This window comes from Syntrophales bacterium, assembly GCA_023228425.1.
GTDB lineage: Bacteria > Desulfobacterota > Syntrophia > Syntrophales > UBA2210 > MLS-D.
Map to the genome: position 1 here is coordinate 1 of JALOBE010000005.1, position 57,671 is coordinate 57,671.

54 protein-coding genes (1 of these 54 running past the window's edge) are annotated in these 57,671 nt (G+C 54.0%); 40 read left to right on the plus strand and 14 right to left on the minus strand.

The genetic code is table 11. The features are described 5' to 3' along the window. Together M0Q23_02790 and M0Q23_02795 are read left to right on the plus strand one after the other, a co-directional pair. A partial coding sequence (locus tag M0Q23_02790) for a hypothetical protein (GenBank protein MCK9527571.1) occupies positions 1-236 on the plus strand: 236 nt, incomplete at its 5' end. Between the two features lie 82 nt (positions 237-318). Beyond that, entirely contained in the window at positions 319-564 is a 246-nt protein-coding gene (locus tag M0Q23_02795; GenBank protein ID MCK9527572.1) for an AtpZ/AtpI family protein, read from the plus strand. A gap of 105 nt (positions 565-669) precedes the next feature. On the opposite strand, the gene M0Q23_02800 is transcribed toward M0Q23_02795, so the two are convergent. Next, complete coding sequence (locus tag M0Q23_02800) at positions 670-3,408, minus strand: UPF0182 family protein (protein ID MCK9527573.1); 2,739 nt, start codon at positions 3,406-3,408, stop codon at positions 670-672. A gap of 175 nt (positions 3,409-3,583) precedes the next feature. On the opposite strand from M0Q23_02800, the gene M0Q23_02805 reads away from it, so the two are divergent. From M0Q23_02805 to M0Q23_02815, 3 genes are all read left to right on the plus strand, one after another. After that, positions 3,584-4,510 carry an acyltransferase gene (locus M0Q23_02805; protein MCK9527574.1) on the plus strand — a complete coding sequence of 309 codons (927 nt, stop codon included), beginning with the start codon at positions 3,584-3,586 and terminating at the stop codon, positions 4,508-4,510. A 73-nt stretch (positions 4,511-4,583) separates the two neighbouring features. Then, positions 4,584-5,774 (plus strand): pyridoxal phosphate-dependent aminotransferase, encoded by a 1,191-nt coding sequence (locus M0Q23_02810; protein MCK9527575.1) that lies wholly within the window; start codon positions 4,584-4,586, stop codon positions 5,772-5,774. A gap of 24 nt (positions 5,775-5,798) precedes the next feature. Beyond that, positions 5,799-6,140 (plus strand): phosphomannose isomerase type II C-terminal cupin domain, encoded by a 342-nt coding sequence (locus M0Q23_02815; GenBank protein ID MCK9527576.1) that lies wholly within the window; start codon positions 5,799-5,801, stop codon positions 6,138-6,140. A 16-nt stretch (positions 6,141-6,156) separates the two neighbouring features. On the opposite strand, the gene M0Q23_02820 is transcribed toward M0Q23_02815, so the two are convergent. The 4 genes from M0Q23_02820 to M0Q23_02835 are packed head-to-tail and all read right to left on the minus strand — an operon-like array spanning position 6,157 to position 9,636. Continuing rightward, positions 6,157-7,017, minus strand: coding sequence for a DMT family transporter (locus M0Q23_02820; protein ID MCK9527577.1), 861 nt, complete (start codon positions 7,015-7,017; stop codon positions 6,157-6,159). A 28-nt stretch (positions 7,018-7,045) separates the two neighbouring features. After that, positions 7,046-7,336 carry an acylphosphatase gene (locus M0Q23_02825; GenBank protein MCK9527578.1) on the minus strand — a complete coding sequence of 97 codons (291 nt, stop codon included), beginning with the start codon at positions 7,334-7,336 and terminating at the stop codon, positions 7,046-7,048. Beyond that, the gene (gene ligA / locus M0Q23_02830; protein ID MCK9527579.1) at positions 7,333-9,363 is read right to left on the minus strand and encodes an NAD-dependent DNA ligase LigA; all 2,031 of its coding nucleotides are present in this window, start codon (positions 9,361-9,363) and stop codon (positions 7,333-7,335) included. Before ligA ends, M0Q23_02825 begins: the two co-directional genes overlap by 4 nt. Next, the gene (locus tag M0Q23_02835; protein ID MCK9527580.1) at positions 9,364-9,636 is read right to left on the minus strand and encodes a hypothetical protein; all 273 of its coding nucleotides are present in this window, start codon (positions 9,634-9,636) and stop codon (positions 9,364-9,366) included. Positions 9,637-9,775: 139 nt separating this feature from the next. Here M0Q23_02835 and M0Q23_02840 point away from each other — a divergent pair, with 139 nt between their 5' ends. Genes M0Q23_02840 through M0Q23_02855 form a run of 4 tightly spaced genes read left to right on the plus strand, consistent with a single transcriptional unit; the run spans position 9,776 to position 11,556 of the window. Further along, entirely contained in the window at positions 9,776-10,255 is a 480-nt protein-coding gene (locus M0Q23_02840; GenBank protein MCK9527581.1) for a metallophosphatase family protein, read from the plus strand. Between the two features lie 21 nt (positions 10,256-10,276). Then, the gene (locus M0Q23_02845) at positions 10,277-10,741 is read left to right on the plus strand and encodes an HIT domain-containing protein (GenBank protein ID MCK9527582.1); all 465 of its coding nucleotides are present in this window, start codon (positions 10,277-10,279) and stop codon (positions 10,739-10,741) included. A gap of 18 nt (positions 10,742-10,759) precedes the next feature. Next, entirely contained in the window at positions 10,760-11,059 is a 300-nt protein-coding gene (locus M0Q23_02850; protein ID MCK9527583.1) for a LapA family protein, read from the plus strand. A gap of 20 nt (positions 11,060-11,079) precedes the next feature. Next, positions 11,080-11,556, plus strand: a complete 477-nt coding sequence (locus tag M0Q23_02855; GenBank protein MCK9527584.1) for a Mut7-C RNAse domain-containing protein — start codon at positions 11,080-11,082, stop codon at positions 11,554-11,556. Here the strand turns inward: M0Q23_02855 and M0Q23_02860 are convergent. Next, positions 11,525-12,022, minus strand: a complete 498-nt coding sequence (locus M0Q23_02860) for a MogA/MoaB family molybdenum cofactor biosynthesis protein (protein ID MCK9527585.1) — start codon at positions 12,020-12,022, stop codon at positions 11,525-11,527. The two genes, M0Q23_02855 and M0Q23_02860, sit on opposite strands and share 32 nt — an antisense overlap. Next, a complete protein-coding gene (gene fusA, locus M0Q23_02865) occupies positions 12,019-14,100 on the minus strand; it encodes an elongation factor G (protein ID MCK9527586.1) in 2,082 nt (693 codons plus the stop codon). Before fusA ends, M0Q23_02860 begins: the two co-directional genes overlap by 4 nt. A 171-nt stretch (positions 14,101-14,271) precedes the next feature. On the opposite strand from fusA, the gene M0Q23_02870 reads away from it, so the two are divergent. From M0Q23_02870 to M0Q23_02925, 12 genes are all read left to right on the plus strand, one after another. Then, positions 14,272-14,754 carry a CarD family transcriptional regulator gene (locus tag M0Q23_02870; GenBank protein MCK9527587.1) on the plus strand — a complete coding sequence of 161 codons (483 nt, stop codon included), beginning with the start codon at positions 14,272-14,274 and terminating at the stop codon, positions 14,752-14,754. Between the two features lie 82 nt (positions 14,755-14,836). Continuing rightward, positions 14,837-15,853, plus strand: coding sequence for a PIN domain-containing protein (locus M0Q23_02875; GenBank protein MCK9527588.1), 1,017 nt, complete (start codon positions 14,837-14,839; stop codon positions 15,851-15,853). Between the two features lie 40 nt (positions 15,854-15,893). Further along, positions 15,894-17,144 (plus strand): 2-C-methyl-D-erythritol 4-phosphate cytidylyltransferase, encoded by a 1,251-nt coding sequence (gene ispD, locus M0Q23_02880; GenBank protein ID MCK9527589.1) that lies wholly within the window; start codon positions 15,894-15,896, stop codon positions 17,142-17,144. 12 nt (positions 17,145-17,156) lie between these two features. Continuing rightward, on the plus strand, positions 17,157-18,374 hold the full coding sequence (locus M0Q23_02885) for a phosphoglycerate kinase (GenBank protein ID MCK9527590.1): 1,218 nt from the start codon (positions 17,157-17,159) through the stop codon (positions 18,372-18,374). Then, positions 18,371-19,093, plus strand: coding sequence for a tRNA pseudouridine(38-40) synthase TruA (truA, locus tag M0Q23_02890; GenBank protein ID MCK9527591.1), 723 nt, complete (start codon positions 18,371-18,373; stop codon positions 19,091-19,093). The genes M0Q23_02885 and truA overlap by 4 nt, the downstream gene beginning before the upstream one ends. Further along, entirely contained in the window at positions 19,090-20,877 is a 1,788-nt protein-coding gene (gene mutL, locus M0Q23_02895) for a DNA mismatch repair endonuclease MutL (protein ID MCK9527592.1), read from the plus strand. Before truA ends, mutL begins: the two co-directional genes overlap by 4 nt. Positions 20,878-20,884: 7 nt before the next feature. After that, complete coding sequence (miaA, locus tag M0Q23_02900; GenBank protein MCK9527593.1) at positions 20,885-21,826, plus strand: tRNA (adenosine(37)-N6)-dimethylallyltransferase MiaA; 942 nt, start codon at positions 20,885-20,887, stop codon at positions 21,824-21,826. A gap of 161 nt (positions 21,827-21,987) precedes the next feature. Further along, positions 21,988-23,166, plus strand: a complete 1,179-nt coding sequence (locus tag M0Q23_02905) for a hypothetical protein (GenBank protein MCK9527594.1) — start codon at positions 21,988-21,990, stop codon at positions 23,164-23,166. A 77-nt stretch (positions 23,167-23,243) separates the two neighbouring features. Then, positions 23,244-25,904 (plus strand): valine--tRNA ligase, encoded by a 2,661-nt coding sequence (locus M0Q23_02910; GenBank protein MCK9527595.1) that lies wholly within the window; start codon positions 23,244-23,246, stop codon positions 25,902-25,904. 13 nt (positions 25,905-25,917) lie between these two features. Beyond that, positions 25,918-26,742, plus strand: a complete 825-nt coding sequence (nadC, locus tag M0Q23_02915) for a carboxylating nicotinate-nucleotide diphosphorylase (protein ID MCK9527596.1) — start codon at positions 25,918-25,920, stop codon at positions 26,740-26,742. Between the two features lie 7 nt (positions 26,743-26,749). Further along, complete coding sequence (locus M0Q23_02920; GenBank protein ID MCK9527597.1) at positions 26,750-27,541, plus strand: biotin--[acetyl-CoA-carboxylase] ligase; 792 nt, start codon at positions 26,750-26,752, stop codon at positions 27,539-27,541. Positions 27,542-27,600: 59 nt separating this feature from the next. Next, positions 27,601-28,365: a type III pantothenate kinase gene (locus M0Q23_02925; GenBank protein ID MCK9527598.1), complete on the plus strand. Its 765-nt coding sequence runs from the start codon at positions 27,601-27,603 to the stop codon at positions 28,363-28,365. Positions 28,366-28,551: 186 nt separating this feature from the next. On the opposite strand, the gene trmFO is transcribed toward M0Q23_02925, so the two are convergent. From trmFO to dprA, 3 genes are read right to left on the minus strand one after another with little or no spacing between them, the layout of a single operon-like run. Beyond that, complete coding sequence (gene trmFO / locus M0Q23_02930; GenBank protein MCK9527599.1) at positions 28,552-29,895, minus strand: methylenetetrahydrofolate--tRNA-(uracil(54)-C(5))-methyltransferase (FADH(2)-oxidizing) TrmFO; 1,344 nt, start codon at positions 29,893-29,895, stop codon at positions 28,552-28,554. Positions 29,896-29,898: 3 nt separating this feature from the next. Further along, on the minus strand, positions 29,899-32,163 hold the full coding sequence (gene topA, locus M0Q23_02935; GenBank protein ID MCK9527600.1) for a type I DNA topoisomerase: 2,265 nt from the start codon (positions 32,161-32,163) through the stop codon (positions 29,899-29,901). Between the two features lie 7 nt (positions 32,164-32,170). Then, entirely contained in the window at positions 32,171-33,337 is a 1,167-nt protein-coding gene (gene dprA / locus M0Q23_02940) for a DNA-processing protein DprA (protein ID MCK9527601.1), read from the minus strand. A 143-nt stretch (positions 33,338-33,480) separates the two neighbouring features. On the opposite strand from dprA, the gene M0Q23_02945 reads away from it, so the two are divergent. From M0Q23_02945 to M0Q23_03025, 17 genes are all read left to right on the plus strand, one after another. Further along, the gene (locus tag M0Q23_02945) at positions 33,481-36,384 is read left to right on the plus strand and encodes a hypothetical protein (protein MCK9527602.1); all 2,904 of its coding nucleotides are present in this window, start codon (positions 33,481-33,483) and stop codon (positions 36,382-36,384) included. Between the two features lie 419 nt (positions 36,385-36,803). Beyond that, a complete protein-coding gene (locus M0Q23_02950) occupies positions 36,804-37,790 on the plus strand; it encodes an ACP S-malonyltransferase (GenBank protein ID MCK9527603.1) in 987 nt (328 codons plus the stop codon). 35 nt (positions 37,791-37,825) lie between these two features. Beyond that, entirely contained in the window at positions 37,826-38,134 is a 309-nt protein-coding gene (locus tag M0Q23_02955) for a phosphopantetheine-binding protein (GenBank protein MCK9527604.1), read from the plus strand. A gap of 15 nt (positions 38,135-38,149) precedes the next feature. Further along, positions 38,150-39,337 carry a hypothetical protein gene (locus tag M0Q23_02960; protein ID MCK9527605.1) on the plus strand — a complete coding sequence of 396 codons (1,188 nt, stop codon included), beginning with the start codon at positions 38,150-38,152 and terminating at the stop codon, positions 39,335-39,337. 40 nt (positions 39,338-39,377) lie between these two features. Further along, positions 39,378-41,930, plus strand: coding sequence for a beta-ketoacyl-[acyl-carrier-protein] synthase family protein (locus M0Q23_02965; protein ID MCK9527606.1), 2,553 nt, complete (start codon positions 39,378-39,380; stop codon positions 41,928-41,930). A 207-nt stretch (positions 41,931-42,137) separates the two neighbouring features. Next, entirely contained in the window at positions 42,138-42,818 is a 681-nt protein-coding gene (locus tag M0Q23_02970) for an ABC transporter ATP-binding protein (protein MCK9527607.1), read from the plus strand. A 115-nt stretch (positions 42,819-42,933) separates the two neighbouring features. After that, positions 42,934-43,545, plus strand: a complete 612-nt coding sequence (locus tag M0Q23_02975) for a hypothetical protein (protein MCK9527608.1) — start codon at positions 42,934-42,936, stop codon at positions 43,543-43,545. Between the two features lies 1 nt (position 43,546). Further along, positions 43,547-44,854 (plus strand): FtsX-like permease family protein, encoded by a 1,308-nt coding sequence (locus M0Q23_02980; GenBank protein ID MCK9527609.1) that lies wholly within the window; start codon positions 43,547-43,549, stop codon positions 44,852-44,854. A 12-nt stretch (positions 44,855-44,866) separates the two neighbouring features. Beyond that, entirely contained in the window at positions 44,867-45,859 is a 993-nt protein-coding gene (locus tag M0Q23_02985; protein ID MCK9527610.1) for a 3-hydroxyacyl-CoA dehydrogenase NAD-binding domain-containing protein, read from the plus strand. Then, positions 45,846-46,604: a 3-oxoacyl-ACP reductase FabG gene (locus M0Q23_02990; protein ID MCK9527611.1), complete on the plus strand. Its 759-nt coding sequence runs from the start codon at positions 45,846-45,848 to the stop codon at positions 46,602-46,604. Before M0Q23_02985 ends, M0Q23_02990 begins: the two co-directional genes overlap by 14 nt. A gap of 42 nt (positions 46,605-46,646) precedes the next feature. Beyond that, complete coding sequence (locus M0Q23_02995) at positions 46,647-47,291, plus strand: beta-hydroxyacyl-ACP dehydratase (protein MCK9527612.1); 645 nt, start codon at positions 46,647-46,649, stop codon at positions 47,289-47,291. Continuing rightward, complete coding sequence (locus tag M0Q23_03000) at positions 47,248-48,669, plus strand: hypothetical protein (protein MCK9527613.1); 1,422 nt, start codon at positions 47,248-47,250, stop codon at positions 48,667-48,669. The genes M0Q23_02995 and M0Q23_03000 overlap by 44 nt, the downstream gene beginning before the upstream one ends. Positions 48,670-48,728: 59 nt before the next feature. Further along, the gene (locus M0Q23_03005) at positions 48,729-49,385 is read left to right on the plus strand and encodes a 4'-phosphopantetheinyl transferase superfamily protein (GenBank protein ID MCK9527614.1); all 657 of its coding nucleotides are present in this window, start codon (positions 48,729-48,731) and stop codon (positions 49,383-49,385) included. A gap of 87 nt (positions 49,386-49,472) precedes the next feature. After that, positions 49,473-50,237 (plus strand): SDR family oxidoreductase, encoded by a 765-nt coding sequence (locus M0Q23_03010; GenBank protein MCK9527615.1) that lies wholly within the window; start codon positions 49,473-49,475, stop codon positions 50,235-50,237. 35 nt (positions 50,238-50,272) lie between these two features. Then, a complete protein-coding gene (locus M0Q23_03015; GenBank protein MCK9527616.1) occupies positions 50,273-51,130 on the plus strand; it encodes an outer membrane lipoprotein-sorting protein in 858 nt (285 codons plus the stop codon). Between the two features lie 41 nt (positions 51,131-51,171). Continuing rightward, positions 51,172-51,978 carry a DUF1571 domain-containing protein gene (locus M0Q23_03020; GenBank protein ID MCK9527617.1) on the plus strand — a complete coding sequence of 269 codons (807 nt, stop codon included), beginning with the start codon at positions 51,172-51,174 and terminating at the stop codon, positions 51,976-51,978. A 45-nt stretch (positions 51,979-52,023) separates the two neighbouring features. Beyond that, on the plus strand, positions 52,024-52,206 hold the full coding sequence (locus tag M0Q23_03025; GenBank protein ID MCK9527618.1) for a hypothetical protein: 183 nt from the start codon (positions 52,024-52,026) through the stop codon (positions 52,204-52,206). Positions 52,207-52,300: 94 nt separating this feature from the next. Here M0Q23_03025 and M0Q23_03030 read toward each other — a convergent pair whose 3' ends face one another. Beyond that, a complete protein-coding gene (locus M0Q23_03030) occupies positions 52,301-54,001 on the minus strand; it encodes an FAD-dependent oxidoreductase (protein ID MCK9527619.1) in 1,701 nt (566 codons plus the stop codon). A 227-nt stretch (positions 54,002-54,228) separates the two neighbouring features. Further along, entirely contained in the window at positions 54,229-54,483 is a 255-nt protein-coding gene (locus M0Q23_03035; GenBank protein ID MCK9527620.1) for a hypothetical protein, read from the minus strand. Positions 54,484-54,743: 260 nt separating this feature from the next. Here M0Q23_03035 and M0Q23_03040 point away from each other — a divergent pair, with 260 nt between their 5' ends. Further along, the gene (locus M0Q23_03040) at positions 54,744-55,388 is read left to right on the plus strand and encodes an alanyl-tRNA editing protein (protein MCK9527621.1); all 645 of its coding nucleotides are present in this window, start codon (positions 54,744-54,746) and stop codon (positions 55,386-55,388) included. A 162-nt stretch (positions 55,389-55,550) separates the two neighbouring features. Continuing rightward, positions 55,551-56,192: a class I SAM-dependent methyltransferase gene (locus tag M0Q23_03045; GenBank protein MCK9527622.1), complete on the plus strand. Its 642-nt coding sequence runs from the start codon at positions 55,551-55,553 to the stop codon at positions 56,190-56,192. 81 nt (positions 56,193-56,273) lie between these two features. Here the strand turns inward: M0Q23_03045 and M0Q23_03050 are convergent, their stop codons facing one another. Together M0Q23_03050 and M0Q23_03055 are read right to left on the minus strand one after the other, a co-directional pair. Next, on the minus strand, positions 56,274-57,473 hold the full coding sequence (locus M0Q23_03050) for an electron transfer flavoprotein subunit alpha (GenBank protein MCK9527623.1): 1,200 nt from the start codon (positions 57,471-57,473) through the stop codon (positions 56,274-56,276). 9 nt (positions 57,474-57,482) lie between these two features. Continuing rightward, positions 57,483-57,671, minus strand: partial view of an electron transfer flavoprotein subunit beta/FixA family protein gene (locus M0Q23_03055; GenBank protein MCK9527624.1) — the final stretch only. Its footprint extends 612 nt past the window's final position; 189 of the gene's 801 nt are visible here — the last part of the coding sequence; the start codon falls outside the window, past its right edge — the gene reads right to left on this strand; the stop codon is at positions 57,483-57,485.

A 57,671-nucleotide genomic window follows, 5' to 3' on the forward strand; every position in this document is an offset into this window, starting at 1 on the left:
TGGTTACGACATCTTTCGCCTACGCGGAGTATGTGGCGACGGCGGCTGCGGGCGGGACCTTTCCCTACTTCCAGCTGGGTTGCCTGGTGATGGGCGGTCTGATCATCACCTCGCTCAAGCACAAATACTCCAGGATCTACATGACCGAGGCCGTGGGCAGTTTCGCCCTGTACGCGGTCCTGGTGGCACTCTTCACGGCACCCGTCGTGGACGTGCTGAAGACCCTGGTGAGCTGAGACGAGTAAACTATTAATCTGACAATACATATTCGCAGGAGTCGACCCTTGAGTCGACTCCCGGCGGGAAGGGAGGCGGGTCATGGTAGTTCACACCGACAGAAATGAAATGAACAGGCTAACCAGGAAATATGGAACGATTTTCACGATGAGCGTCTGGAGTTTCGTGATCGTCATCGCGACGCTTCTCTTCTTCTTTGCGGGATACTGGATCGATGTGCGCCTGGACACAAAACCCACCTTCATGCTGGGATTGTTTGCTCTTGCTCTTTTCATGACAGTAGGACGCTTCTACTGGGAAGCCTGGCATAAAAAAAATCTTCACTGATTGAACATCACAGATGGTTAACACCAGAATCCCCTTCTTCCGCAACCGGGAGAAGGGGATCGCTGTTTCAGTGTGAAACCCGACAGTGCCGGCCGTCACCGGTGATCATGGGTTGTCAAACTTCAGGGCGTCCATGTCGGCGAGTTTCTGCAGATCATCTCTGAGCTTCCGGATTTCTTCTCCATATTCAGCCCATCTGCCGTCCCGCAGGAGGTGCTGTGATCGTTCATAGCGTTCGAGGGCACGGCGGGCGAGTTCCTGTACGGATGCTGTCGGAAGGTCCGCCGTCTTTTCACGGACCCTGTCGGGCAGGGCAGTGTCGGCGGGCGGAGCCGTCGGAAAGGGGCGGTCGCTCAAAAGCCGTTCAAGGGCCTGTTGAAGACCCGCTTCCATGACAACCCGGGTCCCGTCGGAGGCCAGCACCCGCCGCAGTTCGGGAAGGCGGCCCTCAACAGCGCGCAAGAAGAGCGGCTTGATGTACAGAACGGAGTTTTCCACGGGTATGACAAGCTGGCTTCCCCGCAGGACCCGCGTTCCCGCCTGGTCCCAGAGGGCAAGCTGCTGGGCGATTTCGGCGGTCTGATCGATACGGGCTTCGATCTGCATGGGTCCGAAGACAAGTTCACCCCGGGGGAATCTGAAGAGCAGGAGAGTCCCGTAGTTGTCGCCGTCCGAGCGGCCTGACAGCCAGGCGATCATGTTGTCCCGGTTCGAAGGTGTGAAAGGCATCATGAGCATGAATTCTTCCGTCGTTTCATCGGGAAACCGCAGGATCGTGTAGTAGCTCTCCATGGTCTGGGCGGCGCCGAAAACGCGCTCACGGGGGAACTCCCACATATCTTCGCGATTGTAGAACATAACGGGGTCCCGCATGTGGTAGACGCGGAACATGGACGCCTGGACATCGAACAGGTCCTGGGGATAGCGCACCTGGTCCCGCTGGCCCCGGGGCATCTGGTCTATGGGCCTGAACAGATCGGGGAATACCTTCTTGTAGGCCCGGATCATGGGATCCTTGTCCTCGTCGATCGTGTAAAAAACGGTTTCACCGTTGTAGGCGTCGATGACGACCTTTACGGAATTGCGGATATAATTCAGGTCTTGGGAATAGGGACGGGAATAGGGGTAGCGTGACGTGGTCGTGTAGGCGTCGTAGATCCAATACAGCCGACCGTCCACAACGGTGATGTAGGGGTCGTGGTCGAAGGAGAGGAAGGGTGCCAGAATCCGGACCCTCTGGTGTATATTGCGAAAGTAGACGATGTTGCTTTCGGGCAGAATGTATTCGGTAATGAGATAGTTGACGCTTCCGAAATAGACCGAGAAGATCAGTCGGCGGAAAAGCGAGCCCACGTTGACACCCGTCTCTTCCTGGTAGGTGGTGAAAACATTCTGCTCCCCGTAGGGGTAGTCAAATTCCTCCGTACCGGCCCGGACAATGATGGTTTCGTCCGTCCGTTCGCCGAAGTATATCTCGGGCCGGTCAAGTTCGAGATCCACGGTAACCCGGGGAGGAATGTCGCGGATGAACAGTTCGGGAAGGCCCTCTTCGGTGAAAACGTTCACCGGGTTTGCCACGACGCCGTAGCCGTGGGTATAAACGAAGGTCTTGTTGACCCAGGTCTGGGAGTCCGGCGAAAGCCGCTTCTGGTCAAGTTCACGGGATGCCAGCATGATCTGCCGGTAGTCCCCATCGAAATTATACCGCGCTATGTCGATATCGTTAAAATCGTAATAGGGTCGGATGGCCTGAATCTGGGTGTAGGTGTCGAGGAGGGGGCGGTAATCCCAGAGCGGTATGTTTTCGATGGTCAGACGGTTGTTCCTGAGATCGTCCACCCTGAGGGAGTAGTCCGCCGGATAGGGCTTTTCGATAATGTCATTCAGGCCATAGGCGCTTCGGGTGGATTGAATGTGATGGTCGAGATAGACCCGCTCCCGTTCCAGTTCGTTGGGATCGACGGAAAATCGTTGCACGAACATGGGCAGCGCTCCGCTGAAAACAATAACGGACAGGACGAGCAGACCCAGCGCGCCCAGTGAAGGGCGGAAGGATCGTTTTGCCAGACCAAAGAGGGAAAGGACGAATCCGATCACACAGATCACTATCAGCCCGTTGTAGACGGGTACGCGGATTCGTTCATCCACATAGGTTATTCCGAAGACAACTCCCTCCGGTGAGAAGAGCAGACCGTACCGGCTCAACCAGTAATTGAATATCTGCATCAGGAAAAACAGGGCCAGTAATAGTGCCCCGTGGGCCTTCACCACGGGGTGAACGTTTATGTTCGGGGGGATGATCGTGATGCTCCCCAGGATGAAGTAGGTCGCGGTCACGGTAACCACGGTGATAAAAAAAACAGCCATGAGGAAATTGCGGATCATCTCGAGGAAAGGCAGGGAGAACAGATAAAAAGAAATATCCCGTTGAAAAATCGGATCTCCCGTTCCAAAGGGTGTCCGCTCGAGGTACAGAAGTACGTCCATCCAGTGAGAGGCGGGGTAGGCGCTTACGAGCCAGGCGATAAGGATCAGGAATAAAGCGGAGCCATACCGGATTGCTTTCATGGAAAGGGCAACCTGCCCGAGGTCCAGGAAACGGCCTCGGGACGGGGCAAGCCGCCAGACTGCCGCAAGGTTGAGCCCTACGAACGCGAAGACCACCAGGAAAAACAAGCCGTGAATGACATATTCCGTCAGGAAGTAGGTCCAGAAAACAGAAGAAAAGCCCAGGGAGTCAAAAAAATAGAAGTGTGCGGAGGCTTCGATAATGGTGTCGAAAAAAGATGAAAGGACGACCAGTACCAGAAACCCGATACCAAAATATTTCATTGTTCGCGGCATTTGCCAGATACTCCTCATCGTGGTCTATTTGTATAAAAACAACGTAGAAGGACTATAGGGAAACCGCCGTTCCCTGTCAAGATTTCTACAAAAAAAGCGTACCGGGCGATTTATGCTTGATCGGAACGGCGACTTGGGGCATACAAACCCCTGATTGTCTTGATAAGGAGGCCGCATGCTTTCGTTTCTCCCGCCCACCATACTGGGCATAACCTGCATACTGCTCGTGGTGATCAACACGATCATATGGACCATTCCCGTTCATATTTTTGCCCTTACGAAGCTGCTCGTTCCCCACAAGGGCTTCCAGGCGCGCAACGCCCGCTGTGTGATGGCAGTGGTCAGGGGATGGTTCGGGGGCATTATGTTTGCCCTGAAACTTGCCCTGAACATAGATTGGGATATCAAGGGCGTGGAGGGGCTGCAAAACAAGGAGTGGTACTTTGTCAACAGCAACCACCAGTCGTGGACGGATATCGTGGTGCTTCTGCGGGCTTTCGGCAACACAATAGCTTTCCCGAAGTTCTTTCTCAAGAAGGAACTCGCCTGGATCCCCATTCTCGGAAGCGCCTGGTGGGCTCTTGATTATCCTTTCATGAAACGCTATTCCAAGGCATACCTCGACAGGCATCCGGAAATGCGGGGCAAGGACCTGGAAACCACGCGGGCCATGTGCGAGCGATATAAACACACGCCGGTGTCGATCCTGAATTTCATCGAGGGGACCCGTTTTTCACCGGAAAAACATGCAAAACAGAATTCCCCCTACCGGCATCTTCTTAATCCCAAAGCCGGCGGCTTTGCTTTCGTCCTGGGTGCGATGGACGGAAAGATACACAAACTTCTCGATGTAACGATCATTTATCCGGACGGCCCGATCAAGTTCTGGGATTTTCTGTGCGGCCGCGTGTCCCGGGTCGTTGTCCGGGTCAAGGAAAGCCTGATTCCCGAGGAATTCCTGAAGGGTGATTATTTGAACGACCGTCAGTACCGGGAGCGTTTCCAGACCTGGGTGCGGGATCTCTGGCAGAAAAAGGATGAATACATAGATGAACTCATTGCTGAGGCCGGGTCTCACTCGGAGGCGCGGGCCGTGAGGTGAGAGAGGCGACAGGAACGGACGGAACAAAGCGGCCCGAAGACCGGTGACAGACCCCCCCCCAAGGAGCGATGCCGTGGCTATAGCACAAAAAATAGACACATTCATGGAACAATCATCGTGGATTCGCAGGATGTTTGAAGAGGGACAGAAGCTGAAAAAGGAATTCGGCAGTGAGTCGGTCTATGATTTCAGTCTCGGAAACCCGAATCTGGCACCGCCGGAGGAATTTGTCAGCCTCATGAAGAAAACCGCCGCCGAGGAGCAGGTCGGTGTCCATGGCTACATGTCCAACGTGGGCTTCGAAGAAACCAGAAGTGCCGTTGCTTCCCACATCACCGAAACGCAGGGCATACAGATTTTTTCGGATCAGGTGGTCATGACCTGCGGTGCGGCGGGAGGTCTGAATGTGGTTTTCAAGACACTGCTTGACCCTGGTGACGAGGTGATCATACCCGTTCCCTGTTTCATGGAATACCGCTTTTACGTAGACAACGCAGGCGGTACAGTGCGGTTCGTTCCGACCGGTCCCGACTTTTCCCTCGATCTGGAAGCGATCGAAAGGGCCATCAACCATCGGACAAAAGCCATCCTGATCAATTCTCCCAACAACCCCACGGGGAAGGTGTACAACGACGACACCATCGAAGAGCTGGCCGTGCTTCTGGAGCGTAAGGCGAGCGAACTTAACCGGGAGCTGTACCTGTTGTCTGATGAGCCTTACCGTGACATTGTCTATGACGGGGCCGCTGTACCGGGCATACTCGCGTCTTACCGGAACAGCATTATGGCCATGTCCTGGTCGAAGAGCCTTTCTATCCCGGGGGAGCGCATCGGCTATCTTGCCGTCAATCCCGGTATCTCGGACTGTGAAAAGCTCCTGAAAGGCCTTTCGCTGGTAACGAGGATTCTGGGTTTTGTCAACGCGCCCGCCTTCATGCAGCGGGTGGTAGCACGCCTGCAGGGGGTCAGCGTCCCCGTGGAAGAGTACCGGCGCAAACGGGATCTCCTCTGTGACGGTCTTGCCCGCGCAGGGTACGAGGTGGTGAAACCCGAGGGGGCTTTCTACCTTTTCATGAAAAGCCCCCTGGAAGACGACGTGGGATTCGTAAAGGCCCTTCAGCAGAAAAAAATCCTCGTCGTACCCGGAAGCGGGTTCGGCGGACCGGGCCATATCCGCATAGCCTACTGTGTTGACGATGCCACAATTGCCGACGCCATGGCAGGCTTCGGGGAGGTCCTGCAGGGCATCAAAAGCGCGTCGTGAGGGACCCGCGGGAGATCTCGACTCATGGAGCAGGAAGACCGGCCCTGGGGATTCTACCGGATTCTGGCAGAAGCGAGGGACCACAAGATAAAGCGCATTGTCGTCCATGCCGGCCGGCGTACGAGTCTGCAGCGACACAGGCTTCGAGACGAACACTGGCACGTGATCGACGGCGAGGGGCGGGTTACCCTGGGCGAACGCTTGATCAGTCTGAGGCAGGGAAAGAGTGTGGATATTCGCCGGAATGAACTCCACCGGATCGAAAACACAGGCCCCTGCGATCTGGTCCTCATCGAAATACAGACGGGTGCCTACTTCGGTGAAGACGACATTGAACGTCTTTCCGATGATTACGGACGGGCCTGAGAGGCACATCCCCCCTTCAGAAGCGCATCATCACCACCGCAATGATCGTAAGAACGAGGGCGAGTCCCCTGGCGGCATCGATCTTCTCACCGTAGACAATGAGGGAAAGTAGCACGGCGACAACGAAGGAAAGGCCGGTAACAGGTATGATTAGGGCGAGAGGACCACGGGCCAGGGCCTGGAGCAGGAAGTAGAAGCCCCCGAAATTGACAAGACCGATGGCCGGACCGATGAGAAAGGCCTTTTTTGACGCCTCACCCCGGCGAGGCGTTCCACCTCTCCTGAGCAGGGCTATGGCGAAAAGGGTTCCCAGAAAATAGGAAAGAGCCATAAAGGCGGGCTTGTTTACGGTGTGGGCGGCATGGGCGCTGGAAACGGCGGCAACGGCACCGGCACAGAGGGCCGTCATGGCGTAAAGAACTCCCCGTACGGCATTTCCCCGCGACTCTCCCGCCGACGCGGGTGAACGGGCCAGAATAATGATAACCGCCAGGGCTGTGACGATTCCCGCTTTCTGCCAGGGAGACGGTTGATCCCCGAAAACGAACATACCGTAGAGTACCACCGGGACGATGTTCAGGCGGACCAGCGGCATGACAACGGAGGCGGGAAGATGTTTGAGCGATTCAATAGTAAGGACTGTCCCCGCGAAGAACGAGAGACTGTTTACCAGTGCGATAAAAGAAAGCCGGGGTACGTTTTCTATTCCTTCCCCCCGGGCGAAGAAAAGGAGGAGACTGAGGCAGGTTACAGTCCCCATGAAGGTGAAGGTGGTCACGGCGGTGCTGCAGTTCTCTTCGGCCGATACCTTATAGAGAAAGCGCTGGATTCCGAAAAGCACGAGTGCCGCCAGGGTAAAAACATACCAGTTGTTCATTGTCTTTCGCCACAACCACCCGGCATGGCTAGCGTATGTGGAATGCCGGAAGAGCTTCCCCCGGTCGCTCCTCCATGACATCGACCTGTAACACCCGGGCGAATCGGGGTCCCCGACGGCACCAGGCGACGAATTCGTTTACGGCCCGGTTTTCTCCCTCCGCCAGCACCTCAACCCGTCCGTCAGGGAGATTTCTGACCCAGCCGCCGATGGAGCGGCGTCGCGCCTCCTCCAGGGTGTGGGCTCGAAAAAAAACACCCTGCACCCTGCCGCTGACGAGAATCCGCACGCGTCGTTGTGGTTCACTGCCGTCATTCATGGTTTGTTCCGGTTCAGAAGATCCAGCAGATCCTGTTCAGAAAGAATGGTTGTTCCCATCGCCTGTGCTTTCCGGAGTTTTGATCCCGGTTCTTTTCCCACCACCAGGTAATCCGTCGTCTTCGAAAGGGACAATGACACGGAAGCGCCCCGATCCTCAAGCAGTCGTTTTGCCTCGCTGCGACTGTAGCGGTCAAGCGTTCCTGTGAGAACAAAGGTCATGCCCACCAGTGGTGCCGTCGCGGCCGGTCCGGTGTCTTCCTTCCGGGGGCTGACGCCCGCGGCCAGGAGGCGCTCTACGCCGGTTCTGTTGGCCTCTTCCGAAAAGAACCCGACAAGGCTTTCCGCCACGATGGAGCCGATACCTTTTATGTCTGTCAACTCTTCGAGTGTCATGTGTCCAAGCTCCCACACGCCACCTGCACGATCGGCCAGGATTTTTGCCGTGTCCTCCCCCACGTGACGGATGCCCAGGGCATAGATGAATTTTCCCAGGGGAGGGTTCTTGGATGCCTCGATGGCAGCCACGACATTATCGGCTGATTTTTCGCCCATGCGTTCGAGGCCGGCCAGATCGTTCCGTTTCAGGGAGTAAAGATCGGCCGGAGCACGGACCAGGTCGCGGTCCAGAAGCTGGTGAACCAGCTTTTCACCGAGCCCGTCGATATCCATACCCTTTCGGGATACGAAATGGATGAGGCGCTCCCGCACCTGGGCGGGGCACTCCATGTTGAGGCATCGATGGGCCGCCTCACCCTCGCTCTGGTGGATTCTTGAACCGCAGGAAGGACAGGCTGCGGGCATGACAAAGGGGATTTCGGTGCCGGTCCGTCGTGAGAGGACCACCTTTACCACCTGGGGGATCACGTCACCCGCCCGCTGAATAATGACGGTATCTCCCACGCGGATGTCCTTGCGTTCGATTTCCGCCTGATTGTGGAGTGTGGCGTGGCTGATGGTCACACCGCCCACAGAGACAGGTTTCATCTGTGCCACCGGCGTGAGAACGCCCGTCCGGCCGACTTGAACATTGATGGATTCGATGACCGTTGTGGCCTGAACCGGGGCGAACTTGCAGGCCGTCGCCCATCGGGGACTCCGGGAAACGGCACCGAGCCGCTGTTGCTGGGCCCGGGAGTCCACCTTGATAACCATGCCGTCTGTCTCATAGGGCAGTTCCCGTCGTCGTTCTTCAAGTTCGCGGTACCAGGCGATACACTCGTCAATCGTGGCCGCCTGCCTGACCAGGGGGTTAACGGGAAACCCCCAGGTTCCAAGTGTCTGCAGGATGCTCCATTGGCTTTCAAAACCGGGGCCTTCCGCTCCGACTGCAGAGTAGCAGTAAATGGCCAGGGGACGACGGGCCGATACGCGGGGGTCGAGCTGACGGAGTGACCCCGCCGCGGCGTTCCGCGGGTTTGCGAAGAGGGGTTTCCCGGCTTCGGCCTGTTGTCTGTTGAGGTTCCTGAAAGATTCTATGTCCAGGAATACCTCACCGCGAACTTCGATGAATTCAGGACCCGAAGAGCCCCTGCGCAGTGGAATGGAGGAGGGAACGGATGAAATGGTCCGTACGTTCCGGGAAATGTCTTCCCCCCTGTAGCCGTCACCCCGGGTCAGTCCCCTCAGGAAGCTCCCATTCTCGTAAATGAGGTTTACCGCGACGCCGTCGAGCTTTGGCTCCACCACAAAGGCCGGCTCTTCATCGGGACCGAGAAGTGATGTGACTCTCCTGTTGAACTCACGTATGTCCTGTTCCGTCAGGGCGTTGGAAAGACTCAGCATGGGTGTGAGGTGGGGATGGGTGTCGAAGGTTGGAAGCGGTTCCGCGCCCACTCGCCGGGTCGGCGAATCGACAGCGGCACTATCCTCGGCCCAGCGGTTTTCCAGGTTCTCGAGTTCCGCCATGAGCCCGTCGTATTCGGCGTCGGATATTTCCGGATCATCGAGCTGGTAGTAGCGACGGTTGTGGTGCTCTATCAGCTTTTTCAGTTCTTCGATGCGATCGAGGGCTGCCCTTCGGTCCATTTACTTGACGCGCTTCAGGTACGGGACATCTCCCGGTGATTTTTTTGGGTTTGACGTTGCTCCGGGAGAAGACTGTACCACCTGTTCGTTGAATATTTTATTTTTTACTCGTACCGCGTTTATAATGAAGAAGATTATGACAGATTTCTCCCATTCACGGCTCGTATTGAAGTTTTCCATTTTTTCCTTGTAGTTGTCCCAAAGGCCCGCCAGGGAAGCCTCGTCGAGGGAAAGAATCTGTTCAGCAATTTTTTCGAGGGATTTTTCAAACATTTATGCTGGCCCCGGTGCGTGAATTTTCCGATACCGTATCGACAGGGGGGGGAAATGTCAAATCAAAAGACACGAGCCACATAGACCTTGAATTTTTAAGAGATGTCGTTATAATGGCCGACATTGTGAGTGCTTCGGAATGAGACTGGGCATACTGTCGGATACCCACTTGAGCGCCGGTGGCGAGTGGCTTGAAGGATTGGTCGCCCGTTATTTTCATGATGTCGACGCCATTCTTCATGCCGGTGACATCGTTGACGGTTCCGTGCTGGACGCCCTCGGCGGCCGGGACGTTATAGCCGTCTGCGGGAATATGGACCCTCTCCCCCTCCGTAAGACACTGCCGGCAAAGCTCGTCATGGAGATCAACGGGCATCGCTTGGGGCTGATCCACGGGTGGGGATCACCATGGGGAATTGAAGAAAGAATCCTTAAGGAATTCAGGAAAGTGGACTGTATTGTCTTCGGCCATACCCATGTCGCCCAAGTGGAACGCAGAGGCGATGTTCTTTTATTCAACCCCGGGTCTCCCACGGAAAGACGCGGAGCCGCCGAGAAGAGCATCGGAATTCTCGACATCGGCAGCACTATCGAGGGTGCCGTCATTGCTCTGGAATAATGGTGAAAGGTGGTCATATCGTTGGAATCGATCATAGCGCCGGGACGAATCAGGTATGTCAACCGGGGAAAAACAGGCGGGTGCATTTTTTGTGTCGATTCCCTGCGCGACGAGTCGCTTGTCCTTCACGAGGGAACATCGTGCTATGTGATAATGAACAAGTACCCCTACACGTCGGGGCACCTGATGATCGCACCCTACCGCCACGTGGCACGGATCGGCACCGTGACGGAAGATGAACTTCTTGAGCTCATGAAGCTGACGGGACAGACCGTCGAGGTCCTGACGTCCGCCTTTAGTCCCGAGGGTTTCAACATCGGCCTGAACATGGGCAGGGCCGCCGGAGCCGGTTATGAAGACCATCTCCACCTCCATGTGGTGCCCCGGTGGTTCGGCGACACAAACTTCATTACCGTCCTGGGCGAGACGCGAATTATACCGGAAGAGATCGAAAAAACGAGGGATCTGTTACGTACTCTATTTTAACACGAGGGGAGACAGGCGATGAAGCTTCTGTACACCATCATCATCATGGCGATTGTGCTTTTTATCATTACCTTTTCATTGAATAATACGGATCCGGTGTATCTGGCGTATTACGACTTTTTTGATCTCAATGTTCCCTCCTATATTCTCATCTTCGTGTGTTTCGGCGCGGGCGTTGTCCTGGCCGGACTCTTCGGAATGGTCGAGCGGTTGCGGCTGTCACGAAAGGTGAACAGCCTGAAGCGGCAGATTCGCCGGCTTGAAGAGCAGGCGTCGACAGTGGAGGCAGAGCCCGTGGAAACCGGAAATCAGGGGTAGTATGGTGGTCGCAGGGTGTTATGGATGATGAAGCCTTTCTCGTTGATTCCACACTGAACAAACTGGCCAGGTGGCTTCGTGTCCTCGGGTACGACGCGGCCCGCCACGACGGCCCTCTCGACCGGTCCCTTCTGAACCGTGGTGCCGGGGGAAACAGGATCGTTCTTTCGAGAAAACGGAGCCTGGGGCAGCGACAGTATCGCGGCAGGCTCCTTATCGTGCGCGCCGACAAACCCGATGAACAGATAGACGAAGTGGTACGGGCCCTGCGCCTGCGGCCCCGGCGGGATCGGATGTTCACGCGATGCCTGTCCTGCAACGACCTGCTCGAACCGGTGGAAGCGTCGACCCTCACAGGCAGAGTCCCGCCCTATGTGCTCCAGGCCCGGGAAACCTTTGTTCGCTGCCCCCGTTGCGGCTCCATACTCTGGGCCGGAACGCACCGGGACAGGATGTCGGAAAACATCAGGAAGCACAATCTGATTGATCGCCCCTGACTTTTTCGAGGGCATGCATGAGGGAAGGCATGAGCGCCGAGAGATTTTCCCGGGCACCCTTGGGGCTCCCGGGAAGATTGATTATGATCGACTGGTTCCGGATGCCCACGATGGCCCGGGAAATCATGGCGTGAGGGGTCTTCTTCAGGCTTTCCCGACGCATCTCCTCGGCCATGCCGGGAATCTCCCGGTGGATGATGCCGCGGGTCGCGTCGGGTGTCACATCCCTGGGGCTGACACCGGTTCCTCCGGTAGTGACCACCAGGTCCAGCTTTTCCTCGTCGATGAGTTCAACAATGGCACGGGCGATGAGGTCCTCTTCGTCGGCAACCATGCGGACAGCCGCCACCTCGGCCGGAAGCTCCTCCAGGAGCTCCCGGACCACGTTTCCGCTTATGTCTTCCCGCTCACCCCGTGATCCCCGGTCGCTCACGGTAATCACGCCGGCCCTGACGACAGCCGTCATTCTTCCTTTTCCTTTTTCGCCTCGGCGATGATTTTTTCCTGCAGATGTGCCGGGACTTCTTCATAATGGGACAGTTCGAAGGTGAAGATTCCCCGCCCGCTGGTTATGGAAGTCAATTCAGCGGAATAGGTAAGGATTTCAGCGTAGGGTACCTGGCCTTTCACTACCTGGTTCGGCCCCTGCTTGTCCATTCCCAGGACACGGCCGCGCCTGCTGTTCAGATCGCCGATGACATCACCCATGTATTCGTCGGGGACCTCTATGTTGATGGCCATGATGGGTTCCAGCAGCGTCGGCTGGCTCTGTTCGAATCCTTTTTTAAATCCCATCGAGCCGGCTATCTTGAAAGCCATTTCCGAGGAGTCCACTGTGTGGTATGAGCCGTCCACCAGGGTAACCTTGACGTCCACCACGGGGTACCCGGCAATAATGCCTTCCGCCATGGCTTCGACGATTCCTTTTTCAACGGCGGGAATGTAGTTTTTGGGAATGACGCCGCCCACGATGGCATCGACGAAGTCAAAGCCGACACTCCGTTCCGTGGGTTCGATCTCGAGCCAGGTATCGCCGAACTGGCCCCTGCCGCCGGACTGCTTCTTGTACTTGCCCTGGACCCGGGCCTTGCCCTTGATGGTTTCCTTGTAGGGGACCTTGGGTTGTTTCAGGGTGACGTCCACACCGAACTTTCTCTTCATTTTTTCGAGTGTCACATCGATGTGTACCTGTCCCATTCCGGAAAGTATCATTTCTCTGGTCTGTTCGTCTCTGCGGATGTTCAGCGTGGCATCCTCCTCGATAAGTCTGTTCAGGGAAGAGAAGAGTTTTTCTTCGTCTCCCTTGGCTTTCGGGTGAATCGCGTAGGAGCAGACGGGGTTCGCCGAAGCGGCTTTCTCGTACAGCACGGGGTCCTTTTCATCACAGAGAGTGTCACCCGTTGAGGTTTCCTTCAATTTTGCCATGGCGGCGATGTCTCCGGGGATGACTGACTCCATGGGTTTCTGGGTTTTGCCCTCCAGGGAGAAAAGGGCGCCGCACTTTTCGGTGATGCTCTTTGTGCTGTTGTAAAACATCGAATCGGCCCGCAGGGTTCCCGAGAAAACCCGGAATATGGTCAATTTGCCCGCGTAAGGATCGGCAATGGTCTTGAAAACCATGGCTGAAAAAGGGGCGGATGGGTCGGGCTCGCGGGTAGTTTCTTCTCCGGTCTTCGGGTGTGTGCCGGTGAGGGCACCACGGTCCGGCGGCGAGGGGAAGTACTCCGTCAGCATGGTCATGAGCGTGGCGGCTCCGATGTTCTTGAGAGAGCAGCCGCAGGTGCCGGGAACGATGTCGCGGGCCATGACTCCCTTGCGTAATCCCTGCCTGAGTTCCTGGATGGAGAGCGTTCCTTCTTCAAGGTATTTGTCCATGAGCGATTCATCACATTCGGCGATGTCTTCGACCAGGGATTCTCTGGCGGCGGCGGCTGTTTCGGCCAGGTCATCCGGGATGTCCTCCCGTTTCATGGTACCCTTCGCTTCATCGAAGGTCAGGACTTTCATTTCCATCAAGTCGATGAGGCCCCGGAAGGATTCTTCCTGTCCCAGGGGCAGAAACAGGGGGGTGACTTTCTTTTCAAGGCGGCTCCGGACGCTGTCCAGGGCGCCCTGGAAATCTGCCCGTTCCCGGTCCAGTTTGCTCACGTACACGATTCGTGGGAGCTTCAGGAGTTCGCTGTATTCCCACACTTTTTCCGTCTGGAATTCCACGCCGCCGACGGAGTCGACAACGACGACGGCGCTGTCCACGGCCCGAAGACAGTTCCGGGTGTCCATGGCAAAGTTGGCATCGCCCGGAGTGTCAACGAAGTTAATCCGGTGCTTGTTCCAGTCGACGTTGTTAACTGCGGAACTGATTGATATTTTTCGCTTATGCTCTTCCGGTTCGTAATCGAGGGTCGATGTTCCGTCATCAACCCGTCCCAGCTTGTCGGTTTTGCCGCTGACAAAGAGAAAAGATTCGCAGAGAGAGGTTTTCCCCGTTCCCCCGTGACCAATAATCGCGATATTTCTCAAAGAGTTGGAATCGTATTTCGCCATGCTGGTTCCTTTCTTGTGAACGTTTCTGAGAATAGGAGAGAGAGGTTGAGTAACGTATTTGAACTTTACAAGTCAAGATAAATTTCTGTTTTAAGGGAACTTATTGACGATAAACGAAAAAGATGCTATGTAGAGAACCTCTATCCAAAAAATACGAGGTGTCCGGTGGAAATGTTTAAAATTGGTGACATGGCTGTTTACCCCGCCCAGGGAGTGGGAGTCATTGAAAATATCGAAACAAAAGAAATTATGGGTAGTGAGCAATCATTTTATATCATAAAGATTCTCGGAAACAACGCTACAATCATGATTCCTGAAAGTGGTGCCGACTACGTCGGCCTCCGCGAAGTTATTTCCGAGGATGACATTCCTCGTGTTTATGAGATCCTCAAGGAACGAAAGACAAGCGTTGACCGCCAGACCTGGAACAAACGCTACAAGGAGTACTGGGAAAAAATCAAAACCGGCTCTGTCTATGAAATAGCCGAAGTTCTGCGGGACCTTCTCATTCTGAAACTGGACAAGGATCTCTCCTTCGGGGAGAGAAAAATGATGGATATCGCCAAAAACCTTCTTGTCATGGAAATCTCCATAGCGCGGAGATGCAAACAGGAGCTGGTGGAAAAAGACCTGAACACCATCTTCGCCATGTGATTTTTGTGGCACGGAGGACGACGTTCTTTGACAATTCGCTGTCCGCCGCATGTATCTTCATACCCATGAAGGGGGGGGGAGGATGTTAAACATCATACTTCGGTCTTTATTTATCGTTACATGTTCAATACTTGGTTATTTCGCCCTAAATATATATTATGATTTCCCCGTATCCCTTACAGGATTCCTGATCGGCGCATGGGTCGCCATCATGGTCCTGACTATAGAAAAAACGCTTCGCGATGTTCCCCTGGTCGTTATTCTCGGTGGCGTGGCAGGTCTCGCGCTGGGTATTGCCATTGCCTATTTTTCTGTGCGCGGCCTGCGAAACATATCTCTTGAGGGACACCACGACTATATCCCCTGGCGCTACATCGATATTTTCCTCTTCGTTGCTCTCGGCTACATGGGCCTCAGCCTCGGTTCAAAAAAAGGCAGGGAACTCAGCTTGCACGGTCGTCATAATCCGAGCTACGGCGACTCGGGAAAAAGCTGGAAGATTCTTGATACCAGTGTCATTGTCGACGGAAGATTCGCGGATATCTGCGATACGGGGTTTGTTGAAGGCCCCCTCACGATCCCCCGGTTTGTACTCGATGAGCTTCAGCTTATAGCCGATTCATCGGATTCGATAAAACGGGCCCGGGGACGACGAGGGCTGGAAGTGCTCAACCGGATGAAAAGCAGCTCCGGTATCAGTATAGAAATATCGGACATTGATTTTCCAAAACTCAAGAGTGTGGACGCGAAACTTGTCGCGCTGGCGAAAAAAAGCGACGGCGTTGTGGTCACCAATGACTATAACCTCAATAAGATAGCAGAATTGCAAGGTATTCGCGTTCTCAACGTCAACGATCTCGCCAATGCCCTGAAACCGCTTGTTCTTCCCGGAGAGTCAATGGTGGTAAAAGTCATCAAGGAAGGGAAAGAACCGGGCCAGGGAGTAGCGTACCTCGACGATGGAACCATGGTCATTGTCGACGGCGGGTTGCGTCGCATGAAGCACAATGTGGATGTCATCGTCACCAGTGTTCTGCAGACGACGGCAGGCAGAATGATTTTTTCCGCCGTGAAGGACAACGAGACTTCCGAAAGCTGACGGCCTTTCCCGGGCATCCCGACCTTTTCCGACCGGTGCCATGAAAAAAACCACGGATGAAAACAGCCTGCCCCCAGCCGTCGCGATCGTTGTCGCGGGCGGCTCCGGTCGGCGGATGGGCGGGGACATTCCCAAGCAATACCGTCTTCTCGGAGGGCTTCCCGTAATCACCAGGACCCTCGGTGTCTTTGAAGAATCCTCTTCAATTTCCGGAATTATTGTGGTCGTCCCGGTGGAAGGCGGGAGCGGACACGTGATGGAAGCGGTTGCCTCCCGGGGATTCTCAAAAATACGGGCCGTCGTCTCCGGTGGGTCCACACGGCAGGAATCTGTCCGTAACGCGCTGGCCGCTCTGAACCACAGCGTCGGTATCGTTGCCGTCCATGACGGTGTGCGGCCCCTGGTCCCGGTGGATCTGATCGACCTCTGCGTCAGGGAAGCCCGAAAGTACGGTGCCGTCGTTCCGGGTATTCCCGTCGCGGACACTCTTAAATCCGTCGACGGGACAGGCAGGATCAGGGTGACGGTGGAGCGGGAGGGTCTCTGGCTCGTTCAGACCCCGCAGGTATTCCATCGGCATATTCTTCAAGATGCCTATGACAGGGCCTTCGCGGACGGGTTTTCAGGTACCGATGACGCGGTCCTGGTTGAGCGGACGGGCGTTTCCGTCGTCATGATACCGGGAAGCCGCGATAACATGAAAATCACTCTGGAGAATGACCTGGCCCGGGCCGAAGAAATACTGACGCTGCAGAGAGACGTGAAGCAGGGCAGGAGAGCTGCAAATCCCGTGCATCAAAGGGTCGGATTCGGATACGACAGTCATCGCCTTGTGGAAGGAAGAAAGCTCTTTCTCGGTGGCTGTCAGATTCCCTATGACCGGGGTCTTCTGGGGCATTCCGATGCCGACGTCCTCCTCCACGCCATCGGCGACGCCCTGCTCGGGGCCGTCGGCGCCGGCGACCTGGGACGGCTTTTCCCCGACGACGATCCGGCCTGGAAGGATATATCGAGCACCGTCCTGCTCGAAACGATACGCTCAGTCGCCTCCGGGAGGGGATACGGCGTCCACAACGTCGATGCCACGGTCATTCTCGAGCGGCCCCGCCTGAAGCTCCACATCGATTCGATGGAGGAAGCCATTGCCCGGCTGCTCGGGGTGGAGAAGGAACGCGTCAGCGTCAAGGCCTCCACCAACGAGGGAATGGGGTTCATCGGTCGCGGGGAGGGAATCGCCGCTTTTGCCGTGGTTTCTGTTGCGGGGAATGAACACGACGATGGTGTCATGTGAAAGGATCAGGGAATGAAATCCATCAGAGACTTTGATCTTTCCGGAAAACGGGTGATCTGCCGGACCGACTACAACGTGCCCCTGGGAACGAATGGAGAAATCGTCGATGACAGGAGGATCCGGGCGTCTCTGCCCACGATTCGCCATGCCCTCGATCGAGGCTCCTCTCTCGTCATCATGACCCATTTGGGTCGTCCAAAAGGAACGTTCGTGTCTGGCCTGAGTCTGGCGCCCGTGGCAAAGCGCCTGTCCGAACTTCTGGGAAGCGACATTCCACTTCTGCCCGACTGTGTCGGAGATGCCGCCCGGGGCCGCGTGAACGCGCTGAAACCGGGCTCGGCCGTTCTGCTGGAAAACCTCCGGTTCCACGGAGGAGAAACTAAAAACGACGATGCCTTCGCCCGTGAACTGGCCGGCCACGGCGATGTCTATATCAATGACGCCTTCGGCAACGCCCATCGGAGCCACGCGTCCAACGTGGGAATCCTGAAGTACATGAAGGAATGCGGTATCGGCCTCCTCATGGAAGAGGAGTTGACCTATTTCGACAGGACCCTGAAGAATCCCTCCCGTCCCTTTGTTGCCGTACTCGGCGGAGCTAAGGTGTCCGAGAAACTCCAGGCCATTGAAACACTGACGGAACGGGTTGATACGATGATCATCGGCGGTGGCATGGCCTTCACTTTTCTCAAAGCCATGGGCATCGACGTGGGTCGCTCCCTCCTGGAGGAAGGACTTGTCGACACTGCCCGCCGGGGCATCGAATCGGCCCGGGAACGGGGCGTCAGGCTCTATTTTCCCGTTGACTGCGTCATCGCCCGGGGCATCGATTCCGCGGCGGTCACAAAAATAGTGCCTGTCCAGGAAATCCCCGCGGAATGGATGGCTCTCGACATCGGCCCCGCCACGACCCTGCTCTTCAAAGAGGCTCTCTCCGACGCAAAAACGGTTGTCTGGAACGGACCCATGGGTGTCTTTGAGCTGGATCCCTTTTCCCGGGGCACCTATGCCCTGGCCAGGATAATCGGCGAGCTTCATGCTCTTACCATAGTCGGCGGAGGCGATACCGACGTTGCCGTGCATAACGCGGGAGAAACAGAGCGCATGACCTTCATTTCAACGGGTGGCGGCGCTTCGTTGAGGTTGCTGGAAGGGAAGCCGCTTGCATCGATCGTGGCCCTGGAAGCCTGTTCCTCGGGGAGAGGTGAACCATCAGGAACATCAAGATAACTGTAGAGTATGACGGGACCGCCTACCAGGGGTGGCAGCGTCAGGCGACGGGGCGGACCATTCAGGAACTGCTCGAACAGGCGGCCTCAACGATCCTTCAGGAGCCGATAGGGCTTACCGGATCGGGAAGGACCGATGCCGGGGTGCATGCCCGGGGTCAGGCGGCAAACTTCAGGACCTCATCGACGCTCCCGACAGAGAACATTCTTCGGGGCATGAACAGCCTGCTTCCCCATGACATCGCGGTCCGGCGAGCCGAGGATGTGAACGGGAGTTTTCACGCCCGTTATGACGCCCTGTCGAAACACTATCAGTACCGTATCTATAACGGCCGCATACGGTCACCCCTTGTCCACAACCGGGCCTGGCATATTCCGGAGCCCATTGACCCGGAAGCCATGAATGAGGCTGCCTCCCTTCTTCTGGGGGCCCATGACTTCAGCGCCTTCAAGTCCTCCGGAAGTGACGTGGAAAGTGCCCTGCGCACCGTTTCACGGGCGGAATGCGCCCGCCGGGGGGACATGCTGTTCTTCGATATCGAGGCGGACGGTTTTTTGAGGCACATGGTACGAGCCGTGGTGGGAACCCTCGTCGATGTGGGAAGGAGTAAAACGACGGTCCGGGAGTTCCTGTCGATTCTTGACTCCCGGGACAGAACGCGGGCCGGCATGACGGCCCCTCCCCAAGGATTGTTTTTGATGGAAGTGAGGTACCGGTGAGTAAAGCCATCCAACCCATGTCGGAGGAACTCGCGGCGAAGATCGCCGCCGGGGAAGTAGTGGAACGTCCGGCGTCCGTGGTGAAAGAACTGGTGGAAAACGCCATCGACGCGGGAGCCTCGAGAATCCAGGTCGAACTGGAAGAGGGGGGCATGAAATCCATCCGGGTTGTCGATAACGGCGAGGGGATCGATCCGTCGCAGGTTCCCCTGGTCTTCCAGCGCCATGCCACGAGCAAGATACGTTCCTTTGACGATCTTTCCCGCCTTGACACCCTGGGCTTCAGAGGAGAGGCCATGTACAGCATCGCGGCCGTTTCCCGGGTCGAACTACTGACCCGAACCTGGGATGGACAGTCCGGGACGAGATGCACCGTCGAGGGCGGGCAGGTGGTGGAAAGTATAGATGCCGGGAGTCCACTGGGGACATCCGTGAGGGTGAGGGATCTCTTCTACGCGACGCCGGCCCGGAAAAAATTCATGAAAAAACCATCCACCGAGCAGGCCCGCTGTCTCGAGGCCGTTACCCGCCTCGCCATGGTGAATCCGGGCATCGCCTTCCAGGTGAGGGCCAACGGACGGCTCGTCATGAACCTTCAGAGTGTTGAATCAGCAATGGACCGGATTCACCTTTTGCGTGGCGAGGATTTTCGGAACGAGGCCCTTGTCGTCGACGAAACCCGGGAAGGACTGTCCCTTCGTGGGGCCATCTCGCCGCCCACACTCAGCAGGTCAAGCTCTAGGGATATCTCCTGGTTCGTCAACGGGCGCCCTCTGCGGGATGCCATGCTCAACCAGGCAGTCATGGCGGCCTATCGAAGCATCATGGAGCCGAAACGTTACCCCCTGGCCGTTTTATTTCTTAAAGTATCAGGTGAAGAAATAGACGTAAACGTCCATCCTGCAAAGCTGGAAGTACGTTTTAAACAGTCCGGCGACATATTCAGAATCATCTCGGGTATTCTGGCTGAACGGCTGGCCGGAGGTGCCGGCAGGAGCGGTGTCATTCCGGAAACATCCGGATGGTACCGACGAAAATCCCGTCCCGACCGGGACAGGGGTGTGCAGGAATTCTATCCCCGCTACCGTGTTGAGACCGACGAAAAACGCGTTTACATTCCCGCCGGTCCATCCGGCTTTCGGGGAGCGACCCCCGATGAAGGGCAGGATTGGAACCACCGGGAGCCGGGAGAGACTCGTTTTTTCTCAAACCTCCGCTACCTGGGAAATGCGGTCGGCATCTATCTGGTTTTTTCCGCTGACAACGGTCTGGTTCTCGTGGATCAGCACGCAGCCCACGAACGGATTCTTTTCGAGAAGCTCAAGGCGGCCCCTTCCGGTGACGCCGGGGTTTCACAACAGCTTCTCATTCCCGAGATTATTGACATGGCACCGGGCTCTTTTGCCGTGCTCACGGACCTGCTCCCCTTTCTCAGGGATGGCGGTTTCGACATCGAGCCCTACGGGGGAAACACCGTCGCCGTCAGGGCGGTTCCGGCCCTCTTTGCCGGTGCGGATGTGAAGCGGATCATCATGGACAGCATCGACGAAATGGAGACGACGGGGAGCACCGGCAGGGTGAGTGATGAATCCCGGGACAGACTGCTGGCCCTTCTGGCATGCCACGACGCGGTACGGGGACCCCAGCGGTTGAGTGATGAAGAGGTGGCCGCTCTGTGCAGCGATCTCGATTCGTTCCCCAATACCCGGACCTGCCCCCACGGACGGCCGCTTTACGTGATGATCGACGAACGCGAGCTGGAACGTCTTTTCCGGCGGCGGTGACCCGGCCGTGACTGAAACGAGATCAGCCATCCCGGTTGTCGTGGTCGTCGGCCCCACGGCGGCCGGAAAGACTGCCGTGGCCATGGAAATCTGCCGGCGCTTCGGTGGGGAGGTTTTAAGCGCCGACTCGATGCAGATCTACCGCCATATGGATATCGGTACGGCGAAGCCCACTGGAGGCGAGCAAGCCAGGGTCCCCCATCATCTCATCAGTATCATCGATCCCGATGAACATTTCAGCGCGGCACTCTACAGGGAGCGGGCCTCGGAGGCAGCCGCAACCCTCAGGCGGCGGGGACGTGTCGTGGTCCTGGCCGGCGGTACGGGCCTTTACGTGGATGCTCTTCTCGGTGGTCTGATTGAAGTTCCCCCGGCCGATCCTGAGTTGAGGGCCCATTTCCGGCGGGAAGCCGAGGCGCGGGGCAGGGAGTATCTGTACAACCTGCTCAGCGAACGGGACGCTCTGGGGGCGTCGCGCATCCATCCCCGGGATTCTGTCAGGATAATACGGGCGCTTGAGGTTCTTGAACTTACGGGGATCTCTATCGTGCGGCATCAGTGGAAGCATGATTTTCGGGACGGCCTTTATGATTGCCTCAAGATCGGGCTGGCCCCGGAACGGGAAGAACTGTACCGAAGGATCAATGAGCGGGCGAACGACATGATGGATCAGGGTCTCGCGGAAGAAGCTCATCGACTCCTTCAGCACGACTATGCCCCGTCGCTGCCCTCCATGCAGGCCTTCTGCTACCGACATGTGATTCAGTCGCTCAGGGGTGATATCTCCTCCGAAGAGGCGCTCGGCAGACTCAAACGGGACACGAGAAACTATGCCAAGCGACAGATCGCCTGGTTCAAGCGTGACGGGGAGATTCACTGGTTCGGTCCCGATGGGGTCGAGAAGATCATGGCGCTGGTGTCGAACTTTCTTTCCCGCACGGACGTATGATGGACCGTGCGCACACGGGGTGGAAAGGGCAAATCTTCTTGACTTCACAGACACATGGATATAATTATGCAGCCTGTGCTTCATGCGCAGCCGCGGGTTAAACGCTGAACGTTCAATGGCCCCGTCCGTCCGGCCGGAATCCCTGAGGGAGGAGGGGAGGGATGACAACAGACACTCACCCGTTCCCGCGATTGACGAGGAGACTGCGTACCGCACGGCGGTCCTGTCGGTTCGCCGCGATTTTCTTCGCAATCGCCCTGATTCTGGCGGCCGGTTCCTGCGTGTCGCCTGAACGGACACCTTTGAGCTTTCTCGACTCATCGGAGCACCACACCTACACCGGTATGGTCCTTATAAATCAGAACAAGCTCGATGACGCGGAGCGGGAGTTATCGCTGGCCATACAGCTTAATCGGGAATCCTCCCTGGGTCATGCCGGAATCGCCCTTGTCAACGCTCACCGCGGAAACCTGAAGAGCGCCTTTGAATCGGTTGAGAAGGCGCAACAGTATGCCCGGCGTGACAGGGAACGGCTCCTGACCCATATCGTGAAGATACAGCTGTTTACCATGAGCCGCCGGAATGACTGGATCGACCGCGCCGAACAGGAATTTAAGTCCGCCGTTGCCGTCGATCCCCGGTCATCGGCCGCCTGGTACTTCATGGGTCGTGCCCTGGTGATGAATCACGAGTTCAGCAGGGCGGGGATGCATTTTATCAAGGTTCTCGACCTCAACGACGAGTACATCGAACAGGCCGACGAAGCATGGAAGCGGATGAAGCAGATTCTTGTCCTGGGGCCCCTGTCCGACCAGGTCGAGGAAGTGGTAATCGCGGACCGTGTGAACAGGTGCCAGATGGCACTCCTCCTGGTGGAAGAGCTTGAGATCGAGGATCTGTACCGGGGGCTCGCCAAGTATGGAGGCACGTCGGATTCCGCCCTGGATGTTCCTGATATTCAAAGCTGCTCCTATGCCGACGAGATAAAGAAAATAGTCGCCATCGGGGTCAAGGGCCTCGAGGTTTACCCCGACGGGAAATTTTACCCCAATGATCTTGTAACGAGACTGAACCTCGCCATCGCGCTCTATGATATCCTCGTCGGGATCTGGGGAGAGGAGCCTGTTTTCCGATACACTGAAGAAGGCCCTTTCGTTGAGAACATCGATTACAGGCACCCCAACTACAAGGCTGTGATGACAATAACATCACTCGATATTATGAGTTCGGATTTCTTTGATTCGAGCAGGCTTGCGCCCTACGCTCCCCTGTCGGGAGCCGACGCCCTGACGGCCATACGCAAGCTGAAAGATGTGCTGCTTATCGGTTTTGGAAGGTGACGGGCACCGACGGGGCCTGCATCACCTTCAGAGAACCGTTCGGACAAAAAACGGCAAATCGGAAACAGGAAGGTACAATGAAAAAAAACAGATTAAGTGCATCGTATGAACCGCGGGAAGTGGAATCCCGATGGTACCGGTACTGGATTGAGAATCGGCTCTTCCACGCCGAGGACACAAGCGACAGGGAACCATTCGCCATAGTTATCCCGCCGCCCAATATCACGGGGATGCTGCACATGGGCCATGCCTTGAACAACACCCTGCAGGACCTGGTTATCCGGTTTAAACGGATGCAGGGCTATAACGCTCTCTGGATGCCCGGCACGGACCACGCCGGCATCGCCACCCAGAATGTGGTTGAGCAGGAACTCGCCAGGGAGGGAACCACGCGCCATGAGATAGGGCGGGAAGCCTTCGTGGAGCGGGTCTGGGCATGGCGTGAGAAGTACGGGAGCATCATTCTGAATCAGCTCCAGAAACTCGGCTGTTCCTGCGACTGGGAGCGTGAACGGTTCACGATGGACGAGGGGCTTTCCCGGGCGGTGCGTGAAGTCTTCGTCCGCCTGTATCACGATGGCCTCATTTACCAGGGCGACTACATCGTCAACTGGTGTCCCCGATGCCACACGGCACTATCGGACCTCGAAGTCGAATACGAACAGGCCGACAGCAATCTCTGGCATATCCGATATCCCCTTTCCGACGGTTCCGGCGGGATCGTCGTGGCAACCACGCGCCCCGAAACCATGCTGGGAGACACCGCGGTGGCCGTCAACCCCGATGACGAACGGTACCGATCCATGGTCGGGAAAACAGCCATACTGCCCCTGATGAACCGGGAAATTCCCATCATAGAAGATTCCTATGTGTCACGTGAATTCGGTACAGGAGCCGTCAAGATAACCCCCGCGGCCGATCCCAACGACTTCGCCATGGCCCGGAGGCACGATCTTCAGATAGTCTCCATCATGGATGAAAGCGCCGTTATCAATGAAAACGGCGGTCCCTACCACGGTCAGGACTGCCTGACGGCCAGGGCCAATGTGGTTGCCGACCTGAAGGCACGGGGGTACCTGCTCAAAGTGGAGCCATACAGCCATAACGTCGGCTGCTGTTACCGCTGCAAGACCAACGTGGAGCCCATGGTGTCGAAACAATGGTTCATGAAAGTGGATGCACTCGCAAAGACATCCATAGCCGCCGTCGTGAAAGGAAATACCAGGATTGTTCCGGTCCAGTGGGAAGCCACATACTTTGACTGGCTCGAAAACATCAGGGACTGGTGCATATCACGGCAGATATGGTGGGGACACAGGATACCCGTCTGGTATTGCGACGCCTGCGGTGAACTCACCGCGGCCGTGGACGAACCGCCCGCCTGTTCCCGCTGCGGTGCAGACACCCTCCGGCAGGACGAGGATGTCCTCGATACCTGGTTCAGTTCCGCCCTGTGGCCTTTTTCGACCCTGGGGTGGCCTGACGAAACACCGGCGCTGAAAACCTTCTATCCCACAAGTCTGCTGGTTACGGGCTTCGATATCATCTTTTTCTGGGTGGCCCGGATGATGATGATGGGCATCTATGTCATGAAAGAAGTGCCCTTCCGGAATGTGTACCTCCACGCCCTGGTGCGGGACGAACAGGGCGAAAAGATGAGCAAGTCAAAGGGAAACATCATCGACCCGCTGCACATGATCGACAGATTCGGTGCAGACGCCTTCCGCTTTACCCTGGCGGCGTTCACCGCCCAGGGACGGGACGTCAAAATGTCTGAAAGCCGCGTGGAAGGGTACCGGAACTTTATCAATAAAATATGGAACGCCTACAGGTTCTGCATGATGAATCTCGAGGATTATGATGAAAAGGAAGAGTGCGCCGGAGAGGACTACTCCCTGTGTGATCGCTGGATTCGCGACCGGTTGAACCGTACCGTCCGGGAAGCGACGGCCGCGCTCGACGAATACCGCTTCAACGACGCCGCCACGGAACTCTACCAGTTCTTCTGGCACGAATTCTGTGACTGGTACCTTGAACTCGTGAAGGGTGTCCTCTACTCCGGAGAAGGCTCAGCGAGCCGGGCTGCCGCGCAACAGACGCTTCTTCGGGTGTTGAGGACATCCATCAAGCTTCTCCACCCCTTCATCCCCTTCATAACAGAGGAGATATGGCAGTCAATTTCAGATACCGGGACGTCTGTGATGATCTCCCGGTATCCCGTGGCCGATGACGGTCTCGACGACCCCGACGCGGCGGCCGACATGGACCTCATACGAAACGTCATAATGGCAATACGTAACATTCGGGGTGTCATGCGCGTTCCTCCGGGCAAAAAAATCCGGGCACTGGCGCTCTGTCCCGATGGAGACTCCATGGAAATACTTCGCGGAGGAGACCGCTACGTGACCGACCTTGCCGGCCTGACCGAGTTTGCCGCCGTAAACGATGCCGGGGACGTCACGGGAGCCGCCGTGGCTGTTGTGGGCCCCCTGAAGATATACGTGTATCTCGGTGACGCCATCGACGTCGAGACTGAAAAAGCACGGTTGGAGAAAGAAGTGGGGAAAATCGACGCCGACCTGGAGCGTGTTTCCATGAAGCTGGAAAATCAGGATTTCAGAACCAAGGCGTCAGAGGAAATCGTGGTCAAGGAACAGGAAAAATACGACGCCCTGAAGGCGCGAAGCGCCGTCCTGCGGGACGCTCTCCTGCAGATCGGCGATATCGCCGCTTCCTGATCGGGGTGTTGTGATGGAAATGATTGATAGTATCAAGCGAGCCCTGGACGAGGATATCGGGTCGGGGGACGTCACGACGGGGAATCTGCTGACCGGCCGCGAGCAGGGAAGCGCACGGGTTTTCGCCAAGAGTGAACTTGTTGTGGCCGGCATAGATATCTTCAGGGACGTTTTCCTGGTTCATGACGGAAGTCTCGCCTTCGAGGCCCTCTGCGCCGATGGAGATCGCCTCGGCCCGGGCCGGGACCTGGCCCGCCTTTCGGGCTCATTGAAAAGCATTCTCGAAGCGGAGCGAACGGCACTGAACCTGTTTCAAAGGATGTGCGGCATAGCGACCAGGACCTCGCGTTTTGTCGAGGCGGTGAAGGGGACCGACGTCCGCGTGCTGGACACGAGGAAAACCATGCCCGGCCTGAGGGTTCTCGACAAGTACGCCGTCCGCGTCGGCGGCGGTCTGAACCACCGTTTCGGCCTCGACCGGGGCGTGCTGATCAAGGAAAACCACAGTGTCGCGGCGGGCGGAATAGTCGAGGCAATCCGACGGATCAAAAGCGGTGTTCCGCCGGCCTTTACCATCGAGGTCGAGACGCGCGATCTCGATGAGGTCCGTCAGGCCCTGGAAGGCGGCGCCGATATCATCATGCTCGATAACATGGACCTCGATACCATGGCCGAGGCCGTCGCTCTTATCGGGGGGAAGGCCCTGGTGGAGGCATCGGGCAATGTCACTCTGGAGACAGTGGCCGATGTGGCCGCCACGGGAGTGGACTTCATTTCAGTGGGCGCCCTGACCCACTCGGTCACGGCGGCCGACGTTTCCCTGATTCTCACACCCTGATATCGTCATGGACAGTTCCTCAATAGCGGCTCTGGAGAAGCAGTGTTCCGGGAGACTTATCGGCCGAAAAATTCACTTCAGGGAAACCGTCGATTCGACAAATACCTTGGCCCTGAAACTTGCGGGGGAAGGGGCCGCCGAGGGCGAACTGGTCCTTGCCGATCACCAGTTAAGCGGCAGGGGACGCATTCCGGGTCGTGCCTGGCAGTCGCCTCCGGGGCGCAATATTTATTTTTCCGTCATACTTCGACCCGAATTCAACCCGGCCCGAGCGCCGTCGATAACCATCATGGCGGGGGTCGCCGTGGCCCGGGTTCTCGCGGAGTACTGTCCGGGCGCGGTACGTCTCAAGTGGCCCAATGACGTTCAGGTCCAGGGCAGGAAAGTTGCGGGCATACTTACCGAAATGAGGGTGACCGGAAACAGGATAGACTGTATCATCATCGGTATCGGCATCAACATTCTCATGACCCGCGAAGAATTCGACGAGTCGATTCGGGACGGGGCGATATCCCTGAGGGAGGCCGCCACCGGACAGGTCATCCGTGAGGAAGTGGCTCTGAAGATGTTCCGCTCTCTCGAAGACTGGTATATCCGGTATCGTGACGACGGGTTTCCTCCCATACGGAAAGAGTGGCTTTCTTTCTCGGGGATCATGGGGAAATATGTGGAAGTAATAAACAGGAAAACCCGGGAGGCCGGCACTGTTATCGGTATCGATGAGGAAGGCTGCCTCCTGCTCCGGGACGGCGGCGGTGGTGTGAACCGGATTTTTGCAGGCGATGTGCTGGTTCCGTGAATCGACAGGTGGCGCAGGTCCTGTTTAAAAACAACAAAAAACAATGGGGAAGGTCGGTCATGCTGCTCGTGCTTGACGTGGGAAACACCAATACCGTTATCGGTTTGTATGATAAAAAAGAACTTGTTCAGTGGTGGCGTATCCGGACCGTCTGCAACAATACCGTTGACGAATACGGCATGTTGATCCTGGAACTCCTGAACACCATAAAGGTGGAAGCGGAAGCGATCACCTCCATCATCATATCCTGCGTTGTGCCGCCCATGCTGAACATCCTGGAACCTCTCTCCGTCAAGTATTTCAAACAAAAACCCCGCGTGGTGGGCCCCGGCATCAAGACGGGCATGCCCATCTTCTATGACAATCCCCGGGAAGTGGGTGCCGACCGGATTGTCAATGCCGTGGCGGCCCACAGCAAGTACGGAGGAAATCTGATCATCGTCGATTTCGGTACGGCAATAACCTTCGATTACGTGACTGAGAAAGGCCAGTACATGGGCGGGTGCATCGCCCCGGGAATCTCAATTTCCACGGAGGCCCTCTTTGAGCGTGCCTCGAAACTGCCCCGGGTGGAATTCACCAGACCGGAACACATAATCGCCAAGAACACCGTGAGCAGCATGCAGGCGGGCATTATGTTCGGCTATGCCGGGCTGGTCGACGGTATCATCGACCGGATGAAGCTGGAGGCAAAGACTGAAGTCACGGTTATCGCAACGGGAGGTCTGGCCGGCGTCATCGCCTCGGAGACAAGAAATATCCGGATCGTTGATGAAATGCTCACGCTGGAGGGGCTGAGGATCATCCACGAACGCAACCCTTGACGGCTTCGTACAATGGTGCCGGAGGCATGCCTCCGGCACTACAGCCTGATGCTTGACTGCGCTCCGGCCTTCGTCACTGCGGCGTACTTCACAGTACGCCGCATTCTTCTGGATCTGCGCGCCGTGCCCAAGGAGCTTTTACAAAGCCGTCTTCTATCGGGCGTTTTTCGACATGTAAGGGGATCGTCAGTCTTTGGCGTGCTCTTGCCAGCGTGCCAGGTGTTCCAGTGACCGGCGGGCGTAATGACGGCCCCGCTCTTTCCTGGGAATCCTTCCCGGAAGGGGCGGGAAAAGACCGAAATTGACGTTCATGGGCTGAAAGGCGGCGCCTGTTCGGGTACCCAAGTGACGAATCAGGGATCCCAGGGCCGTTTCCGGCGGCGGAGGGGGCGGCATGAAGCCCCGCCTCGCGAGGGCGCCGGCGTTGATGCCCGCCAGGAGTCCCATGGCGGCTGATTCGATGTAGCCTTCCACTCCGGTTATCTGTCCCGCGAAAAAAAGTCCCCCGTGCCCTTTCAGTTCCAGTGAGGGCTCCAGCAGCGTCGGTGAGTCGATATAGGTGTTCCTGTGTATGCTTCCGTAACGGGCGAATTCGGCATTCTCGAGGCCCGGGATCATTCTGAAAATACGTTTCTGTTCCGGCCGGGTGAGTTTCGTTTGGAATCCCACCATGCTATACAACGTCCCCTCGTTGTTTTCCCTGCGGAGCTGTACGACGGCCCAGGGTTGCCTGCCCGTGCGGGGATCCTTCAGGCCGACGGGCTTCATGGGTCCGTATCGAGGTGTTTCATGGTTCCGGCGGACCATGACTTCAAGGGGGAGACATCCCTCAAAGCACTTCCTGTCTTCGAAATCCCGCAGGGGTACTTCATCGCCATCCCGGATTGACTTCACAAGGGCCTCATAGGTATCACTGTTCAGGGGGCAGTTGATGTAGTCCCCGGCCCCTTCCTCATAGCGGGACGCCCTGAATACCTTGGAATAATCGATTGAATCGCTTTCGATGACCGGAGAAATCGCGTCGTAGAAGAAAAGGGACTTTGCACCGGTGACGCCCGCTATGGAGAGGGCGAGTTCCTCCGACGTAAGAGGGCCCGTAGCGATGATCAGCGGTCTCTCCCGGGGAATGTTCCTGACCTGTTCCTGCCGAACCGACAGACTCCCATGCGCCCGGAGCGTTTCTTCGACAAACCGGGAAAAAAGTTCCCGGTCAACGGCAAGGGCCTTCCCCGCGGGAACTCTGGTATCCCGGGCCGCCCGCATGATCAGGGAGTCCATTCGAGAGAGTTCTTCCTTCAGGAGTCCCGCGGCGCTGTCGGGACTGTCGGAACGGAAGGAGTTGCTGCAGACCAGTTCGGCCATGCGGGGAGAGCGGTGCGCCGGGGACAGGTCACGGGGCTTCATGTCCAGCAGAGTGACGGGAAGACCCTGGGACAAAAGCTGCCATGCCGCCTCGCAGCCGGCAAGACCGGCGCCGATGACGGTGACGGACAGTCCCGCGCCTCCTCTGGTTTTCACTGTCTTTTCCATAGTTCAGGCAGATCCGCCGGCCGGTTTCTTGTACCCGCATTCCTTGACGGGGCATGCCTTGAAGGCGCCCGAGGCTTTGGTGTACTTTTCAACCAGGTAGGGAGACCCGCAACGGGGGCAGGCTTCCGGGACGGGACGGTTCCAGATTGCGAACGTGCAGGCGGGGTAGGCGGAACAGCCGTAGAAAACTCTGCCCCGTTTCGATCTGCGCTCACAGAGCATTCCCGAACATCCCCCCTGGGGGCACGCGACGCCCGTGTCTATAGGACGGGTGGTGGAACATTCAGGATACCCCGAACAGCCGAGAAACGTGCCGAAGCGGCCTTCCTTGACGACCATGTTTTTACCGCAACTCCCACAGATGATATCCGTTACTTCCGGTTCCTTGCGCTCCACCCGTCCGGCATCGTCAGTGCGGATGTTGGCTGTGTTTTTACAGGCCGGGTAGTTTGAACAGGCAATGAATTTTCCGTTTCTCCCCCACTTTATAACCATTTGACTTCCACATTTATCGCATATGATATCAGTGGGTTCCTCTTCTTTCTTTAAGTTTCGCATCAATGATTTTGCCTTTTCGAGTTCCGGCTTGAAAGAATCGTAGAATTCTTTCAGGGTATCCACGCGCTTCAGGGAGCCTTCCTCGATGCGGTCCAGCTTGTCTTCCATGGATGCCGTAAAGCTGATATCGAGAATTCCGGGGAAATTGTCGACCAGGAGGTCGGTCACCACCATGCCCAGTTCGGTGGGGCGGAATCGTCGCTTTTCCAGCGTGACGTAGTTGCGGTCCTGGATGGTTCCGATGATGGCCGCGTAGGTACTGGGACGGCCGATTCCGCGCTCTTCAAGTTCCCGGACCAGCGATGCTTCGGTAAACCGCGGCGGCGGCTGGGTAAAATTCTGACGGGGATCGAGTTTCAAAAGTTTGAGCACGTCGCCACCGGTGAGAAGGGGCAAAGCGTGGTCCGGATCGTCCCCGTCTTCCGCGGGGTCCTTGTCGGGGGTTGCCTCGCTCCAGACAGTGGTGTAGCCCGGAAAGGTCATGACGGCACCCTGGGCCCGGAAGAGAAACCGGCCGGCGGTAATATCGATGGTGGTTCGATCGTAGATCGCCGGGGACATCTGGGAGGCGATGAAGCGATTCCAGATGAGTTGGTACAGACGGAATTCGTCTCTTCCGAGAAACTCTTTGATGTCCTCGGGGTGATAGGCAAGAGACGAGGGACGTATCGCCTCATGGGCGTCCTGTGCCGTCTTGGATGTTTTAAAGACCCGGGGTCTGGCCGGCAGATAGTCCCTGCCGTAACGACCGGCAATGTGGGCTCGGGCCTCTTCAAGCGCTTCGCCGGCAACCCTGACGGAGTCGGTCCGCATGTAGGTGATCAGCCCCACGGGACCCTGGCTCCCCAGTTCGATTCCTTCATAGAGCTTCTGGGCGAGGGCCATGGTTCGTTTCGCCGAATAGCGGAACCGTTGAGCCGCTTCCTGCTGGAGTTTGCTTGTCGTAAAGGGAGGAGCGGGCTGCCGTTTTATTGCCTTCTTTTCAACCGATTCCACCCGAAACGACTCATTTTCCAGTTCGGCGACTATCGCGGCGGCTTCTGCTTCGGAGCCCACGGTTTTCTTTTTGCCGTCGATCCTGAGGAGCTTTGCTTCGAAGGCGGGCGGAAAACGGCCTTCCAGATGAGCGGAAAGAGTCCAGAATTCTTCGGCTGTAAAACCCAGAATCTCCCTCTCCCGTTCACAGATGATTCGCACGGCAACCGACTGGACCCTGCCGGCACTCAATCCCCGTTGAACCTTCTCCCAGAGTATGGGGCTGATTTGATAGCCCACAAGTCTGTCCAGGATGCGCCTGGTCTGCTGAGCCTCGTATTTGTTTTCATCCAGGGGAAGGGGGTTGTCCAGGGCCGCCTGGATGGTCTTTTTCGTCAGGTCGCCGAAGAGGACACGGAATATCTTTTTGTCCTTTCTCTTGATTTCCTCGGCGATGTGCCAGGCGATGGCTTCTCCTTCCCGGTCCGGGTCGGGAGCGAGCAGGACGCGGTCCGCCGATCGAGCCGCCTGTTTCAGTTCGGCCATTGTTTTCTTGCGTTCCGCCTTGACGGTGTACGTGGGCGTGAAGTCATGCTCGATATCGATGCCGAGCTTGCTTTTGGGAAGATCCTTAATGTGTCCCACGGATGCCTTGATGGTGTAGCCGGATCCGAGATACTGTTTCAGGGTTTTTACTTTCGTGGGTGATTCCACGATAATCAGTGTCGAAGGCATACTTGTCTTACTCCTGGTTGATATAGTAACATCCCGGTAACTGCTTGATCAGACCGTTCAGCTCAAGGGTCAGAAGGCGGTCGAGCAGCCGATCGACGGCAATGCCCGACTGCTCCGCGAGATCGTCGAAATGAACGGGGCTGCCGCCGATGAACCGGAGAATGGCCTTCTGTTCTTTCCCTGATTCGTCGTCTGTTCTGTCGACGTGAGGGATTCCGTCGACAGGGTCCGGCCCTGACGGGACGGCGTCGACGGAAGTTTCCCCGGGATCGTGGCGTTCTTGCCGTACCTGGGACCTCACCTCGTCAAGAATGTCATCAACGCCCTGAACCAGCTTTGCCCCCTCCTGTATCAGGGTGTTTGTCCCCCGGGACATCCCGGATTCGATGCTGCCGGGAACGGCAAAGACCTCACGGCCCTGTTCGAGGGCCATGCGCGCCGTGATCAGGGATCCGCTCTTTGCGGCGGCCTCGATAACGACAACACCATAAGACATACCGCTGATGATCCTGTTCCGTCGGGGAAAATGGTGTGCCAGGGGGGATGATCCAAAGGGGTATTCGGAAACAACTGCCCCCTGGGCGACAATGCTCTCGAAGAGTTTTGTGTTTTCAGGAGGATAGATGACATCCAGCCCCGATCCGAGAACGGCAATGGTTCTGCCCCGGACCGACAGCGCGCCCCGATGTGCCGACGAATCGATACCTCTGGCCATGCCGCTTACGACCGTGACGCCCCTGAGGGCCAGCTCACGGGACAGGCGGTCGCCGGTATGGAGACCCTGGGCGGTCGCCCTTCGTGATCCCACCACGGCCAGGCATATTTCGTTTCCGGAAAGATCCCCCTTCACGTAGAGCAGGGACGGGTAATCATAGATGTTCCGCAGCAGCTCCGGGTAGCGGTCATCATCGGGAGTGACCAGATCAACCCCCAGCTTCCGGGCCCGTTCCAGTTCTTCGTCTACCCGTTTCCAGCACGAAAACATACCGATGCGGGCGGCCGCTTCCGGTTGTATCCGGGAGACCCTTGAGATCTCCGATGACGAGGCGCTGAACACGGCGCGGCAGGATCCGAAGTACGCCGCAAGTCTCCGGACGGCCACGGGCCCCACGTCGTCAATCAACGTCAATGCTACGATATGTCTGAGTTCATCGGTGTCCATACTGTTCTTCATGGCAAAAGTTCGCTGACTATATATGGATACGTAAAATCGTGTCAAGGCCTTTGTCTGAAAAAGCCCCTCCGCTTGACAATGGTTCCCCCCTGTGTTAGTAGAAAACTTCTACTTTTTCCGGGATACTATGAGGGTATGTTTCCATGATTCTGCCACGAATCCCATCCATGTCGGCGTCATCCGTCCTGGTCCTGCTGGTCCTGCTGATTCCGGCCCTGTCAACGGCCCGGTCCGATGAAGGAATCCGGACGGAGGCTTCCTTCATAACGACGCCGGGCATTCTCGACTTCGGGACCATCGGGACGGGGGAAACGGCCTCACTGCCCCTTTATTTTCACTACCCGCAGGGCGTGGAAGGATCTCCCTGGCGCCTGGAGACGTCTTCTTCATGGGTGGTTCTTGACCGGACAGGGGGACAGTTCGTCACGAGCACGCCCCACAGGGTCACCGTCACAGTCAACTCCGGAAACCTTGATCCAGGCACACACCGGGCCCATGTAGTCATTACCGGCGAGGGGGCCGAATCACGTGCCGTCCCGGTACTCCTCCACGTAGAATACAAGCCTCGCACGACAGGCACGGGGGTCGTCCGGTACCTGACCATCGAACCCCCGCGGCCGGAGCCGCTGGCGCCGGGCCTGAGCCGCGTTTTCCGGGCGTCCGGTCAGGTCGGCGACGACAGGACGGGCGACGACAGGACGGTGGATGTGACCGGACAGGCGCGGTGGATCTCCGACAACACGAGTGTCGCCGAATTCCTTGAACCGGGTGTTCTCCAGGCCCGCGCGAAGGGAGTGGCCCGGCTGACGGCCGAGAAGGACGGAGTCAGAAGCGAGAGTATCCCGGTGCGCGTTGATGAGCCGGCGGGGCCGATTATAGCCCTCTCCGGCCCCGATGCCGCCCTGGGACGGGTGGAAGCGAACGCGTCCAGGGAACTGCAATATGTCATTACGAACACGGGTGCGGGAGCGCTTGCCTGGCGCGCGTCAGTCACTGTTCCATGGATCAGAGCCGTCACCGGCGATGACAGGATTCCCCTATCCGCGGCCGGGAGCGCGATTCCGTCGGGAGAGGGCCGGTCCCTGACCGTCAGGGTCAACGCACGGGGCCTTGAGGCGGGTGAGTACGAGGGGGCACTGGTGATCCGCTCCAACGGCGGTGACAGGGTCATCGAGGTGACGATGACCGTGGTAACCCTGGTGGAGGTTGTGTTGACCCCTCTCAAGATAACCCTTCCCGAAGACCAGTCGCGGAGGCTGATGGCGACGGCCGTCTGGTCCGACGGGGCCAGGAGTGATGTTTCGTCGTCGCGGTGGGGGTATTGGATCAATTCAAACCCCTCGGCAGGGTCTTTTCAGGGAAGAAGCAGTCTCTTTATGGCCCAATCACCGGGGTGGACGGAGATCAAGCGGATCGAGTCGGGAAAGGAAAGCGCGAGCGCCGCCATTGAAGTAACCCCTGTCGATCCTCGTGCCCGGCTCAGAGTCGCCCCTCATCTTGTAGACCTCGGTACGATCGGTCCGGGTGAAACAACGACGGGCCGGTTCGATCTTCGCCGAAGCGGCTCCGACGCCGTTGCCTGGAAGCTTGACCTGGCCGATGAATGGGAAGCAGGCTACGGGCAGGAACCTCTGAACGGTGTTATGACCGAAGCGACGGGCACTCTGAAGATCACCCTTCGTTTGCTTGACGAAACACCGGTGGAGACTCCCGACGGCAGCGAGCTCTTTGACCTTGAACTTGTTATCGAGGCCGGGGCCGGGCAGTCAGCCCTGTATCACCGCGGGCTACCCGCGGGTTCCTGCCGGGATCGGGTGGTCTTTCACTTCGACGACCAGCACCGGACCCTCTTTCTCGCCTACAAAGTATCCACCGAAACTTCGCGGCCCGTGCTTCGCCTGGAACCCCGCGTACTCAACCTGGGGGTGCTTGAGCCGGAAAGAACATACATGCCTCGGGTCAGCGTCAGGAATGAGGGAAAGTCGATGCTTTCCTGGAGCGCTGATGTTCAGGGGCGGCGGGTTTATTTTCATGACATGAGGCTTCCCGGTGGCGTGTTCATGTCACTGTACAACGAGAAAGCAGGTGACGATCAATTCTACAACCCTCCGGAACAGGCGGGGAATCCGGTCAGGATTACCGGCTGGTGGCGGGGAAGAGGCGGCTATCCGGAACGTTTTTCCCGAAGGGACAGTCTTACCTACAGCTTTGAGGGAACGGGCGTCGCCGTTGGTGTCTTTACATCTCCCGACGCGGGATCCTTTCAGGTCAATTTAAACGGCGCCTACCTTGCTGAAATCGACTGTACCGGTCCTGCTGATGAGCGCAGGGAAGTGATGCTTGCCGGGAATCTCGGGACGGGCCCGCAGGTTCTCACCCTTACCGCGGCACGGGAAGGACCCTTTCGGATCGAGGGCTTCCGGGTTTACGGGACAGCCGTCAAGAAAGCCGCAGGCAACTGGATACGGGTATCGCCGGCCCGGGGCACCACCAGGACATCTCCCGACTACGTAAGCCTCATCATCAATCCCGCCGGACTCGATGCCGGCCTGTACCGTGAGAACATTCTCTTTGATTCCGACGGCGGCAGGGGAGTGGTGGAACTCTTCTTCGAAGTGAAAGAGGCGAGGACGACGGCCCTGATGCCGGTCTACCTCTACCGACAAGGAGAAGATCACCTGTATCTCTCCGAAGCCCTGACCCTTTCCGACGAGGTCCTCCGGGGATACCACAGGGAAGACCGGGCTTTTACGCTCTTCAGTCCCGGTACACCGGGAACCACAGAATTGTACGCCTGGCACGACCCCCGGAGGAACACGTGGTTCTATACCACAGACAAGGAGAGAGACAGCCGCGAGGCAACCGGCCATATCTTCCATGGGTCCATAGGCAACATCGCCCTCGTGCCCATCCGGGAAACCCGCGAACTCTACAGGTTCTACAACCCCGAAACCCGCCGCTACCTCTACACAACCACCCTGAGCGAAGAAAGCGGACAGAGGCGAAAAGGATATCGCTACGACGGTATAGCGGGATATGTACGATAGGGGAGCGGTTTCTTGACAGAAAAAATAAAAAAAAGTCTGTTGACAGGGCGTACTTTTATCGAGTAATGTCGTAACCACTGAACGACTGAATAAAGCAAAATTCTTTCGTGCCATTCATTTCCCGCTTTACCCGCTACCTCTTCTTCCATTTTTTGAGTTTTTCCGAGCATTCTTGAATTCAACTCTTTTCGTAACCACTCCTTTGCGTTCCTGGAACCCCGCAATACTCCGAGCCTGACAACGCCTGCAGAGTAGCGGCTCCGCAGCCGGCGAGGTCCGGGCCTGGCTATGACGGCCTCGAAAAGTCCGAAAAACGTCCGATTCAGGCGGACTCTGCAAAAGATCCTTTATACCGTCAACTATATTTTGACTAGAAACCTAAATCCCTATGGAGGGGCACCATAGTAGCGAGGAGTTTTATGGCTGTGGGAATCGTCAACAATCAAAAGTCATTCCATGAAATAAGACCCGTAACGTTCCCGTTCCGCACCGGCCACGTATTCATGTTTGCGGGTCAAGGCGCCCAGTACGTAGGAATGGGGAGAAAACTTCACGATGTCTATCCACGGGCTCGGGAGATATTTCAACTTGCCGAAGATTTGTCTGGGAAAAATATCGCGGAAATCTGTTTCAAGGGACCCATAACCGCTTTAGTTGCTGCCGATACGGTCCAAATTGCCCTGACGACCGTAAATATCGCTTCCTTTGAATTCCTGATAAATAACTTGGGAACAAACAAAAAGGGTAACGTTTATTTGGGTCACAGCGTCGGAGAATACGCAGCGCTTTACGCCTCGGGAGTCCTTTCATTGGAAGACACCCTGAAAGCCGTAGTCTATCGCGGTGCTGCCATGCTCTCGGCAAGCAGGAAGATTTCAGGATGCATGTATGCCATCAATGGCATCAAACGGAGGGATATAGAAGATGCTATCTATAAAGCGGGTCTTCAAAAGAGTGTTTTTCTAGCCTGTGACAACTCACCCCGTGAACAGGTCATAGCGGGGGAAGAAAAGAGTGCGCGAGAACTGATTGCACATCTTGCCTCGTCAGAAAAATATTTTAGATTCACTCGTCTTCCTGTCGCCGGAGCATGGCACAGTCCACTCATGCGCCGGTGTACGGAAGAGTTTCGTCAAAGAATAATGAACATCACTCTTCACCGCCCTCACTCTCATGTTGTGATGAATTATTCAGGATGCGCGGAATACAGCCAATCAAGAATCCGGGAAAACATGATCTGCCAATTGTTCAGTCCCGTACGATGGCGTGAAAGCATTCAGTATCTTCTTCGAACCAAGCACAACATTTTCTATGAAATCGGACCCAAAAGAGTGCTGGCCGTGTTTCTGGAAGATATAGCGGCTGGTGTTCATCGTTACGCCTGCACGCAGGCTTGTATAGCGTAATGAATAAATCGGAAAAACAAGGAGGTGAGTGTCACATGGATGATGCATTAAGGACAGTGATAAAAGAACGTGCTGAATTGTTAAGGCGTCTCAAGCAGTCGCTTATCGAACGCCTCAATCTGTACCAGACCGTGGAGCAAATCGATGATGATACGCCACTGTTTGGTATGGGGCTCAGACTTGACTCTATCGACGCCACGGAAGTGATTGCGATTCTTGATGCCGAATTCGGTGTACAGTCGGGGCTTAATGATGGTGCTGACCCGGCGTTCATGAGAACGATCAACACTCTTGTTGACTTTATTATAGACCAAAAAAAATATCCTCTGATGTTGGGCCGCTGAGGAAAGAAGTGGAGAATGCCGAAGATGAATAACCCACTTGCAGATATACACAGAAGAGAAGGTGTCGATCTTGTTAACAAAAACGGAATCAGTGTTCCCCTGTCCTATGGTTTTCCAGATGATGAGTATACTGCGCTGAGACACACGGCTGTCATTCTTGATTATTCACATTATACAAAGGTGGTTATATCGGGATCTGACGCCTTCGATTTCGTTGACGGGATAATTACAGGCCGCCTTGGTGAGGTATATGATGAAAACGCCCTTTACTCACTGGTCCTTGATGAGGCAGGGGGAATTAGAACCGACTGCTATGTCCTCAACAATGACGAAAAATTTATTATTCTGGCAGAACACATCGATGAGCAACAATTCATGGAATTGCTTGAAGGGGTAAGAGCAAATGATAACGTAACGTTTGCATCCATGGCCTGCAGTCATTCTCTTATCGTCTGCGAGGGACCCTACAGCTGGGAGCTTGTGAAAGAATGTTTTGGGATGGACATCGTCGGTATTCCATACTTGGGATTCATGACGACTTATGATGGTATCGTTATCTTCAGGTGTGGGAAAAGCGGGGAGTTCTGCTACAAACTTTTGGTTCCCTTCCCACATACCGTCAGGGTCTGGGAGCTGTTGATACAGAAGGGTGTCGCCTTTAATGCTCGTAAGGCCGGCCTCTCTCTTCAAGAAATCACCCGCCTTGAAAATCCCTTCTGGAACCCATCAGCGATCGGTGGTTTCACGAAAAACCCAATTGAACTTCAGCTGCAGTGGGCAATCAGATATGACAAAGAGGAATTTTGGGGCCGCGAGAGCCTTAAGTTCATGATGAGCAGGGGATGTGGCCACAAAGTTGTCGGTGCCCGCTTTGACGGTTCCGAAAATGATATCTCGAAGGTGGAACGGGGTGACCGCATATTTTACAGGGATAATGAAATCGGGCATGTGATCAATACAGGCTACTCAGCATTTTCCCCTCAGCCGGGGCACATCGCCCTGGTCCGCCTGCTTACGGAATATGCTTATGCAGGCATTGAATCCTATGAAGTGAGACCCGAACATGGTGATAGAGTGGCCTTAAACACCTGTTCAACACCCTTTTTAGTGACTAAAAGTTTCTTTATTGACCCCCATGTTCATAGCTACCTTGATGGAAACAAGCCCAAAGATTATGCCGAAGGGCTTGTAGCTGAGCGGTAGTATTTCGCCGTCGTACACAGAGTAACGCAGGAGAAGGGCAATGAGGCAGGAGCGTTACAGGGTCTGCATAACCGGCATGGGAGTGCTGTCGTCAATCGGGCTCAACAGAGGCGAAGTAAAGGAAGCCCTTCTTGCGGGGAAAGGGGGGATAAAAAAGGGGATCCGTTTCAGTGATGCTTTCAACAATGCCTATTGTGCTGAAGTGGATGATTCCGGGGTTATAATAGAATCCTTGCCGGGTGACCTTGAGAAGAACATGGGGAGGTGTTCTTGCTGGGGATGGCGGGTGGTGAAAGAGGCAATCGATGATGCTTCCCTGAGTGAGGTTGATGTGGAACAGTCCTGCCTGCTTGTGGGGATGTCTGCAAATGAAGATGAAATGCTTCTGCTTTCCGCCGACGAGGAAAACTCTTACAGCAAAACAGTTCTCTCAGGGAATTTTTCTTCAATTTCCAACATACTTGCTTACATGTTCGGCATACGGGGAGGCTCAACTCTTATTACAACAGCCTGCACCTCAAGCAGCAATGCTCTTGGTTATGCCTTTGATCTTATTCAGGGAAATAAAACACAGGTTGCTATCGTGGTTTCTGCAGAACCCATCTCATGGCCTGTTTGCGTAGGTTTTCAAAAACTTAAGAACATAGCCAGGGAAGCCTGCTCCCCATTTTCGGGTGAAAGCGGCATGTCTTTAGGAGAGGCCGCCGGATGTTTAATAGTTGAGAAATATGAACACGCCACAGCGCGGAGGGCAAAGATATACGGTGAAATAGTGGGCTATTCCGCTACCTGTGACGCCTATCACGAAACAGCCCCTGATCCTAAAGGAGAAGCGGGCGTACAAGCCGCCCGCAGAGCCCTCGCCATGGCGTCACTTCAACCGAACGAGATCGAATACATCAACGCCCACGGTACGGGGACTGAACTCAATGACAAAGTGGAAGCATTGATATTGCAGAAAGTATTTCCAAACATAGTCGATATTCCGATTAGCTCGCTGAAGTCATATCTTGGTCACATGATCGGGTCCACGGGAGTCGTGGAGATTTTATGTAGCCTCCTGACACTTCCCGGCGGAACTGTTCTACCTACGATCAACTTTAGTGTGCCTCGGCGTGGATGCGACTTCCTGCATCATGTTCCCAATATCCCCATGAAAAAAAAGGTAAGCTTATTTATGAGCAACAACTATGCCTTCGGTGGAAATAACTGTTCGATGGTGATTTCCTGCAATCCTGGGAGAACAAGGCCCTCATATTACAAGAAACAGCGTATTGCCGTCACAGGTATAGGCATTGTTACCGGGGGTATCGACACATGGGATCGATTTCTCATCATACACAAGACGGCCAGTAAGTCTGAAATGGTTGAAGCAGGTGGTTCGGGCAGTGAGAAGCAACTTTCGGATGAACAAAAAAATCGTATCACATCCTATATGTTGAGTGACGGAAGCTTACTGAATCGGATCATGAGATCTCTTCCCCCGCGACGTGCTTATAGGGTTCATAAAGTAAACGACGTTTCTCCAAGGAAGTATCTGCGCAACTATGACGAGCGAAAATCAAATCGAATCACCGATTTTGCGGCAATTGCCATGAAACAAGCCATGAAACAGGGTTTTCTTGACATGGAGAAACATGAGCGGGATGAAGGGGGAATTATACTGGGCATTTCAGGAGGACCAAAATCGACAGTAACTGCATTTATGGATAGTATCTACCGAGATTTAAATAAAACTAAGACGAAACTCTTCCCTATGACTCTCCGCAGTTTCTCCACTACACGATGCGCGACCCTGGGAAAGCTGAGAGGATATAATTCTACGATTTCTAATGGTTTTTGCTCTTCGATGGCAGCACTTTTTCATGGATGTGAAATAATTCGCCAAGATATTCAAAGCTACATGATCGTCGGTGGAGCCGACGAGTTCGCAGAGACAGCCTGGTTCTACATTCATTCCGAACTGGGGTTTGTTGACTGGTCCGTCGATATTGACCGCTTCTCCGTCTACAGTACCTGTGGCAAGGGTTTCTATCCCGGAGAGGGTGCTTGTGAGTTGCTCATTGAACCAATGGAAAAAGCGAAAATGCGAGGTGCTGTAATCTACGCGGAAATAGCCGGTTACGGTCAGTCCTGCGACGGGACCCTTTTCCCGGAACTCGACCGGTCGGGGGAATCCTTAGCGTCGGCCATATGGCGAGCCTTGGAAGAATCTCAACTGTCTGTCGACGATATTGATGCAGTCTATGGTACAAGTTGGGGATCTGATAGCATTAATCAGAAGGAAACGGCAGCTCTAAACAAAATATTCGGGGAAAGAAGACGGAAAATACCGGTATCCAACACCAACGGCTATTATGGTTTTATCGAATCATCAAGCGGGACGTTGAGTGTTGCATCTGCCATCGCAAGTATTGCCGAGCAGATCGTTTATCCGATTCCACGGGGCGGTGATAGTGTGCCACCGAGAGGTCTTTTCTTTGTTACAGGGAAACCCTTGCACACAAAAATTCGAAACGTCTTGGTTCTGGCCTCATCGGAGTACGGTTCAAATTATGCAGTTATTGTTAAAAATGCGGCTGATAATGATTGATGACACGTAAACGTCGAAAACCTCCGGTGCAGAACGGCTTCGTAAAAAATTGCGGGACAAGGTGCGCACATCACGAAAAAGAGACACACTTGCGGAGCGTTGCAGTGGCGAGGAATGCAGCCTGATCAGGCTCTGACTTTTTGCATCGCCGTAATGGTTGATATCCATAACGAACAAGGCCCGTCGAAAACATAACGGTGAAACGGCATGAAAAATCTGGTGCACCTCGAGAATGTAAAAAAGATGTATTGTGTTAATGGTGTGGAAACGCCTGCACTGGTAGACGTGAACATTATCATTTCGAGTGGTGATTTCTGCGCGATTGCCGGTCCATCAGGAAGCGGTAAGACCACGCTGCTGAACATCATCGGCTGTTTGGACAGGCCGACGAGCGGCAGCGTTTCGCTGATGGGAAGCTCTGTAAAAAATTTATCCGACGGCCGATTGTCCCGCTTGAGGGCTGAGAAATTAGGTTTCGTCTTTCAGTTCTTCAATCTGATCCAGTCGCTTAGTGTCATTGAAAACGTAGAGTATCCCCTCCTTATAAACAAGATACCCCGTAAAGAAGCAAGAAACCTTGCCATGCTGTCTCTTGAGGATGTTGGACTTTTTTCGTTCGCAAAGTATAGACCGAACCAGCTTTCCGGAGGCCAACAGCAGCGAGTAGCCATTGCCAGGGCCCTTGTAAAACAACCTCTCATTGTGCTGGCCGATGAGCCGACTGGAAATCTCGATTCCTGGAACAGCGGGGCCGTAATGGACCTGATGTTCGAAATGGCCGAAAGAAACCGGAATAGCTTCATTATTTCTACCCATGATGTCGACCTCTTTGAAAAATGTCCAAAGAGAATACGAATCATTGATGGGAGGGTAGTGCATGCGAACTAATTACAGGAAACTCCTGCATCTGTCATATGTGGTTCTTGTTCTGTGTTCTTGCTGTGGAGATACTGCAACAATAAAAGTCACCGATGCCGAGATGGCCTGCTTCAGAGAAGCAGTCATGAGAGATTACAGCAATCATCCTGGTGAGCCGGACAGTATGTTCAATTATGCTGTTCTGAAAATGATTGACTCACCATCTGCGTCTGATCTGCGGGAAGCAATTATGTGCTTTGATGAGTACCTCAGGAAAAACCCGGGGGATCTATACGCACAAATGGGTAAAGGATATGCATCGGTAATGCTTGCTAATCTCTATTTAGTTCTGAAAAACTACTTCAAGGCGGCTGAACATTCCAAGCTCGGATTCTATCTGATGGACGAAGCTGTCGAACAGGAACCAGACAATCTGTCGCTACGGTTTATGCGGGCTCGTTTTGATGCCCAAGCACCTCGAAAAGTGGGACGTTACGTGGTGGCAATAAAGGACTTGAAATACCTTCTGGATAACAAAGACAGACTGACAGAGGGCATAGATCAAATCTGTATGTTTTTGCTCGCAAAAGCATTATTCCTTTCGGGTGACGAGGAAAAAGCAAGGAGACAATTGGGCGATCTCAGGATTGCCTACCCTCATGACCCCATGTCTTCAATGTCCTTGGAACAGGAAATCCTTATTTCAGAAATCGAACTTCGATCAATGTTACGGTCTCCGTGGTCAGAAGGGAACTGACATGATTTCCTGTCTTTTGATCACCGTTATTTGCAGTCTTTTTGTTTTTTCGCTTCTTACCAGGAGACATGATGTAAAGCAGGCCCTTTTCAATGTATTAAGACACAGAAGAAGAACAGCGATGACATTGGCAGCTATTGTTATCGGCGGTGCGTCATTATTCATTTTCGGAGGGTTCTTCAATTACAATCTCTGGTCCTATAGAGAAGTCACTATACGCGGTGACTTGGGCCATATCCAGCTCTACAGAAAAGGCTATCTTGGGTCGGGTGTTTCAAGCCCGCTGAAGTATGGAATATCAGACTACAAAAAAGTAGCTAGTCTGCTTCGAAGAGATGACGAGATTGGAAACCACATAAAAGCCATTGTGGGCCAGATAGGATTTTCAGGCATATTATCAAACTACGAAAAGGGGACATCTTCCAATTTCATAGGTCTCGGAATCGAACCGGCCAGTAGTGTATCATTGGGGTTTCTGGATACGGTAACGCTGGGAAGTGATCTTTCAGACTTTGACAAAGGGGGTGTTGTTATTGGGACGGGCCTTCTCCATGCCTTGAAATCAGACTACGACGACCATAACGACGTTCTCGTCATCAATAAACACGGAGGCCAGGATGCCATGTCAGTCCGCATTCGAGGGGTCTTTCAAAGCGGTCTCAAGTTGAGGGATGACGCAACGATGAAGATGCCTCTCAAGACAGCGCAACGTCTGCTTGGAACTGAGGATGTCAGCAAGGTTACCATACTGCTTGATGACACGAATATGACGGATATCGTGGCTGATCGTGTTAAGAAAATCATAAGACAAAACGGTCTGGACCTGGAAATGAATACATGGCCCGAAGAAGCCGTAATGTATAAGCAGATTGTTACAAATTATAACGGAATATTTTTCTTCATCAAGGTGGTTATGGCTATCATCGTGGCATTTTTTATAGCAAACACCTTGATGATCAACGTGGTTGAGAGAACACGAGAGATCGGGATGATCAGGGCTATGGGAGCAACCCGGGCAACGGTCTGGAACCTTCTGTTTCTAGAAGGCTTCTGCATGGGTTTGATCGGCGGCCTGCTGAGCATTGGAACCGGCTGGATAATTGCTGTGCTGGTCAACATCCATGGGATACCCATGCCCCCAGCACCTGGTCAGACCTTGGGATACACCGCATTCATAAGAATGGAGGGAGCCATGGATATAGTTTGGTTCACCTTTTCACTTTCCATGATCACCTCTTTTTTTGCCTCCATTCTTCCAGCTTTCAAGGCATCACAAATGATTGTTGTGGATGCCTTGAGGCATGTGTGATCGGGGAAGTCTATGGAAAATTCAGGAGATACCAGTAAAAAATATTATCAGTTTTTTCAGGATGATATTGAAAACATCCTTGTTGTGGGAGCGGGAACCATGGGTTTGCAGATGGCCATACAGTGCGCCGTGAGTGGGTGTTCAGTCAATGTATATGACCTACATGGTGATATCCTTTCGAAGGCATACGAAAAAATAGAAGATCACGGGAAGCGGATGGTCCATGGCGGTTATCGGACTTTAAGCGAGGTGAGAGATGGATTGCGCAGGATTACACTCTTCGACAGCTTGGATTCTGCAACGAAGGGAATAGATATGGTTAGTGAATCGGTGACAGAGGACCCTCAAGTCAAAAAGCAGCTTTTCACGCTGTTGAGTGAGGCTTGTTCGCCGAAAGTCATTCTCACTACGAACACATCCACCTTTACACCATCCATGTTTGTTAAGGTGATCCGTTATCCAAAAATGTTCGCGGCTTTCCATTGCCACCCTCCACTATGGACAACTCGGATCGTCGATATAATGCCACATCCCATGACAAGTTCCGGGGTCGTTCAAAGCCTCACGACGCTCGCAGAGAGGATGGGGATGATTCCTCTGCTGCTCGGCAAGGAAACCAGCGGTTATATCTACAACAGTATGCTGAATGCTCTTTTAAAGCAGGCGCTCACATTGAAGATTACAAATGTTTCGTCAGTTCGTGACATAGACAGGGCGTGGATGGGAATAACCGGAATGACCATGGGCCCCTTCGGAATAATGGATATGATTGGAATAGACACTGTTTGTCACGTAGTCGAATTCTGGGCTCTAAGAAAAAATGACGACGTTTTACGGGCATGCGCACTGTATCTGAAACAAGAATATCTCGACAAGGGGTATGCTGGGGTCAAGACGAAAGCTGGGTTTTATCGGTATCCAAATGCAGACTTTATGGACCCGGAATTCCTGGAAGGCACCCGCATAAAGAGTCCTCGGGAGGTGAGTACAGATGGGGCATTATAGTGATCTTAAAAACAGGGTGGTGGTGGTTACCGGAGGTAGCGGAGATCTCGGAGAAGCACTGTGCCGCGAGATGTCCCGGCAGGGATGCATTGTCTACCTGACCTACAAGGCATCTCAGTCGAGGGCTGAAGACATAGTCGGAGGCATACAAACCCGGGGAGGCCGATCAAAGGCAGTGTATTGTGATGTTACAAGCAGATCCCACGTGGAGGATGTTGTCGATGGTATTGTCAGTGAAGAAGGAGCGATCGATGTACTTATTAACAATGCAGGTATTTGTCGGGACAATCTGTTCCTTTTAATGAAGGATTATGAGTTCAACGAAGTTATACGAACCAACTTGTATGGTGTCTATAATGTCACCAAATCGGTGAGCAGCCATATGTCAAGACGGCAATCCGGCGTCATCATAAACATATCGTCGTTGTCCGGTCTTGTTCCGGCTTTCGGGCAACTGAACTACAGTGCTTCCAAGGGAGCAGTCATCTCCTTGAGCAGGGTTCTGGCAATTGAGCTGGCACATAACGGTATACGAGTGAATACTATTGCTCCGGGTTTCTTTGAATCTGCGATGACCAAGCGAGTTCCCCGAGACATTTTGAAACAGACAATACGGGCTTCCGCACTGAAAAGACTTGGTAAGGCCCATGAACTAGCTAAAGTTGCGGCATTTCTGGCATCCGAAGATGCCTCCTATATAACTGGACAGACCCTCGTCGTAGATGGGGGTCTCTATATGAAATAGGATGGTTGAATCGTGTTTAAAAGAGGAGGAAGAGAACGGTCGATGATCGGCATGAGCGTAGTTTCCCAAGGGGCGGAGGATGTACTGGGCTATCCGGAGCTGGTTTATCTTGGCGTGTGTGAGTATCCCCTGGCCATGGTTGATCGTATCACGGGCTTCATCAATGGCAAACGTCCGGTACTAAAGGGGCTTAAAAATGTTTCCATCAATGAGCCCCATTTCAGGGGTCACTTTAAGAATTATCCCGTAATGCCGGGAAACTTGATAGCTGAATGCCTGGGGCAACTCAGCGGCTACCTACACTCTTTTCTAAAGTTTTCTGAAATTCTTGAGAAGGAAAGGGGGCTTTCTGTGGATAATGGGACAATTCTTTTTCCGGCCATTCTGCAGAATCTGAAAAAGGTAAGTTGCTTACGAACTTCATACCGAGGCGGCCTTGCATCGCACAATGTCAAATATCGTCGGCCGGTCTTTCCTGGTGATCAGCTATTGCTTCAGACTCAGCTGGTTCTCCAGGATCGGGGGTTCTTTCATCACACTGTTGAAGCGAATGTCGGTGGTATGCTCGTCGCTTCTGGGACAATAGTCAATTTTTTCATCACGCCTCCAGAAGTGTCCAGTGCGGAAAGTGAGATCAATATCTATGGGATATTCAAGTCATTATCGGATATTAAGGATTCATCGTAGCATTGTTCTCATACTTTTTTCTACTTTCTTCATTGTAGCAATCTCCGCCGACGCCAAACCCCTCTATCAAGAAACAAGAATCGAAGCCGGCATTGAAGGCCACTTTCTGACAATGAATCCGGCCTCACTCCTTAATCCCGATTTCGACTTCTTCGATCAAGCCAGTCGTCGCCATCTCTTCCTTCAGATGAGCAATCGAATGTCAATGCATCAGAAGGTTTCAACAGTCATAATCCTTTTTGCAGAGGATGTAGGTGATAATCGCAGGCAATTTAATTTATCCAGGAGCGATAAAGATTATATCAATTTCATTCTTAAGGAGGCTTTTGTAAGCTTCATGGTAAACGAAGCCCTATTCCTCGATGTCGGGAAGATCGACATAAAATCCGGTGTCACTTTTTTCAGGAATCCCGCCCAACTGATATCAAATCCTCTGCATCTGGCCCGCAAAGGCCGCATTTCCAACAGCGCGTCGGCACAGTCTGATCCTTACCGTGAAGGGTCGTTGATGTTTAAAACCGAGTATTATACTTCTAGTGGAACTTTCACCGCCGCATTTATTCCCAGAATCATCTCACCATCTGAAAAAGCAGAGATTACAGAACAAAATGTCTTGGAACGGGTGAATAGCAAGAACATGGGACTGCTCAAATGGAGACTCATGTCAACGGGTAATTTTAACCCCGAGCTTGTTCTTCTCATCGGGAACCGTGTCGGCGCAAGCGGGGCTTTGAGTGTTGAAAAAGGTTCTGTCATTTTTAACCTTGAGGGATCTCTTGCGAATCATTCCCCTGTCTGCATTACTTCAGAAGAAGCGCAAAATAAGATACGAACTTTTTCATTTCCCCTGCCGCCTGTGGAGAATTTCTTCATTCAAAGAGATTGTCAAGTCTTTTATATGGAAGCAATGGCAGGATTCAACTATCGAAACTTTAAGAGAAAATACAACATTATTGCCGAATACTATTACAACCAGGCGGGATTTTCGAGAAGCGAGTGGGAAGAGTATTTTTCGTTTTTGAATCTGCTCAATGACTACAGCAATCGGATTTCTCCTTTATATAAGAACGGCATCGGAATTTTCGCAGAAGAAAGTAGAAGACTGGCCTGTGAAAATGTCTTATCGGGACGTCACTACCTCTGCACGCGCCAAGAGATGGATGACCTGTTTCTGAAAGACGTATCGGTGTGCCTGAATTATATGATCAGTCTGAGCGACTTTAGCGGTCTGGTGGATGTTCATGCGGAATACCGGCTGAGTGGCAGAGGGTGGAAAATCCTTGCCGGTTACTGGACTACCACTGGTGGAAGAGAAACAGAGTTCGGTGTCCAGATGGTTAAGAATGGAATCTACATGGGGGTGACCTATCTGTGGTGATATCCGTGAAGGAGGTTCAAAAATTACATTTTCGCCATTTTGTTTACGGGAAGGATCGGGTGAGAGCCCTTGCAGTCAATGATGTTCATCTTTGGACGATCCTTCTCAGCGGACTAAACGAGATGGAAAAATATGAAGGACTTCTGTCAAATAAGGACAAAAGGGAGAGCAATTTGATTGGCAGCGAGAGAAATCGTCGGCTTTTTGTCGCTGGGAGGGGTGTTCTGCGGACCCTGTTAGGCGAGTACATTCATGTAAGGCCGCAAAACGTTGAGATAGAAATAGATATCCGTGGCCATCAAAAGCTCTCTGAGTCTGTGAATAACGACGCTCTGTCCTTCAATCTTACACACTCAGGTAACATAATCCTTTGCGCCTTTGCGCGACAAGTCTCGCTCGGTGTTGATGTTCAGTATGCCTACAAGGTGCCGGTTTGTGCCGACGCAGTGTTATCACGAGATGAAATACGACTTATCGCCCAGACGCCGGAATCGTTACAGACTGAAATGTTTCTGAGAATATGGACTCTGAAGGAGGCCTTTTTAAAAGCAACATCCCGAGGGCTTGAAGCCATCGATAGCGTTTCGGTTGTGCGGGGATGGAATTCGTCGACTCTGACAATCGAGACAAGGGGAACCCAAGCCTTCAGGGAATTTGAACTCTTCACATTCATACCCGGACTGAATTATTTTGCAACAGTGGTGGCAGGTTGGTGAAGCACTGAAAATGATCTTGGAATTGTTACAAGACAGGAGTTTGGCGTCATGATTTAATCAACAGAGAACAGAAGAGAGGATGGGACTATGAAAACCATAGAAGGACTTGAAGGAAAGGTAGCTCTGATTACCGGTAGTTCCCGAGGAATAGGTGCTGCCATTGCGGATAAATTCTCAATCCATGGGGCCGACGTGGTTATCCATCATCGCAGCGGCCGGGGCAAGGGTGCCAGCATGGCAAAAGCAGCAACTCAACGAATACGCGATCGAGGAGGAGTAGCTGAAGAATACATCGCCGACATATCAGTTGAGCGGGAAGTAGATGGCATGTTTAGCTTTGTGGCGAAACGTTTCGGCAAGGTGGACATACTTGTTCTCAATGCTGCAAATGCGGTGTTCAAGGAATTTAAAATCATGACCACAAGAGACTGGGATGTCCTCATAAACACCAATGTGATGGGAAATATCAACTGTGTCAGGAGGGCACTACCTCTTATGTGTGAAGGAGGAAATATCGTTTTTATCTCTAGCATGGGGAGTCGAATTCCAATGAAACGATATCCTCTTGGGCCCATGAAGGCTGCTCTTGAAAGCTTTGTCCGGCTTTGGGCGCTCGAATTCTTCCCACGAAAAATACGTGTTAATGCCATTTGTGGCGGTCTTGCCAATACTGACAGTATTCGTGCGGTAGGTCCGCTTTTATCCTCTTCAGCAATGTTACATCACGAGTTTCTTGTTCAGCCTGAGGAGATTGCCTCGGTTGCTGTGTTCCTTTGTTCGGCGGATGCTGTAGCTGTCACAGGTGAAATTATCACCGTCGACAAGGGGCAATCGTTTGCATCATACCAATGATAGGCCACTGTTTCTCCAGTAATGGTCCGGTGAGAATGAAAGAAAAAAATATTACAAAAACACTGATTATCAGTACTCTGATCCCTGTTATACTTATTTTGCTGTTTCCCTTGCCGCGCTTCCCGAAACATGCTGTATCTGCTGGCAATGAAAATGAGTATGTTGTTGGGAGTTATAAGCTGGAACAGCCGGACAGGCAGGCCCACGAAATCATCATCAGGGCCGACAGGGTCCGCTCTCCCCGGGATTCTTTCTGTTACCGTCTGCATCTCATTGAATATAAGGATGACGAAGTTGTTCAGGAGCAGCTCTTGGCTGTTAACGTTCGCTTCATTCTGCCGACACCGGATGTCCCCGGAGACGCAAAGGCCTTGGTGAGATTCCTCGAGCCGCGGGAGCTTCGAAACGATAAAATGTTGGCTGTCTATGATCAGCTCTGGTACTTCACGCCCAAAGCCCGTAATCCGGTCAGGATCTCAAGACAACAACGTTTAATAGGTCAGGTTTCTAATGGTGATATTGTTGCAGCCGATCTTCATTATTCCTACCAGTCTACATTAGTCGGAGAAGATTGGCTGGAGGAAAAAAAGTGCTACAGACTTGAATTGGTAAGAAGATGGGACTTTGTTACATATCCAAAGATAATTTATTGGGTGGCACAGGAAAGCTATTATCCTATGATGGCCGAGTTTTATTCCTCCTCTGATCGGCTGATGAAACGAGCCATCTACAAGGATTTCAAGGAGTCTCTCGGAGCAGTTCGCCCTCATGAAATCATTATAGAAGAGGGTCTCATCAGAGGAAGCTATACCAGAATGCTCTTCAGCGGTGCTACATTCCAGGATCTTCCTGACGCCTATTATCAGCCGTCATATCTCGAACGGATACGATAAAGCTTGGGGAAACAATAAAGAAATCGGGAACACAGGAAAGAATGAGAATAATACTGGCAATTATTGTGATCTTGGCACTGGGTGCTCCTTTTCCGGGAGGGGCAGTTGAGATGAAGCAAGGTCAGGTGGAAGACCAGGATTTTATAATAGAATCTCTTGATGGGTTGATCAGTAAAGCGCGGATCCGAATGGAAAACGTCACTGACTATAGCTGCACCATCTACAAGCGAGAGTACATAAAGGGGAGACTGCTACCACTGGAAATCATTGAGATCAAGTTCATGAGGCCTTTCTCGCTCTATATGAAATGGGTTGAAGGCAGATTGCAGGGCAGGGAACTTATCTGCCGCAAGGGATGGAATGACAACAAGATAATGGTTCACGACGGTGGGCGGTTTAAGAAGAAATTCGTCGTAAATATTGATCCTGACAGTGCGATGGCTATGAAAGACAACCGCCACAGCGTTCATGAAATGGATATCGGGTACGTCATCAATCTTTTTGCACGTGACATAATGATCATTAAAGAGGACCCCGCTCGTGAAACAATTGTGACTAACCTGGGAATGAGGGTTGTGTATGGGCAGGAAAGTATGTGTTTTGAAACAATAATGCCGAAAGATCGATATCCGGAATTGTATGCGCGCAAAACTTTTGTCTGTTATGACATACATGAATCCATTCCCACTTGGGTGCAGGTGTGGGATATAGAGGACGGCATACTCCGTCTTGTGGAAGACTACAGATACGCTGATGTACGTTTGAATAGGGGTTTAACACCCTGGGATTTCGACCCACAAAATCCCGACTATGAATTTGTGCGCCGTGCATGGCGCACAGCGCCTTGACAGGCGTTGTTTCGGTCACTGTGGGGGTTCCATAGGGGTGACCGAATGACGGAAAAAACGGTGAAGCCGTCCGATCGGGTCGGGGTTTTCAATCAATTGATAGGGAACATAAGAAAAATGATCGAGGAAACCCGGGCAGCCATGCCCCGAGTACCGGGCGATTGCGCGCAACACGGCATCCGGACCGTTACGAAGCCGTCATTCTTTCACGAGGCGTCCATCTTCTGAACTGCGTTGCTTACGTTACCATCAATGTGGTCGGTTTCGGCCGGCAGGATTATTGTTTTTATCGTCGGGTATTCTCTTCGCAGTTACGATACTGCTATTTGTCTCTTGGGAAGGGCCAGGCCATGATTCCACCTTCCATCACCTTCACGTTTTTCCATCCGTTGCCTTCCAGGGCCAGTGCTGCTTCGTAGCCGCGAAGCGAAATCTTACAGAAACAGATTATTTCTTTGTTCTTGTCTTGCGGCAGTTCATTGAGCCGTCTACGCAGGGCTCCCAGTGGGATCAGCGTCTCGCCTATGCCCAGGCGCATTTCCTCGAATTCTTCAGGTTCACGTACGTCGATGAGAAAGGGTTTTTCACCTGCTTTGTACTTTTCGTAGACGTCTCTGCAGCTGACACCTTTCATGCGGCCTTTCATTTTATTTTGCATGATGTGCGCCGTGGCGATGAAATGATCTATCGCCAATGAAAAGGGCGGCGCGTAGGGAAGATCGGCATTGATCAAGTCTTCAACTGTCAACGATCCCTGGATAGCCATCGCCCACTGGGCGATCTGCTTGGCGACATTTCCCGGGCCTATGCACTGTGCGCCCAGTACGCGTCCTGTTTTGATATCCGCCGTAAGCTTGGTGACAAGGAGCTTACCTTCCATAAAACCGGGTTTATCGGGACTCGCGTTGATCACGGTGATACTATCTTTATATTCCTGTCGCCTTGCCGCTGTTTCGGAAAGACCCGTAGATCCCGCTCCATAATCGAAAACCTTGCAGATACCGGTCTGAATTGTTCCGGGAAAAGTGACGCAGTTTGTCGAGGCGGCGTTTTCACCGGCCACGCGACCCTGGAGATTGGCCAAGTCACCGTACGGCGCGTGTACCTTCCTGCCGGTGATGCGGTTGACGGTTTCCACACAATCACCGGCGGCGTAAATATCAGGATCGGAGGTCTGCATACATTCGTTTACGTCGATACCGCCCAGTTCGCCGATTTTGAGACCCGCTTCTTTCGCAAGTTTTACATTGGGCCGCACACCGATGGCGACAACCGCCAGTTCGCAGGGCAACTCGGTGCCGTTTTCCAGTTTGATACCCACCAGTTTCCCGTTTTCTCCCAGGAAAGCGGCAATGCCGTTTTCGGTTATGACATTCGCGCCTTTGCTACGGACATGATTTTCCACGAGCTTGGCCAGTTCCCAATCCAAAAAAGTCAGAAGCTGCGGCAAAAGCTCGATGACGGTAATTTCGATACCTGCCAGCTGCAGTGCTTCGCAGGTCTCGATGCCGATCAATCCCCCGCCGATCACGACGGCTTTTTTGATTTTTCCTTCGTCGCGGATGTTCCTCAGAAAATCAGCATCTTTCATGGACTGCAGCGTTGTGATTCCCTCAAGGTCCACACCCGGTACCGGCGGCATGCGGGGCACGGCACCGGTCGCGATCACAAGTTTGTCGTAGGGCATTGTGCCGGTTTCACCGTTTATCAGATTCCTGAACGACACGATTTTGTTTTTCCGGTCAATAGCCGTGACTTCCGTATTCACGTGCGCTTCAATGTCCTTGGCGTTGAGATAGAACATGGGATTACGCACCAATCCCGCCGGTGTGCATAAAAGCTGGTTGCGGTCATCAAAAAAACCGCCCACATAATAGGGGTAACCGCAGGACGCCATGGAGAGATCCGCTTCCTTCTGCAAGATGATCACATGGGCGTCATTGTCGATCCGGCGGGCCTTGGCCGCCGCCTTGGGACCGGCTGCCGACCCACCGATCACGAGAATTTTTCTTTGCTCTTTCATGGCACACTCCTTCGAAATTTATGAGGTATTATAATGTTATTTTTCAATCTGCGACACAGATTTCTTCCCCATCGATGAACACAAAGGCCATTACGGAAAACATGACTAAAGAGAGGCAAAAGATCAGCAAAATCAGTGCGTAGTATTTTAAAAAAGCCACTATGTCCATGATGATATATGAGGGGTCTGGAAATGACGACAATGTCCCGAGACCTTTATCGATTTTGTCATTTCGACCGCAGGGAGAAATCTTGCAACATATCGATATTAAAGAAAGATTTCTCGTCACGATGCTCCTCGAAATGACAAACCGGCTCTCGTCTCCAAAAGACCGCCTCAGTGACACCGGTGCCGGGGTAACGCCAAGCGTTTTGTGTCACCTCTGCAAGAAAAGGTGTACCTGTTTGTTGTTTCATGTTTTCATGGGCGAACACGGCGTAGAGGGTTCGTTCCATGCTGGTTGTATCGGCGAACACTCCCATGGGTCTGGTCCGGTGCCGGTTATGCCTTGACACGGATAAACCGTGTTCCTATACTCCAGACAATCAAAAGTTCATCGATAGCTTCCGGTTTGGGCAGAAATCCGGTTTATTTTCCGTGTCGGCATCCTCAATATCGCATGAGGGGGTCATATAAATCCTTGTGGGGTACGTGGAAAAACGTTCTATCCATGTGCTTTAATATAATTGAATGATTTCATGTTGTTACATTATTAGGGAGCCGTGCGGTACGTGGTGTATTCATGACAGTCAAAGCATTTTGGGAAGATCCCTATGCCACTTCACACAGATCGTATGTGTCTTCTGTCGAAGGTCGCGAAGTTGAACTGGAATCGACAATTTTCTTTGCGTTCTCCGGCGGCCAGGAGAGCGATCAAGGAACAATCGACGGGATTCCTGTCATTGCAGCCGGAAGGGACGGACTACAGATAAAGTATACCCTCCCTCACGATCACGGACTTGTTGTTGGTCAGCCTGTACAGGTAGATATTGATTGGGATCGGCGCTACCGGTTGATGCGCCTTCATTTCGCCGCAGAGTTGATTCTTGAGCTTGTTTACAAAGAATGGGGGGAAGTCCCTAAAATAGGCGCGCACATAGGACGAGACAAGGCTCGCATCGACTTCGCGTTGACGGAAAATATAACCCCGCACCTCTTGCCTCTTTCAGAAAAAGCCAACGAAATCATTTCCCTGAACCTGGATATTAGAACAGGGTTCGATGATGTTCAGAATGAGCGGAGATACTGGGAAATCAATGGCTTCTCGAAAGTTCCCTGCGGAGGGACGCATGTCAGATCTACAGGAGAGATTGGCCCGATCAGACTCAAGAGAAACAACATCGGCAGGGGCAAGGAACGCATTGAAATTTTTCTCTGCGAGCGGTGAAACACACATCTAGAGCGATCTTACCGCCTGCACTCTGTCCAATCTCGCGGGCCGGCGGTCCACCGGGGATTTCGAAGCATCCTGTGGGAATTGCCCGTATCGCAGTGGGCATTGACGCGATTGTCGCCTTGTGCTTTCAGGCGGCGCGATGGGGGACAGGAGATGAAAGATATTGGAAATATTGACGATCGTTATCTTGATGCATGCCGGGAAGTGTTCTGGCAAAAGGTCTTCCAGCATGAACTCGAGTATCTTGCCTTGCACCTGAAAGGCTGCCGGGATGTTCTGAGTATCGGTTGTGGTCCGGCGGTTATAGAAGGCGGATTGGCCGCACTGGGCTTTAATGTCACGGGGGTTGATGTATCGCGGGAGGCCCTGAACTGCGCGCCGGACAATGTCAGAACCGTTGTCGCCCGAGCGGAAGACATGTCGTTTCCGGATAGCTCCTTCGATGCCGCGATTTATGTCGCCTCACTTCAGTTTGTCGGTGACTATCGTGCAGCGCTGGAAAGGACGACCCGTGTTCTGCGTCCTCACGGCAGGATTATCATCATGCTTCTCAACACCGAATCGGACTTTGTGAAAAAAAAGTCTCGTGATCCGGACTCATATATGCACATGATCAAACACAGAGACGTGCGAGAGATCGAAGATGTGATTGCCGAGAAATACAGCATTACGACGGAATATTTTCTTGGCGTGAAGGACGATGCCATATTCGAAAGCAAAGATGCGAATGGCGCGGCTTTGTACATCATCCGGGGGACAATCCGGTCGTCACTGGCGGGGAACAGGTCTTTGTGAAATACGATAGAGAAGGAGATTGCTGATGAAACTTGGTCTGACCGTCACTCAAACCGATCCGGCAACGGTCTTTCTTTTACCTTAGCGCCGCAGCTTTTCCCTGAATTGCTCCGCCAGTTCCGGGACAACCTCGAACAGATCACCCACGATGCCGTAATCGGCGACAGTGAAGATGGGAGCTTTGGGGTCTTTGTTGACGGCGACGATGATCCTCGATGTCTTCATGCCGGCCAGATGCTGCATTTGGCCGGATATGCCGCAGGCGACATACAGGTCGGGATGCACGGTCCGTCCTGTCTGGCCCACTTGGTGGGCGTACGATATCCACCCCCTGTCAACGGCGGAGCGGGATGCCCCCACGGCACCGCCCAGGGCGTCGGCCAACAGGCGGATCGTTTTAAAGCCCTCCGGCCCGCCGACACCACCGCCGCCGGAGACGATGATTCGGGCATCGGCCAGGCTGACCTCCTCTTTTTCCAGGATAGAGTCGACCACTCGGGTCGTTATATCCTCCTCTTTCAGGACTGCCTTCACGGCGACGACCTGTCCCCGACGGTTCGGGTCCGCAACGGGCATTTCAGCGACATGTTGCCGCATGGTAGCCATCTGCGGTCGGTGATAGGGGCAGACGATGGCGGCCATGATGTTGCCGCCGAAGGCCGGCCGGGTCTGCAGCAACAAGCCCGTCTCGGGATCGATTTCCAGGCCGGTGCAGTCCGCGGTGAGGCCGGTGTGGAGAATCGAGGCCACGGAACCGGCAAGGTCGCGGCCTCGCGAGCTGGCACCGAGGATAAGCGCCTCCGGCTTGTACTCCTGCACCAGGTCGATCAGGACCCTGGCGTAAGGGGCCGTCCTGTAAACGGCGAGAGTGGGGTCGTCCACATGGAAGACGCGGTCCGCCCCGTATGAGATCGCCTTTTCGACGATATGGCCCACTTCGTGTCCCATGACGCACGCTGTCAACGGGACGCCCCGCCGGTCGGCCAGTATCCGTCCCTGGCCCAGCATCTCTATGGAGATGCCGCCCAGTTCCCCGCGAAACTGTTCCACCCAAACCCATATGCCGCTGTAGGCGGTCAGGTCTATGGTAAGCTCCGGTTCCTGCTCTTTGAGCAGGCTCAGGGCATGCATGGGGCAGGAAAGGAGGCACGCGCCGCAGGCCGTGCAGGCGTCGCTGACCTCTATTACGCCATCCACCATGCTGAGGGCCCCGAAGGGGCAGGCATCGACACAGGCTCCACAGCCGGCGCACTTGTCTTGATCAATTTTCAGCAGAGCCATTCCATTTCCTCAAAGAATCTTTTCCGCGATAATTCTCTCGGCCAATATCGCCGCCGATTCCTTTACCGTGTTTGCCTTGATGAATTCCACGGCACCCGTCCGCATGGGGGGACTGAAGACCTGTATCACTTGCGTCGGGCTGCCTTTCAGGCCCAGCATGGACGGGTCCGCCCCCGGCAGGTCGGCGGCCGTCCAAGT

What these genes read in the sequence shown, in the direction of transcription:
- M0Q23_03000 (MCK9527613.1), top strand. Translation starts at nt 47,248, where the DNA reads ATGGGATATTCAAGTCATTATCGGATATTAAGGATTCATCGTAGCATT.
- M0Q23_02840 (MCK9527581.1), top strand. Translation starts at nt 9,776, where the DNA reads ATGAGACTGGGCATACTGTCGGATACCCACTTGAGCGCCGGTGGCGAG.
- M0Q23_03010 (MCK9527615.1), top strand. Translation starts at nt 49,473, where the DNA reads ATGAAAACCATAGAAGGACTTGAAGGAAAGGTAGCTCTGATTACCGGT.
- M0Q23_03035 (MCK9527620.1), bottom strand. Translation starts at nt 54,483, where the DNA reads ATGGGAGTGTTCGCCGATACAACCAGCATGGAACGAACCCTCTACGCC.
- M0Q23_03045 (MCK9527622.1), top strand. Translation starts at nt 55,551, where the DNA reads ATGAAAGATATTGGAAATATTGACGATCGTTATCTTGATGCATGCCGG.
- M0Q23_02955 (MCK9527604.1), top strand. Translation starts at nt 37,826, where the DNA reads ATGGATGATGCATTAAGGACAGTGATAAAAGAACGTGCTGAATTGTTA.
- M0Q23_03040 (MCK9527621.1), top strand. Translation starts at nt 54,744, where the DNA reads ATGACAGTCAAAGCATTTTGGGAAGATCCCTATGCCACTTCACACAGA.
- M0Q23_02975 (MCK9527608.1), top strand. Translation starts at nt 42,934, where the DNA reads ATGAGAGATTACAGCAATCATCCTGGTGAGCCGGACAGTATGTTCAAT.
- M0Q23_02860 (MCK9527585.1), bottom strand. Translation starts at nt 12,022, where the DNA reads ATGACGGCTGTCGTCAGGGCCGGCGTGATTACCGTGAGCGACCGGGGA.
- M0Q23_02820 (MCK9527577.1), bottom strand. Translation starts at nt 7,017, where the DNA reads ATGAACAACTGGTATGTTTTTACCCTGGCGGCACTCGTGCTTTTCGGA.
- M0Q23_02985 (MCK9527610.1), top strand. Translation starts at nt 44,867, where the DNA reads ATGGAAAATTCAGGAGATACCAGTAAAAAATATTATCAGTTTTTTCAG.
- M0Q23_02960 (MCK9527605.1), top strand. Translation starts at nt 38,150, where the DNA reads ATGCCGAAGATGAATAACCCACTTGCAGATATACACAGAAGAGAAGGT.
- M0Q23_02920 (MCK9527597.1), top strand. Translation starts at nt 26,750, where the DNA reads ATGGACAGTTCCTCAATAGCGGCTCTGGAGAAGCAGTGTTCCGGGAGA.
- M0Q23_02905 (MCK9527594.1), top strand. Translation starts at nt 21,988, where the DNA reads ATGACAACAGACACTCACCCGTTCCCGCGATTGACGAGGAGACTGCGT.
- M0Q23_02925 (MCK9527598.1), top strand. Translation starts at nt 27,601, where the DNA reads ATGCTGCTCGTGCTTGACGTGGGAAACACCAATACCGTTATCGGTTTG.
- M0Q23_02945 (MCK9527602.1), top strand. Translation starts at nt 33,481, where the DNA reads ATGATTCTGCCACGAATCCCATCCATGTCGGCGTCATCCGTCCTGGTC.
- M0Q23_02995 (MCK9527612.1), top strand. Translation starts at nt 46,647, where the DNA reads ATGATCGGCATGAGCGTAGTTTCCCAAGGGGCGGAGGATGTACTGGGC.
- topA (MCK9527600.1), bottom strand. Translation starts at nt 32,163, where the DNA reads ATGCCTTCGACACTGATTATCGTGGAATCACCCACGAAAGTAAAAACC.
- ispD (MCK9527589.1), top strand. Translation starts at nt 15,894, where the DNA reads ATGAAAAAAACCACGGATGAAAACAGCCTGCCCCCAGCCGTCGCGATC.
- M0Q23_02990 (MCK9527611.1), top strand. Translation starts at nt 45,846, where the DNA reads ATGGGGCATTATAGTGATCTTAAAAACAGGGTGGTGGTGGTTACCGGA.
- M0Q23_02980 (MCK9527609.1), top strand. Translation starts at nt 43,547, where the DNA reads ATGATTTCCTGTCTTTTGATCACCGTTATTTGCAGTCTTTTTGTTTTT.
- M0Q23_03025 (MCK9527618.1), top strand. Translation starts at nt 52,024, where the DNA reads ATGACGGAAAAAACGGTGAAGCCGTCCGATCGGGTCGGGGTTTTCAAT.
- M0Q23_02805 (MCK9527574.1), top strand. Translation starts at nt 3,584, where the DNA reads ATGCTTTCGTTTCTCCCGCCCACCATACTGGGCATAACCTGCATACTG.
- M0Q23_03030 (MCK9527619.1), bottom strand. Translation starts at nt 54,001, where the DNA reads ATGAAAGAGCAAAGAAAAATTCTCGTGATCGGTGGGTCGGCAGCCGGT.
- M0Q23_02795 (MCK9527572.1), top strand. Translation starts at nt 319, where the DNA reads ATGGTAGTTCACACCGACAGAAATGAAATGAACAGGCTAACCAGGAAA.
- M0Q23_02835 (MCK9527580.1), bottom strand. Translation starts at nt 9,636, where the DNA reads ATGTTTGAAAAATCCCTCGAAAAAATTGCTGAACAGATTCTTTCCCTC.
- trmFO (MCK9527599.1), bottom strand. Translation starts at nt 29,895, where the DNA reads ATGGAAAAGACAGTGAAAACCAGAGGAGGCGCGGGACTGTCCGTCACC.
- M0Q23_02855 (MCK9527584.1), top strand. Translation starts at nt 11,080, where the DNA reads ATGGATGATGAAGCCTTTCTCGTTGATTCCACACTGAACAAACTGGCC.
- M0Q23_02910 (MCK9527595.1), top strand. Translation starts at nt 23,244, where the DNA reads ATGAAAAAAAACAGATTAAGTGCATCGTATGAACCGCGGGAAGTGGAA.
- M0Q23_02825 (MCK9527578.1), bottom strand. Translation starts at nt 7,336, where the DNA reads ATGAATGACGGCAGTGAACCACAACGACGCGTGCGGATTCTCGTCAGC.
- ligA (MCK9527579.1), bottom strand. Translation starts at nt 9,363, where the DNA reads ATGGACCGAAGGGCAGCCCTCGATCGCATCGAAGAACTGAAAAAGCTG.
- M0Q23_02800 (MCK9527573.1), bottom strand. Translation starts at nt 3,408, where the DNA reads ATGCCGCGAACAATGAAATATTTTGGTATCGGGTTTCTGGTACTGGTC.
- M0Q23_02870 (MCK9527587.1), top strand. Translation starts at nt 14,272, where the DNA reads ATGTTTAAAATTGGTGACATGGCTGTTTACCCCGCCCAGGGAGTGGGA.
- nadC (MCK9527596.1), top strand. Translation starts at nt 25,918, where the DNA reads ATGGAAATGATTGATAGTATCAAGCGAGCCCTGGACGAGGATATCGGG.
- fusA (MCK9527586.1), bottom strand. Translation starts at nt 14,100, where the DNA reads ATGGCGAAATACGATTCCAACTCTTTGAGAAATATCGCGATTATTGGT.
- M0Q23_02950 (MCK9527603.1), top strand. Translation starts at nt 36,804, where the DNA reads ATGGCTGTGGGAATCGTCAACAATCAAAAGTCATTCCATGAAATAAGA.
- M0Q23_02885 (MCK9527590.1), top strand. Translation starts at nt 17,157, where the DNA reads ATGAAATCCATCAGAGACTTTGATCTTTCCGGAAAACGGGTGATCTGC.
- M0Q23_03050 (MCK9527623.1), bottom strand. Translation starts at nt 57,473, where the DNA reads ATGGCTCTGCTGAAAATTGATCAAGACAAGTGCGCCGGCTGTGGAGCC.
- M0Q23_02875 (MCK9527588.1), top strand. Translation starts at nt 14,837, where the DNA reads ATGTTAAACATCATACTTCGGTCTTTATTTATCGTTACATGTTCAATA.
- M0Q23_03015 (MCK9527616.1), top strand. Translation starts at nt 50,273, where the DNA reads ATGAAAGAAAAAAATATTACAAAAACACTGATTATCAGTACTCTGATC.
- dprA (MCK9527601.1), bottom strand. Translation starts at nt 33,337, where the DNA reads ATGAAGAACAGTATGGACACCGATGAACTCAGACATATCGTAGCATTG.
- M0Q23_03020 (MCK9527617.1), top strand. Translation starts at nt 51,172, where the DNA reads ATGAGAATAATACTGGCAATTATTGTGATCTTGGCACTGGGTGCTCCT.
- M0Q23_02815 (MCK9527576.1), top strand. Translation starts at nt 5,799, where the DNA reads ATGGAGCAGGAAGACCGGCCCTGGGGATTCTACCGGATTCTGGCAGAA.
- M0Q23_02850 (MCK9527583.1), top strand. Translation starts at nt 10,760, where the DNA reads ATGAAGCTTCTGTACACCATCATCATCATGGCGATTGTGCTTTTTATC.
- M0Q23_02965 (MCK9527606.1), top strand. Translation starts at nt 39,378, where the DNA reads ATGAGGCAGGAGCGTTACAGGGTCTGCATAACCGGCATGGGAGTGCTG.
- M0Q23_02970 (MCK9527607.1), top strand. Translation starts at nt 42,138, where the DNA reads ATGAAAAATCTGGTGCACCTCGAGAATGTAAAAAAGATGTATTGTGTT.